The organism is Bacillus sp. RIT 809 (genome assembly GCF_016892495.1).
Taxonomy (GTDB): domain Bacteria; phylum Bacillota; class Bacilli; order Bacillales; family Bacillaceae_G; genus Bacillus_A; species Bacillus_A cereus_U.
In genome coordinates this window covers 1-57,671 of the sequence record NZ_JAFEMR010000007.1, presented here as the reverse complement: position 1 = coordinate 57,671, position 57,671 = coordinate 1, and the positions used below count along the sequence as shown (strand labels likewise).

Genomic DNA, 57,671 nt, shown 5'->3' with positions numbered 1-57,671 from the left:
ACACGTGGGAAAGTATAACGGAAAGATATTATATAAGTGAATCTGCAGTAGAACTTTTGAAAAAACACTTTCCTACTGCGGTGAGAAAGGCGGAAAGGCAGCTTAGGTATTTGGCTGAGATGGAGAAGGTGCAGGAAGAGGGAAAGGTAACGTAACGTAAATGTATTAAGGTAGCTAAGGCTAGTCCTTGTTATGAGGAGAATTTATTAGTGAGCAATGTAAAAACTCCTATTCCATTTATAGATATAGGAGTTTTTTAGTATTTACTTTTTAAGTGAGTTGATCATTCTTTATATTCTCGAATAAACTCACTGACATTATCTGAAAGAAGAAAATGTAAAGACGCCGTGATAGTAGATATATCCCAGTCCCACCAAGAAATTTGTTGAAGTTCTTCAATCACTTCTGGTGAAAAACGATACCGAACCAACTTTGCTGGATTACCTGCTACTATTCCATACGGCGGGATATCTCGTGTTACAACGCTTCTTGCGCCAATAACAGCTCCGTTTCCGACTTTGACTCCAGACATAATCATAGCGCCACTGCCTATCCAAACGTCATGACCAATGATTACATCTCCCTTAGTTTTCGGATGACCGCTAAACCCCGCACCCTCGGGAACTATCACATTAAATGGATAGGTACTAATCCAATCTGTTCTGTGTTCGCCACCTAAAAAGACTGTTACATGGTCGGCTATGGAACAGAACTTACCTAATTTAAGCGAAGCTCCTTCCCCCCCAAGTACGAACATTAAGGTCACCATATGACCAATCTCCTATTTCATAAGAAGCAAGCTGTGGATTTTGATTTAAGAACAACCCCTACACCTCCCAAATAGATATAGCATCTTATGTATATGGGAGGTGTAGGGGAGGAAAGTAGTGAATGGTAAAATTAAATCTATAAAATGATAGCTTGTTTCTGTAAATCACACAAACATATTAGTATCCCTGCTTCTTCGCAGTCCGCTCAATCACGTCCTGCAGCTCATCCGACTTCAAAAACTCAAATAGTAGAAAGTTTTAGTACCCATATACTTTTAGTGACCACCAAATAGACACGGAAATGTGACCAAAATAAAAGAGCGCTTGTGAATAGCGCTCAGTAAAAAATAGTTATATGGAAGCATTTATTTAATATTAGAACCAAGAATTTTAGTACTGGATGTTCACGCTTGTGAACACATAATTGATATTTTAAACACTTTAGTAGTCACTGTTTATAAAAGAGTTCTATTCAATCCCGCTCGGATCATACCCAAACTGTTGCTTCTTCTCAATCCGCTCAATCACGTCTTGCAATTCATCCGGCTTCAAAAACTCAATTGGAGAGAACCCTTTCTCAAACGTAAGAGTATCTGCTTCGATCATTAGTACGTATCTGTCATTTATCTTAGCGATATGAATCAGATCTCCGAAATCAGCAAGCAACGCCTTCACAGAGATATGATCTGCTTTTAGCTTTAATTCTACTTCAGGGGCGTGCTCGACGATTTGAGCAGTAGCTTCCATTACTTCTTCTGTTGAAAACTGTTCCATAATTTCACGTTTTGGACTGGCAGCCCAAACTTCCATTGCTTGGTCGAATTGTTCACGTTCTTCAGTACCTTCTTCAAATACATCTTCAATTTGATCGTATACCATGTCCATTACTTGTGTTTTCATAATTTCAGGCATAGAGCGCTCGTACTCGACGAATTTTAAGAAGTCCTCAAAGTAGCGGGCGTGTGATGCTTGGTGTATTTTTAGTTCGCCAGGCTCCACCATACCTTCTTCAGGCATGTATGGGTATTGGATAGATTTCATATTCTTTGTTGTGATGGCCATTTCAACGTTACGAATAAGCGTTGATTCATCAGAAATGGAAGCAACCTTTGGTTCGAAGTCACATTTCATTACGAATACGAATGGATCATCAAAGTATTTGCGTAGTTTTGCTTGAGCGATTAAAAATACACCACCACGTACAGCGCTTGTGTCAAGGTATGTATAAACGAGAGGTTCGCTCATATCTTTGAAGTTTTCTTTTGTTTCTGCAAAACGAATACGATTAAATAAGTTGTAATGAGGGTTTGAATCGAGTTCGTGCCCTTCTTCTACAATAAAGCGACCAATCTTTGTTGGGGCTTGTTCTGTTTTTGCGTGACGTTCTACTTTTCGCTTTGAAATTTTTAATAATTCACCATTCAAAAATTCTTTTAAAGAGCTATCTTCATACTCTTCAGCGTCTAATGTTTGAAAATGTTTATAGCGTTTATCAACTGCTTCACCTTTTCCTTCAACTTGTACTACATAAAAGGAAAGAAAATTTATTTCAAAATCCATATTTATCACCTTGTTTCATTTCATTAACTCTTATCAGTATAGAGATGGAAAAAACTTTCGTCAATTTATATAAGGAAGGGGGAGTCCCTTCCTTATATATTTGTTATTTTCGAAATTAAAATCCGTCTTCTAATGCTGAAAATGGAATGTTTAGTCTATTTTCTACTGTACGTAAACGCTGATTTAAGCGGTTTAGTCTACGAGTATGACGCTCAACTGTGTTTTCTAGTTGACGTACTCTTTGCTCAAGCTCATTTACTCGTCGTTCTAGTTGACGGTTTCCGGTGCCAGGAAAAGAGATTGGAAGTTGAAATTGTCTATTTGGATCATATGGATTAACTTGCTCTGCTTGATCTATATATTGTTGGTATTGTGCTTGTAAATCATACTGAGGTTGGTAACCATATTGGTTATATGGATCATAAGGATTGTAGGGATACATAAAAACTCCTCCATTTCTTAAAGGTGGGTTGAATTCATCATAATGTATGTGCGAAAGCGGAGTAGTGGCACGGCAAATACCTATATACGCTGAAGTGAATGATTGTTTTTACCTATAAAAGCTCGGTTTAAGTTGTTTAATAATGATCACATATGAGAAAGTGGTATTACGGTTTTTGAAGTATGTAGGTGACTAGAGAGGTGAAATGAAAGGGTTTTACATTTGTATTTCATCTGTTGAATGGTATATACTGGATAGAGATAGGTTACATAAAAGTTACAATCTTATCAAACTCAAAAATTTATATAAATATGTATAGACATTTACAAAAGAAAAGAGTAATTTAAATAGAGTAAAAAATAACTTGTAACATTTTCTAAATATATTGTAAAATGATTGTAACAAAACATACATAAAAATGAAATAATACATAAGAAATAATGTTGGGGAAAAGGAGAGAGTATATTGTTCCGAAAAATAAAGGGTATATTAGTAGGGGTGCTATGTGTAGCTGTAGTAAGTGGTTGTGGAACAAAAGTAAGTGATGTGGCATTAGTAAGTGATTTTGGTGGGAACGTTGTAGAGGCCAAGGCTGATGTACAGGATTCAATTAGCCTAGTGGATGGGCGTACTGGTACTGAAGTGAAGAAAATAGACTTATCGAGCTTAGGTTATTTTGAAGATGAGGCGAAATTCAAAAAATCGGTAACGAAGGTTGCTGGTGAAGTTGGGAAAAGCGTTGACAAAAAGATGGTCCCTTCACGTATAGCGCCTGATGGATCATGGCAAGAAGGAAAGCCTTCTTATGAATTAATGGAAAAAGAATTAGTAGACAAATTATTAAATGTAGGTATGTGGGATTCTTCATATCAGTTACCTATCGTTGAGAAAAAGCCTACCGCAACATTAAGTGATGCGCAAGGAAGTGGCACGGTAATTGGTAGATATGAAACGAATTTAGGTGGCTCAGCAGGTGGCCGTATTGAGAATATTCGTTTGTCAGCAGCGAGCATAAATGGAGTTGTATTAGCAAAAGGAGACGGTTTCTCTTTTAATGCATTAATCGGTGATACAACGCCAGATAAAGGATATCAATTAGGTAAAGAAATTGTAGATGGTAAATTAGTAGATGGTTATGGTGGTGGCGTTTGTCAAACATCATCAACTCTATACAATGCAGCAGATCAAGCTGGTTTAAAAATGGTAGAGAGAACTACACATTCTAAGACAGTAGGTTATGTCCCGCAGGGAAGAGATGCTACAATTGCGTATCCATATTTAGACTTAGTATTTGAAAATACGAATGATGCTCCTGTTAAGCTTTATATGGGTATTCAGGGCGGAAAGTTAGTTGCTGAAGTACATAAGATGAAATAAATATATAGTTAAAGGGTAATAAAGTAAAAGGTTTATATAATAGAAGCCATCTCTTCTGAATTTCAGAGGAGATGGCTTTTTGTCATTAATGGTCTATGGAAAACTATTAATTCTGATTTTTCTTATTTACATAGTATGTTTTTGGTTGTATCCTTCATAGTAACGGCTATGTTAATTTGTTTTGAAATAAAGGACTAGGAGAGGAAGTTATTCATGGTACAAATTCATCCGAAAACACGTATTGGTCATGTTGCATTTAAAGTAAAAGATTTAGAGAGTCAAATTGCTTTTTATGAGAATGTAGTAGGGCTAGAAGTAATTAAGCAAGAGGGGAATAAAGCATATTTAGCAGGAAAAGGTGGTGAGAATACGCTACTTGTACTTGAGAAGTTAGAAGATGCAGCGCTTCAAGAACCACGTACGACGGGTATATATCATGTAGCCTTTTTAGTTCCGACTCGTGAGGCTTTTGCTTCGGCACTATTTGGGGTGATTCGTAATAAGAACGTAATTGATAGTCCAGCTGAACAAGAAGGACGTTATACATATTCAAATGAAATTTTACCAATTTCAAGGTTTAATAGTGCAAGTGATCATACGTATAGTGAAGCGTTTTATTTACAAGATTTAGAGGGGAACGGTATTGAGATTTATGCGGACCGTCCTCGAGATCAGTGGGGAGAAGGGCCAGGAGGAAGTACGCCACTTGATTTAAAAGAACTAGCAACGCTCGTTGATTATGAGTTTGATGGTTTACCTGCTGACACTGTGGTTGGACACGTACATTTACGAATAGCTGATGTCGAGAAGTCACATGAGTTTTATGTAGATACAGTAGGTTTTGAAGTACAACAGCGTGAAGATGATTGCTTATTCATTTCGGCAGGAGGGTATCATCACCATATCGGTGCAAATACGTGGAACGGGGTAAATAACCCGCATCCACCAGCACATGCAACGGGACTAAAAGTATATACGATTGTACTCCCTCATAAAGAAGCTTTAAATGAAGTAAAAGAAAGATTAATAGAAAAACAACATGAAATAAATGAAACTACAAATGGATTTACGGTAGTAGATCCGAGTGGTATTACAGTGCAGTTTGAAATAGAAGTAGTATAAAGTGAAACTTTAATCAGTGGGGGTTTTGTTCATCCCCCACTGATTATTAGCCTTCACCAATCGGGCGTTTATGGGCAGTATAACTCCCACCTAACTTCTTTGTTCCAGCCGAATTTTGAGGTGGGAGTTATACTGCCCGGCGAATAGCGGGATAAAACAAGCCAGAAAGTGTGTAATCACTTTCTGGCTTGTTTTTGATCATTTAGAGCTCAATCCAATACCTTCTCACAACATTACCATCTTCTTCAGTGAAATCTTCATCACGGAGACCGCCGTTATGTAAAATCGTTTTCTCTGAAGCTGTATTCACTTCATCGCAAACGACAAGTGCTTTCGTAATGCTTAATTGCTTCGTTTTTTCTAATGACAACTCGAGTAGCTTCGTAGCATATCCTTTTCTTCTTTCAGAAGGGCGAATGCCATAACCGATATGGCCGCCAGCATTAAATAAATGCTCCGTCAAACTATGACGAATATTAACTGCTCCCAAAATTTTATTTTCATTTGTAACGAGCCAATAAGTAGAATCTGGTACCCAAGTTTTAGGTATATTTATTCCGTTATGTGCCTCGTGTAATTCTTGAATCATTGCCGTGAAATTAGAAGGATCTTTTGAGATAACCCACGGAATCATCGTTTCACCGCTATTTTTCCATTCGTTATAAAAATCTAAGTATTCTTCTTGTAAATCGGTAGTAGGTGTAATTAAAGATACATTCATCGTTTGTAGGCTCCCTTTGTTTATATTTTATTTCAACAAAATTTCAGTATAAAAAGAAAGTGATTTATAAATTTCTCAACCCCATTTCATATGCCATATTCAACTGAAAATAAGTTACACGTTAAAGTTTAAAGATTTTCGTATGAAAAGTAGGTGATTTTATTTATGTTAATATTTAAAATATTAACATAAATCTATAGGGATATTAAATGTATTTTAATGAAATGCTTTTATTTTGATGGATAGATGCATGTGATAATTTTTGTTTTATCTCTCTATGATGAAAGGAAATAAATTAGTAGGTAGTTACTATACGCATCCAGGGAAGTATTATTTACATGTATATCAGTACGGCGGGGGAACAGGGAATTATACGGTAGAAGTGAAATAGTAAAAGGGTCGCCGTGAATGGCGACCTTTTTTTATTATGCGTTATACCCAAATAATTTCAGATCTTCTTCTGAGTCTGAAATTATTTTCTCGAATCGTAATCCTACTTTTTCTAAAAGCTTTCCTGAAACAGTGTTATCTATAGAAGTAATTGCTACAATTCGTTTCATTCCTAGTTTTTGTACACCGTATTCCATTACCGCAGCAGCTGATTCATAGCCATATCCTTTTGAACGGAATTTTTCTAAAAAGGCGAAGCCGATATCAACGTCTTCTAATGAATCTCTTTTAATAAGACCACACATACCAAGTGGAGTGAGATCTTCTTTTCGTTCCACTAAGTAAAGACCAAAGCCCGTTTTATTATACATATCAACGGGTCCATTTAAGATGTAATTTTTTGCATCTTCTAAGTTTTTAACCCCTTTATCACCGATAAACTGAATCCATGCAGGATCGTTTACTAATTCGAGAATAAATGGAGTGTCCTTTATATCAAACCAGCGAAGAGTGAGTCGTTCAGTTTCAAGAACTATCAATCTATTGCACCCCCTTTAAAAGTTATAACAATTAGTATGGATTGTGCAAAATAAAAGTGCAAGTTATTTTTATTGAGAGTTACTTGTTCACATAAAGTTCGATTGTTTTGCATAGAAGGATATTTTATAATTAGGATTAACTGGAAAGAGTGAGATGCATATACAATGACTCCTAGGAAACTAGGAGTTTTTACTATATAACTATCATTATTACTAAATATGACACACTACACATTCTACTTAAGGAGGTACATAATGAAAAAATTATATAACGCATCGTTTACTTATTTAATTATTGGTTTACTATCAGGAATATTCGCTAGGGAGTACGGGAAATTTAAAGGGATAATAGGATCTACACTATTAAATCTTTTGCATACGCATACGTTAGTACTTGGCTTTTTCTTCTTTTTAATTGCTTTAGGATTAGCGAAAGTATTCGCTTTTCATGAAGTGAAAGGATTTAATAATTGGTTTATTGTACATAATATCGCATTAACTTTAATGTTAGGTTCGTTGGCAGCGAGAGGACTTCTTCAACTAAATGGAGCGGACTTTAAAGGGTTAACTTATATTGTAGGGTTCTCTCATTCTATGATGGCATTTACTTTAGTTTGGTTTATGATTTTGTTGAAGAAATCGTCTAAAATGTAGTTTTATAAAAAAGAACTTGTAGGGAATACTGCAAGTTCTTTTTTATATATAAAAGTACATGAATCTTACTATTCTGATTATTTTGTATAAAAATGGTATAATTAATGCGGCGTAAATAATATAAAAGGAGAGTACGTAATGGAAATAACAATTGAACGTTTAGTAAATGAATTAAAGGATGTACTTCCTGAAGATCAAGTAGTGGTTAATAAGACAGTAAGAGAGTTACATAGTAAAGATGAATCTTACCATACTAGTAGTTTGCCGGATGTAGTTGTGTATCCAAAAACGGCTGAAGAAGTTAGCGAGATTATGAAAGTAGCGAGTCTGCATGGAAAGGCTGTCGTTCCATTTGGAGTAGGCTCCAGTTTAGAGGGCCATATAATTCCGTATGAAAAGGGGATTACGGTTGATTTTTCATTAATGAACAAAATACTTGAAATAAGAGAGAAAGATTTTCTTGTGAAAGTACAACCAGGAGTGACTCGTTCTCAGCTCAATAAAGAATTGAAAAAGTATGGTCTATTTTTTAGTGTAGATCCAGGCGCAGATGCAACGTTAGGAGGCATGGCTGCTACAAACGCGAGCGGAACGACAGCGGTTAAGTATGGCGTAATGCGTGATCAAGTTCGTGATTTAGAAGTGGTACTCGCTGATGGACAAGTGATACATACTGGCAATTTAGCGGCGAAGTCATCATCAGGTTATCATTTAAATGGTATTTTCGTAGGATCAGAAGGTACGCTTGGATGCTTTACAGAGCTAACATTAAAAGTATACGGCATACCAGAACATGTTATGGCTGCGAGAGCATCGTTTCCAACTATAAATGATGCAGTAGAAGCTGTTATTAACATACTGCAAGCTGGTATTCCAATTGCGAGAATAGAGCTCGTTGATGAACTATCTATGAAACAAGTAAATCATTATAATGAAACAAATTACAGAGAAGAACCAACACTGTTTTTAGAGTTTCACGGAAATGAAGCAGGGCTAACGCAAGATATCGAGTTTACGAAGGAAATTGTTTTTGATCATAAATGTAAAGAAGTCGCTTTTGAAACTGAAACTGCGGCAAGAAATAAATTATGGGATGCAAGACATAATTTAGCATATTCTTACGTTCATAGTTACCCTGGCAAAAAGCTAATGAGTACAGATGTATGTGTGCCAATTTCAGAATTAGCTGGTGCAATACAGCATGCGAAAGAGACATTAGATAAAGTTGGTCTTGTTGGTGGTATTCTTGGCCATGTAGGAGACGGGAATTTCCATGTGCTCTTAATGATTGATCCAAACGATAAAGATGAAGTAAAAAAAGGGGACGAAATAAACGAAAGTATCGTATTGTATGCTCTTAAGCGTGGCGGAACGTGTACAGGAGAGCATGGCGTTGGAATAGGGAAGCAGAAGTATCAAGAAGAAGAACATGGGGCTGCGCTTTTAGTAATGGAAAAAATAAAGAAAGCTCTTGATCCGCAAAATATTTTAAATCCGAATAAAATTTTTAAGTTAAAAGATAAGGAATGATGAAGTTTGGAGAAACGAATTATACATTTTGAAGGATTGGTCGTCTTATTAGCCACGATTTATATATATGCATTATGTGGATTTAGCTGGTTATTATTTATCGTATTACTTTTTGCACCTGATTTAGCAATGGTGGCGTACGCTATTAACAAACGTGTCGGTGCACAAATTTATAATCTATTTCACACATATATCATATCAATATTACTTGTTTTAATAGGGGTCTATTTAAAGATGGATACGATTTTAATGGTTGGTTTAATATGGACAGCACATATTGGGATGGATCGAATGCTTGGGTATGGATTGAAGTATGAGACTGATTTTAAGGATACTCATATTCAGAGGTTATAAAAGTGATTTGAGAAGGATGGGTCAATTGAAACAATTTATTACTGTTGAGAAATATAATACACAATGGGAAAGTGAATTTTGTAAATTACAGACGTTGATTAATAACGTAATGGGAGAACTTATTTTTTCTATAGAGCATGTTGGGAGTACATCTGTTAAAGGTCTTGCTTCTAAACCGATATTAGATGTCGATGTTGTAATAGAAGATTATGATGTTTTTCCTAAAGTAATAAAGAGATTTGAAAAGATAGGATATTTTCATCAGGAAGAGTGGAGTTCTAAAGGGAGAGAGGCTTTTGGAAGAAAGGATCAATATGTTCCGAGGGATGGGAAGAATTCAATTTGGATGGAACATCATTTATATGTATGTGATAAGAATAGTGACGAGTTAAAAAGACATGTGGCGTTTCGTGATTATCTTCGTGGAAATCCAAACGTTGTTATTGAATATGGGAAGTTAAAGAAAGAGTTAGCAGAAACGGTGGAAAATCGCTCAAGTTATAGCTTAGGTAAAACGGAATTCATTGAAGCTGTATTGGAAAAATCTAGGAAGGATAGTTGAATAAGGGAGTTTGTATCAATAAGAAAATAGACTAAGGTGGCAGAAATCATATAATGCCACCTATTATTTTTGAAGAAGAGGTTTTACTATATGAACTGACCTTATAAAACAATTACAATCTGTCCCTGCCAAATAATAAATCTCGTAAATATAATGGGAAATAAGAAGAAAAGAAAAGAGGGAGCTTATGTACATACCAAAACATTTCACTATACAAGATGAAGAGAAGAAGTACGAAATTATTGAACAAAATAGCTTTGCAACTTTATTTTCTCAACATAACGGAGCACCGTACGCAACACATTTGCCTTTATTGTTAAATAAGGCAACACTTACTTTATACGGGCATTTTGCACGTCCAAATGACCAATGGAAAGATAGTGGGAATCAACAAGTGTTAGCTGTTTTTCAAGGGCCACATAGTTACATCTCTCCGTCATGGTATGAAACAAATAAAGCAGTACCAACATGGAACTATGTTGCGGTGCATGTATATGGAGAGTTAGAAATTGTTGAAGATGAACAGGAATTAATAGATTCACTTCAAGATTTAGTACATAAATATGAAAATCCAAAAAGCACCTACTCACTGAATGATGTAGATCCGAATTATATGGAAGGATTAAGTAGGGGAATAGTTGGGTTTAAAATAAAGATAAATAAAATAGAAGGAAAAGCGAAGTTAAGTCAAAATCATTCTGTGGAGAGACGAGAATTAGTTATAGAAGAACTTGAGAAAGTTGGTAGTGAAGGGAGCAGGGGGATTGCAGGGTTGATGAAGAAGGGTGTTTAAAGTAATGGTGGAGTGTGAATACACATTTATAAAGTGTTAATATATTGTATTTATAGATTTTTATAGTGATTTAGACGCTGTATTTATGGGGGGGCAATTTTCTTTAGTGTTTTAAAAAATTTACAGCATGTGATTAATTTAATGGATTTAATGTTAAATAAATGTTGAGAAATATTAATGAGATATTTATATCTTAATATCTATTTGTTATTATTTATGTGAGAATATTCAAAAAAGGGGGATCTTATGAACATTCCAGTGAAGGGAAGCGAACAGGTTACAAAGCAACTTAATGAATGGTATCAAGCAATGTTACAACAACAATTGTCAAAAGTAACTAATTTAAAACAAGAAATTGATAAAAATATTGATGTTTTGAAACAAGAATCAAATAAAATGTTGCAAGAACAAAATTTATTATATTATTTCTTACTAGATTTTCGTTATAAAACGCTTGTTGATAGATTTAGTATCACAAAGAGAAGCTTTGACGAAATAGATTCTTTTAAAATTCCGACGGATGGTTTCTTATCTTATTATTACCATTTTTGTAAAGCGGTATATGCTACTATACTTAAAGATTATAAAGAAGCGAAAAAATATTATGAAAAAGCAGAGTTTTTTTTGAAAGACGTTCCAGAAGAAATTGAACAAGCTGAATTTCAATCTAAGTTAGCCTTATTCTATCATAATAATAATGAACCACTTTTAGCTGTTCACTATGCAACTATTTCAAAAGATATCTTCTCTAAACACCAAGGTTATGAAAGTAATACTGCTTCTTGCGAAAATACTATTGGAATGAGTTGTGTATCTCTAAAACAGTTTGAACAGGCCGAGGAACATTTAAATTCTGCATTAAATTTATTACAAAAAAATAATGAAGAAAGATTAATTTCATTCGTGCGGCACAACTTAGGGTGGCTATATGCAAATCAAAACCTTTCTGAATTAGCTATCCGTCACTTATCAGAAGTAACAGAGAAAATACCTAATCATTTCAAAGCTGTTTTTTTACAAGCTAGGGAATATTCTAAGTTAGGTGAAACAAATATATCTTCTATCCTTATTGAAAAAGGATTGGAACTTTGTTTAGAAGTAGAGAATGAAGAATATACACATCATTTCAATATTTTAAAAGCATTAAATAATAATGTGACTATCGAGGAATTAAAAAGGATAATTGTTACAGGGATTTCTTATTTCAAAGAAGAGAATCTTTCTTATTATGTAGAAGAATATGCTGAGGTGATGGCAGCTAGGTTATATGAGATGTGTGATTATAAAACGTCTAGTGAATATTTTTGTTTAAGTCTTGAAGCAAGAAAAACAAATTTAGCTAAAGGGGCGTTAAAATAATGAAGAAACTGAGTTTAATGATAATGAGTTTAGCTGTTACAGGTATTACAGTTTTTACGATAAATACTACTCCAAAGATTCAACAAACAGCAACCGCAAATACTGTCGTCAATAAGTTACAATCGACTCACGGAGAAGGGTGGTCTCCAACGAGACCTGAGTTAGTATACTTAGAGGGAAGACAACTCTAAAGTATTATTTTAAGAGTGCTAGCTTTAGCTGATATTATTTACTGGCTTGTAAACATTAAAGGTTTACAAGCCAGTTTTTTGTTGTTAGAGCTACCTTCACATTATGTTGAAAGTAATCCGTCATAATTTTAAACTATTGTAATGAATTTTAATAAAAGATTGTTGAGGAATATAGTGAAGATATTGGAACATACAAATTCTCATTAGTTATATTAAAATGTATTCATTCTCTTCTCCTTTATTTTTTATCAACATTTGTACAATAGCTGGATTTTTATATTCGAGAATAGTTGTTCCTTATCGATGTACCTGGATATAATAAGAAAAAATGAAGATTGAATAGAAGAATTTTAATAGAACAGTTACCAAGTTAACGCATTAGGAAAGAAATAGGTAGGAAGTAAGGAGCTCTCCTTTGTTCGTGACAGCTTGTTTGGTGTATGTATCTTTTTCGCATGGGAGGAAATTGATAGAGGTGATAATATACAACTATAATCACATAGAATATGCTAACGATATGTAATACATAAAAGAAACGCAAACTAGAGTATTAAATTACGTTTTTTTTCACAAGATGGAGAAAAAAGTAGAAAAGGTGTTTTTATACGAAAACACCTTTTCTACTTATAATGTTCCTTTATGGAAAATAACGAATCATGTACTTGAATTTAGTGGGAATTACACTAATAAATAATACAATTAGGAGCAGAAAAACAGTCTTAGTTGCTCTAAATCACGTCCCACAAAAAGTACGATAAGGACGATTCGACGGCGCTGGAGGCGTGCAGTAATCCGCTTGTTCTTGAGAATATTCATAAGGATTTGCTAAAGCTTGAAGAAGGTTCTCCATTACGCTATAGTCTCCATTTTTAACAGCTGCTTCAAGTGCTTCTTCTACTCTGTGGTTTCGAGGGATGATTACTGGGTTGTTATTTTTCATTAATTTGTATGCATCATCTTTTGATTCTTTTTGTCTTTCTAACCGAGATTGCCATAGCTCGTACCATTCTTTAAATTCGGGACTTTCAAATAAAGGTGCATTTTCTAATGTAGTGTCAGTTAATGCACGGAATGTATTTGTATAATCTGCTTTATATTTTTCCATTGCTTTTAAAAGTTTCTCAATAAGTGATTGATCTTGCTCTTCATTGCTAAATAGTCCTAATTTCTTCTTCATTCCGAGGAACCAATTGTTTTCGTACTGCACACTGAACTTTGAAATTTCATCTTGTGCAATCTTTAGCGCTTCTTCTTCATCTTCGTGTAGAATCGGCATTAAAGATTCAGCTAATCGTGCAAGGTCCCATGCAGCCATATACGGCTGATTTCCATATGCGTAGCGACCTTTTACATCAATAGAGCTAAATACTGTTCCTTGGTCATAACTATCCATAAAGGCACAAGGACCGTAATCAATCGTTTCACCGCTAATCGTTATATTGTCAGTGTTCATTACGCCGTGAATGAAGCCGACGAGTTGCCATTTGGCGATGAGGCTTGCTTGTCTCTTAATAACTTCTTGTAGTAATGAAACGTATGGATTTTCAGTAGATTCAATTTCTGGATAATGTCTTTTTATCGTATAGTCAGCTAACGCTTTGAGATCCTCGATTGAGCCGCGAGCTGCCGCGTATTGGAATGTTCCAACACGTATATGACTACTGGCAATCCTTGTTAAAATAGCTCCAGGTAGCTTTGTTTCGCGATAGATTGGTTCGCCAGTTGAGACTACTGCTAAACTGCGAGTAGTTGGAATATCAAGTGCGTACATTGCTTCGCTAATAATATACTCGCGTAGCATAGGACCGAGTGCAGCACGACCATCACCGCGGCGTGAATATGGAGTAGGGCCAGAACCTTTCAATTGAATATCAAAGCGTTCGCCTGAAGGAGTAATTTGTTCTCCAATCAAAAGGGCACGACCATCTCCTAACATGTTGAAATGACCAAATTGGTGTCCAGCATATGCCTGAGCTAGTGGATGAGCTCCTTGTGGAATAGTATTACCAGCTAAAATGGCAATTTCAGCGTCCTTTTTTAGTTCCTCAGGATTAAAGCCAAGAGATATTGCTAAAGAATTATTTAGTTTAATTAACTCCGGTGAGCGTACAGGAGTTGGGGGGATTTCGGTGAAAAATGATTTGGGCAGGTCAGTATAACTACTCTCTAAATTCCAAGCAGTTTCGTTTTTATTAGTCATCGTATAGCCTCCTTTTTGTGTGTTTTTGAAATTTGAATTGTAATTGGTTTTTAATTATTTTCTTGTACTTATATGTATTCTGTGTGAGGTTAATTAAAAATATTATACGTTTATTGTAAATGATCCCCTTGAAATCTATTGTAAGGACTTCATTACATTGTGTCCATTTAACTGTCATAAAAACAAAAAGAGCCTTCGTTATATAACGAAGGCTCTTTTTGTTTTTTTTCCTTTTATTCATACACAGTCCTCATAGTTGTAGATGTATAAAAGGAAAAAAGTAATTTGGGGCGTAATCTATCTATATGATAATTCAAAATGAAATATAAGTCTATATTTTTGTTGATTTTTTGATTATATTTTGATTATATTTATGTCACTGAGCTCAGAAGAATATATGTGGAGGGAAAATGTATGAAATCGAAACATGTACCAGTTTTAATTGTTGGAGGGGGATTATCAGGATTATCGTCTGCATTATTTCTTGCAAAACATAACATTGATTATGTGCTTATAGAAAGGCATCCGTCTACTGCGATTCATCCGAAAGCAGGTGGAATCACATTTCGCACAATGGAATTATTTCGAGAATTAGGCCTAGAAAAAGGAATTAGATTAGTTGGTAAAGCATTAGAGAATTGTCACGGGAGAATTGCGGTTCAAACGATAGCAGAGGTAAAGAATGAAGAGTTGGAACAAATAAGGGCGACTCAGTATGAAAATAACGAAAAGTTAGTTCGTAAAGTGGAAGAGATTAGCCCATCCAAACAAACTGCTTGTTATCAAATTACTTTAGAAGAGATGATGTTACAAGAAGCGAAAGCATTAGGCGGAGAACTATCTTTTTATCATGAATTGGTTTCTTATGAGCAAAATGAGCACGGAGTAATAGCAACTATTCGAGATCGAAAAACAGAAAAAGAGAGTGTCATATATTGTGATTATGTAATCGCAGCAGATGGAGCGAAAAGTAAAATACGGGAACAGCTAGGTATTCTAACCGAGGGCCGTGGTACAATCGGTGGTTATTATATGAACATATATTTTGAAGCGGATTTGAGTGGATTTATTAAAGGAGACGCATTCGGTTTTACTATGATAGTACATCCAGAAGTAATTGGTGCGCTTATTCCAGTCGATAACGAAAGTAAATGGATTTATCATGTAGCTTATAATCCAGTAAAAGGGGAGCGACCAGAGGATTTCTCTATAGAACGCTGTAAACAAATTATTCAAACTGCAATTGGAAGTACGGATATTAAGCCAGAAATATTAAGTATTTTGCCGTGGGAAGCGAGTGAAAGTACAGCGGTGAAATTTCAGGAAAATCGCATCTTTTTAGTTGGTGACTCAGCACATATTATGCCGCCAACAGGAGGATTCGGTTCAAATACAGGGATACAAGATACACATAATTTAGCTTGGAAATTAGCGGCTGTTATAAAAGGGAAAGCAAATCCCAAATTGTTAGAAACGTATCATGACGAGAGATATCCTGTTGCAAAATTAACGACGGACCATGCGAGTAGTATATTATTTCGTGCAGCGAATAGAGAGGAAGGTAATTTGAGTAATATGGATAGTTTAGCTGTCACTGCTGGTTATCAGTATTGCTCAGAAGCAATTATAGACGAATGTAACACTCCGCATAGAATGGATATAGTTGATTTGAACGGACGCCCGGGAACGCGTGCGCCACATTTTTTTGGAACTTATGAAGGAAAAGAAGTTTCTATACTTGATCTATTTGGTAGCAACTTTGTATTACTTACTGAGGCAGGGCATAGTGCTTGGACTGAAGCTGCAAATGTTGTTTCATCCCGATTAGGCGTAAAGATAAAAGTGTATCAGGTGGGTTTAACTGGTGATTTCATCGATCAAAGTAATAATTTTAGGAATTTATATGGGATAGAAAATGGAGGAGCGGTAGTAATAAGGCCAGATGGATTTATAGGGTGGCGTACGGAAAACGAGGCCTTAAAGCCGAACGTATTACTTGAAGACGTAATGAAGCATTTATTGTGTAATTAAATAAGAAGCACCGCTTGTATTTCAGCGGTGAGTTTATGTGAAAGTAAACGAATATTAAAAATGTAAATCTTTTATGAAGAAAATCTAAAGAAATGTCGTGGGAGTGACATTTCTTTTTTATATGTTGTATAATTAAGTTATAAATGAGATTCGTTTTCATTAACGTTCATTTCCTCTTTTGAAGTTACCTGTAATTTTAGCCATAATAAGTTGTTTTTCTTTTTCATTATTTGCCCGAGTTATTTTGTTTAAAAACTTTTCAACGTCATTTCCTTTTAAAATCATAATCTGTTTTCCGCAATATTCAATTGTAACTATGTTATTTTTTGTTACCCGATAATGAAACATCATATCGTCTAAACGATTGCGTTTATCGGTCTTTTTCAAATTAACACCTCCATTCTGGCTAATGTGTAACGAATGTTACATAAGAAATTGAAATTCAAGTTGGATGCATCCGATTGTAAGGTGGAAATTTTACAAAAAAGAAATACAATAGAGAGTAGTCAAAATTTGAGTGTGAGAAAAAGGAATCTAGTGTAATATGATGAATGATAGATAGATTATAAAATGTTTGAAAATTAAAAGATATAGAATAGAATGGAAAAGTATAAAGTGAGATTAGATAAAAGAGGGTTCCTATATGTTTAAGAAATGGTTAATTGTTTTTTTTATTTTTGCTATTTTTTGTGGGAGTGTCGCTGCACTAATATATGCAAATAAAGATAAGAAATATAATTTGAGGGCATTTTCAGATTCTAAGAATAAGGTTGAAAATGATAAACCGAAAGTTGATGTAAATCAACAAAAACGTTATGAGGTTGCAGCAGCGAAACTAGATCAGTATTTAAAAGATAAAGGGTTTAACGGAACGGTTCTCGTGGCGGATAAAGATAATGTGGTTTTACGAAAAGGATACGGGTATGCGAATGTAAAAGATAAAATTTTAACAACGCCAAGAACAAAATATCGCATCGGTTCCATAACAAAAACAGTAGTTGCAATATCTATATTACAGCTAAAAGAAAAAGGAAAATTAAGTATAGAAGATAATGTAAATAAATATATTCCGTCGTTTCCGGCAGATAAAAATATTACGTTAAGAAATTTGTTAACACATACTTCCGGATTGCCAGAGCAGGGACAAGGTAGAGTTGATGCGGCATCACGTTTAAAGTTAGTAACATGGATTGGATCTCAAAAGCTTGAATTTCCTGCAGGAACGGGATGGAGATATACAGATTATAATTATATGGTGCTTGCATATATTGTAGAAAAGATAACAAATGAACCACTTGCTGACTATGTGAAAGAAAACATTTTTACTCCTGTTGGAATGCATGAATCTGGGATGGGTGCCACTTTCCCAGGAGATATGTTTTTAGCAGAAGGATATACGAAAAAAGATAATGAGTTAATAGCTACGCCTCGTTTAAGAATGAGTTGGCTATATGGTTGTGGTGAAATGTATACAACTGTTGAAGATATGAAAAGGTTAGATGAGGCAATTATGGATGGTAAATTGCTTTCTAAACAAAGTTTATCAGATATGTTTACTGTATCGCCCGCTAGAAAGTATGGATTTAGTTTCTACATTAATGCAGATTATAATTATAATCATGGAGTATTAGCTGGATGGAACACATTTAATAATTTTAATGGAGATAAACGAATTTTTGTAATTCTTTTCTCTAACGTACAAAATGGAATGAACGATACATTTAATCAAGAGTTTAGAAAGATGGCGAAAGATTTAATAGAAGGAAAATAATTATTTAAAAATCGGTATTGATATGAAATTATCAATACCGATTTTTTTATTTAGTAATGTTTTATTTAGTGAACAAGCAGGTATGAGAGGGGATTAATATTAGAATAAATTTATGAAGGAAGTTAAATGATATTAATGTTAAATATAGGGAATGCGTTTTGTGAATGTCATCTATTTGTATTGAACTTATGTGATTATCATGCGGAAGAATAATTGGTAATTTTTACATTGATGAAAAAGCTTGAGCTTCACACTATGTTAAGCCTTACATTATTGTAGACATGAACAGGAGGTTGCAAAATGAAAAAAGTAGTAAAGTTTTGTTTAATAGCTACATTATCTACAACGATTATTAGTGGATGTTCTTTTGAAGGGAATAATGAAAATGTCAAAGGGAAAGAGGATAAAAAAGTAGAGGTACAGAAAAACGCTGGAAAATATACGATGCCGGATGAAAAAGATAAACATGAAGGTACATGGCTACAATGGCCTCATGAATACACATATGGTCAAGAGTATAAACAAGAAGTCGAACCTATTTGGATTAAGATGGCAAGTGCTTTAACTGAGGGTGAAAAAGTCCACATTGTTGCATATGATGAGGAGGAGAAAGAGCGAATCAATAAGCTTTTAATAGATAAAGGGCTGAATATGGATAAAGTTGATTTCTTTATCGCTCCTACTGATGATGTGTGGGCAAGAGATAGTGGACCGATTTTTGTTTATGACAATAATAAAAAGTTAAAAATATTAGATCCAGCATTTAATGGTTGGGGGAAGAAAACTCCTTATAAAAATGATGCCCGTGTACGTGAGAATGTTAGTAAACAATTAGGGATTGAAAGAATTGATTGGGGGAAATTCGTCCTTGAAGGTGGCGCAATTGAATTAGACAGCAATGGGACTGCTTTATTAACTCGAAGTGCAGTAACGAATAAAAATAGAAATCCTGATTTATCAGAAAAGGAAATTGAAAAATATATAAGTGACCTTGGGGTGACAAACTTTATTTGGTTAGATGGAGTGCCTAATTTAGATATTACGGATTTTCATATTGATGGATTTGCTAAATTCCATGATAAATCTACCATTGTAACGATGAAAGAAGACGACTTGACGGAATGGGGTTTGTCAAACAAAGATATGGATACATTGCTAGATGCAAAAAATGCTTCAGGACAGAAGTATAAGTATGAATACTTACCGCTTAGTAAAGAAAAGGTTACTTTAGAAAATGGGAAAACTCTCGACTATAAGGGATCATATATCAATTACTATATTGGGAATAAAGTGGTATTAGTGCCTAATTATAATGACCCAAATGACAAAATCGCAAACGATACGATTCAGAAGTTATACCCGGATCGTAAAGTAGTCGGCATTGATGTGAGAGAGCTTTATAAAAATGGCGGAATGATACATTGTGTTACACAGCAACAACCGATTCAATTGAAGTAATCGATTATAGTTTCGCTATGTTGCTTTACAGACAAAATAGGTGAAATACTATCTTTACTTATTTTGTCTTGTTTTAACATCTGTAATAAGAAATAAATGTATAATTTTAATGTAATGATAATCAAATATAATTATATTGTCATGATTGTTTTATATGGAAAAGGAGAAAAATATTTGTGTTGAAGAATTTTAAAATAGTATTTTCGTTTTTCCCTATCGTTCTACAGTGCATTATAAATGTAGCTTTGATCTGTTTGGGAATTGTTTTAAGTGTGTTTCTTATGAAAGAAGTCATTCAATTTATACAAGAACTGAAATTGAGTGGTGAGGAATCTAGTTATCATTTAATTGATAGCATTGTCGTGTTCTTTTTATATTTTGAATTCATCGTAATGATTATAAAGTATTTTCAAATGAACTTTCATTTTCCATTACGTTATTTTATATATATAGGTATTACGGCTATTGTTCGTCTAATTATTATAGACCATGATAGTCCAATGGATTCATTGTTATATGCTTGCGCGATTCTTGTATTAATTAGTGCTTTATTTATTGCAAATTCTAAAATAATGCGTCGTGATTTAGAAGAGTGAACATTAGTTGTTTAAATCAAAAAAAGATGTTTTATCTTTTGGTAAAAAAGGAGTAAAGATATTGAAAGAAATAATTTTAACCAGTTTCCTAATAATAGGGTTTATGATTCTACTATTTAATTGTATACTTTCGTAATTTTAAAGGATAAAAAGTTAAAAAGGGAAGAGGCTTTTGTAAATATGGTACATTACAATAATCAAAATAGTTTACATCAAATATTTACATTAAAGGGGACAGTTATAAGAGATATTTTCCCGCAAATTTTATTATATATATGCGTTTCAACGATAGTAACTGTGATTAATTATTATTATGTAGAAATAAAAATTAATCAAACTCCTTGGGTAATTGTTGGAGGGGCTTTAGGTCTACTGTTAGTTTTTCGTACTAACACTGCGTATGATAGATATTGGGAAGGTAGAAAGTTATTTGGCACGATTGGTGCTTGTACTAGAAATTTAGCAGTTAGTTTTTTATGTTATTGGGAGTCCGAAGGGAAAAAGAAGGATCAGGAAAAACTAAAATTTTTACATCTATTAATTGCTTTTCCAAAGATAGCGAAAGGACATTTGAGAGACGAAAAAGATTTATCCGAAATAAAAGCATTGTTTGATATTTGTTCTGAGAAGGAAAAAGAAATGTTGACTGAGTCTATTCATTTACCGATTAGTATAGTTTTTATGTTAAAAACTATACTATCAAAAGGTTTGAAAACGGGTCAAATTCATCCAAATGCAATAATTAATATGGAAGCTGATTTGAATACTCTGCTTACGGCTGTGGGTGGATGTGATCGTATCAAAACAACGCCTATTCCTTTTGCATATTTTGCTCATATTAAAATTTTACTGCTCATATTTTGCGGGACTTTATCGATTGGTCTTGTTGATAGTCTTGGATGGTTTACAGTACTTGCAACTACGTTTATAAGTTTTGCATTTATAGGGATTGAAGCAATAGGGGTTGAAATTGAGGATCCATTTGGTCAGGATCCAAACGATCTTCCGCTTGAAGCAATTTGTATAGGGGTAGAAACGCATTTAGTGAATTTATATAATCAAAACGCTCTATCAGAAGTAATGGATTTGAATCTTGATAAAAAAATCATCTAATCCTTCATTGTGTACGACGATTAAAATTTAAAAATCTTGTCAAGAGTCAGTTTACGGCTTAACGACGGCTTTATATTTTTTATATAAATATATAATATTTCTCCGTGCTATAATCCATTCATGAAATGTGCACGTTTCAAAAATTGTAATGAAAAGAGAAATGAATTGGGGAATAGTTGGCGTATTGAAAACAGTTATTCAATCATTATTAAAAAGCGAGGTAAATAATATGGAACAAAAACATAATGGAATTATTTTTACTGCAATACCAGACGAATCGAATGAATATTATCGACCATTTTATGAAGACATTATTTATTTTAATGAATACTTAAATGAAAATAAAGCATTTACCGATCAACTTATATCTTTATCTGTTGAAGAGCAAGATTTTCATACAAACTTTTTTGAGTATGATGATATTTGGTTAAGAGATGTTGCACCAGTTGTAACGAATCATCTTGTTAAATTTAAATATCATCCAAATTATTTACCAGAGGATCAAGGGCGATATTTAGACCAACAATTTAATAAATGGTTGAAGAAAAATGACTTTGAATATGTGAAATCACCATTAATATTGGATGGTGGTAACCTTATTTGGAATAAAAAAGATACCGTTATTTTAACAGAACGTATATTTGATGATAATGATGATTGGACGGAAGAGGAAATTATTGAGCAGTTAGAGTGGGATTTAGATGTGAGCCGGGTTATTATTATTCCTGCTGAAGAAGGGGATGTACTCGCACACGCAGACGGAATGGTTAAATTTATTGATGAACATACAATGTTTATTAGCGATTTTTTAGGAGATCGTGAATTTAGATATAATGTTCAAGAGATTATTAAAGAACAAATGCCAGAAGCTGAATTTATAGTTGTTCCTTCGTCATATACAGAGAAGGGTCAATATGATCAAGAAATAGCATCGGCAAAAGGATTATATATAAATATGTTAGAAACATGTGACGCCCTTTATGTTCCTAAGTTTGGATTAGCTAAAGATGGGGAAGTTTTACGATATATTCAACAGCATACGGAGAAACAAGTTATTCAAATTCATGTAGGAGAAATATCGACAATGGGAGGCGCAATGAATTGTTTAACGTGGTATTGTCCGAGTCATTTGTTGCCTTCGAAAATGAAAAGATTGAGCAATCAGAATGAAGGTTCTTCAATTAGAAAACTTTTTGATTGGTTTTAATAAATAAGCTTATAAGAAAATGTATTCAAGGGGTATTTATATGTATACAATTACTGAATTTTCGCGAATTTGTAAAATGAGTACACGGATGCTAAGGCATTATGACAAAGAGGAGATATTAAAACCAGCATATGTGAACCCGGTAAATGGATATAGATATTATGAGCAAGGACAGCTAGAAATAGCATTGAAAATTAAAAAGCTGAGGGAGTACAAGTTTCCTTTACCGAAAATTAAAGTAATTCTCCAGTCAGCAGATCAAAATTCATTTATTAAACATATGCAAGCGCAAATTATAGAGTTATCTCATGAGGTGAAACAAAATTTACAGGTTATTTCTGAAATGAATGAAATGGTAAGTATGAATAATGGTTTAAATATTGCTCGTCATAGAAGTTACGATATATTAATTGGAATGAGAAATGAAATAACGGTAATTGCTCAAAGATTACAAATAGATATAGATGATATGGATGATTATTTTTATGACTTATATGAAAAAGTACAAAAAAATAGTTTTCAAATAGCCGGTTCTCCATCCGTAGTTTTTTATGATAAAGAGTATATTCCAAATCGCAGTGATATTGAATTAAGAATTCCGGTTATGTATGAGGACAATAAAGGCGTATTACAAGAGTGCGAAATAAAAAAGCTAAATCAGCATCAACTCGTTACTACTATGCATTATGGCAGCTATGACTATATAGGCTATGCTTATATGGCATTAGAAGAGTGGGTGGAAAGCAATGGCTATATAATAGATAGTCACCCATATGAAGTCTATATAAAGGGACCTGAATGTGATTGTTTAGTAGAGGAGTATGTTACACAAATTTGTTTTTTAGTTACGAAAATAGAATGAGAATAAGGATTGACATTAACATTATGTCAATCCTTATTCTATATATGTAAGCAATTTATCATAATAAAAAGGGGAAAGAATATGAAAAGAAAAATTTTACTTATTTGCCTAATTCTTAGTATGGTATGGATCTCAGCGTGTACTCCTGAAGTAGGAGAAGGTGAGAATGGTAGCTCTGTTCTACCTAATCAGTTGCCGAAGAATGTAGTATTTAAAAATGGTACAATCTATACTTCAAATGGAAAGCAAGACATCGTAGAGGCTGTAGCCGTTAAAGAAGGGAAAATTACATTTGTTGGTTCAAACAAGGATGTAGAGGGATTTATAAATGAAGATACGAAAGTGGTGGATTTACAAGGGCGTTTTATCCTCCCTGGTTTTGTGGACAATCATAATCATATATTTGAAGCGAAATCACCAGCAGCAGGGAATTGTAGTGTCTCACCAGATGCTTCGCTGCAAGAACAACGCTCGTATTTAAAAGCGTGTAAAAAAGATGTAAAGACAGGGGAATGGATAAGCGGAACTGGATTTAGTTTAGAAGAGCTGTTAAAAGATATGGACGAAAAATCAGAACAACAAACTCCATTACAAGTTCTAAATGAGTTATTTCCTAATAATCCAGTATTAATTATGGAAAGAACCTCTCATTCTGTATGGGTTAACTCGAAAGCATTGGAGCTTTCTGGGATAAATAAAGATACGAAAGATCCGCAAGGCGGAAGAATCATTCGAAATCCAGAGACAGGAGAACCGTTTGGTATTCTTTATGATACAGCTGGAGATATCGTGATGGAAAAAGCATGGAATTCCCAGCCGAACCTCTTTGAAAAAAACTATGAAGGTTTGTTGGACGGATTAGGTGAGGTTGCGAAAAATGGTATTACTACAGTCGGTGATGGACGTCTCTATTGGAAGCGAGGCTGGTTAGATGTTTGGAATAAAGTTTATGATGAAAAAAAGCTAACGTCACGAGTAGTACTTCGTCCATGGGTATATCCGAATTTAAATGAAGCAGAACAAATGGAGTATTTCAAAAAAATTAAACGTGATGATTTGTCATCCCGAATGCTTATAAATCAAGTGAAAATGTATAGTGATGGAATTAGTATTAATAGTACAGCTAAAATATTAGAAAAATATAAGTTTGAGTGGTTTAAAGGAACTCCATATGGTTTGAACTATATTCCAGAAGAAAAAATGAAATGGTGGTTAACTGAACTGAATAAAATTGGTTACGGTGCACTCATTCACACGATTGGAGACGGCGGGGTAAGAGAAAGTTTAAATGCAATTGAAGCTGCGAAAAAAGAAGGGGCAAACCAGCCGTATACGCTCACGCACGTGGAAATGGTAGAAGATAGTGATATAAATCGTTTTGCTAAATTAGGTATTAGCGCTGATTTTCAAGTAGGTCATGATTTTGCGGAAGATCCAAAACAAAGCTGGGCAAGTACGTATTTTTCAGATCAACAGATGAAGCGAATTATGCCGTTAGGACGAATTTGGAAAACAGGAGCAAATGTATCACTTAGTAGTGATTGGGATGTAAATGAACTGAATCCACTTGTTACGATTTCGAATGCATTAAGCATTGATGAAAAGGGTTTGTCTGATGTATACGCAGCTATTGATGCTTATACAATTAAGCCAGCCAAAGCATTAGGTCTTGATAACATTACTGGCTCGATTGAAGTAGGGAAATCAGCCGATATGGTATTACTAAATGAAGATATTACTAAAATGAGTGCCGATAAGATTCCGAATGCGAAAGTTTTAGTGACGGTTTTACAAGGAGAAATAGTGTATCACAAGGAGAAATAAAGAATCGCTTTATAAAATTGCTACAAGTAAATGAATATATTCCTGTTGACCTTAACGCGATGTCAAAGTTTAGACTGAACTTACATTCGAAGAAAGGGTGAACATGTATGAGAAATATGGAAAATAGTTTGTTTTATATGCCTGCAGAATGGGAAAAACATGAGGGGACATGGCTTCAATGGCCTCATGACAGAACCCATAGAGGTGAAGGTTACAGAGCTAAGTTAGATGATATTTGGGTAACGATGGCAAAGGAGCTTCATTATGGAGAAAATGTGCATATTGTTGTATACGATGAAGAAGAAAAAGCACATGTCCAATCGAAGTTAATTGAAGCGAAAGTGAATATGGTTAAAATTGATTTCTTAATTCAAGAAACTGATGATATTTGGATCAGAGATAATGGGCCTATTTTTGTGAAAAATAAGGAAGGGGATTTTTCATTAACACATTGGATTTTCAATGGTTGGGGGAATAAATACCCGCATGAAAAAGACGCTGTTATTCCAGAGAAAATAAGTGAAATGTATAGCATTCCAAAGGTTGAATCAAGTGTCTGTCTAGAAGGTGGAGGAATAGAGATAAACGGAAATGGAACCTTAATGGCGGCAAAAACTTCTATTATAAATGAAAATCGAAATCCCACACTAAGTCAGGAAGAGATTGAAATGGAGTTAACGAAGTATTTGGGAGTAACGAATTTCATATGGATAACTGGTATTCGCGGTGAGGATAATTATGATGAAGATACGGATTACCATATTGATGGGGCAGCGCGTTTTGTAAATGAAAATACGATTCTTTATGAATATGATCCTTTTGGGGAAGGAGAGTCGTACCTTTTGGAGGCGCACGAAAAGCATTATCAAGAATTGCGACAAGCGAGAAATATAGATGGAAATCCATTTCAACTCATTCCAGTACCGGTAACAAGACAAGTGGTGAAAGAAGCAGAATGTAAGGGCTCATATTTGAATTTTTATATTGGAAATGAAGTCGTATTGGTACCTATATATGGTGATGAACATGACAAGTTAGGACTTCAAATCATTGAAGGACAGTTTCCAGGAAGAAGGATTGTTGGGATTCATGTAAATGAATTGTATGCGTATGGTGGCATGATTCACTGTGTGACGCAGCAGCATTTAGAATAAAGTGATTCAAATGAAAAAAGCATGCAGAGCATATACTCTGCATGCTTTTTTCTTATAATGTTGAAAACTCTTCAACAAGTTGAGCAAAACGATTCAACGCACTTTCAATAGGTGCTGGTGTAGTTAAATCAACGCCAGCTTTTTTCAGTAGGTTTAATGGATAGTCAGAACTTCCACCTTTAAGGAATTCAATATAATTTTTCTGGGCATTTGGGTCGCCGCTTAATAATTTATCGGCGATTTGGATTGCAGAGGCGAAGCCCGTTGCGTATTTGTAAACGTAAAATGGACGGTAGAAATGAGGGATTCTAGACCAGCCATATTTTACTTCTTCGTCAAATACGATGGAGTCTCCATTATATTCTCTAAATAACTTTTCATAAATTTCACTAAAGACTTGGGCATTTAATGGTTTACCTTGCTCAGCCATTGAATGTGTGATTTTTTCAAACTCAGCGAACATGATTTGTGTAAAGAAGGTACCTTTAAAGCTATCGATAAAGTAGTTAATTAAATGATTACGTACGTTCGTTTCTTTCGCTTCTTTTAATAAATAGTGAATTAATAATACTTCATTTACTGTAGAAGCGACTTCTGCGACAAAAATGGAATAATGTGCAGAAATTCTTGGCTGGTATCCGTGTGAGTAATGCGTATGCATTCCGTGACCACATTCATGAGTAAGGGTGAAAAGGCTATTTAAATCATCGTGATGATTTAAAAGAATGAAAGGATGAACACCGTATACACCAAAATTATAAGCGCCAGAACGTTTTCCTGGTGTTTCTCTCACGTCTATATATCGTTTATCTTTAAAGCTTTTTAATGTTTCGATATATTCTTCACCTAAAGGAGCTAGTGACGCGATCATTATATCAAACGCTTCGTCGTATGGAATGTCTTGTTTTACACCTTTTACTAAATCAACACTCAAGTCGTATTGTCTTAGTTCATCTACATTTAATTTTTCTTTTCTAAGTTCATTATACGTATGTAATGATTGAATGTTTTTTTTCGTCGTATCGATTAAATTTTCATATACTTCTTTCGGAACCATGTCGCCAAATAATGATTTTTCTAAAGCTGATGGATATTTTCGTAGCTTTGAAACAGTAACATTATTTTTAATAGCTGCGGACAAAGTAGAAGCGATAGAGTTTTTTAACTGAACATATGGCTTGTAATAAGCTTTATAAGCTTCTTTACGTTTCTCACGATTCTCATCTTCTATTAACTTTGAATACATTCCACGTGTTAAGTTTACTTTTTCTCCATCACCAGTAGTCACTTCACCAAAAATTATATCTGCATTATTTAACATGCCAAATGTATGCTGCGGGGAGGAGAGTGCTTCACCCATTTGTGATAAAATCTCTTCTTGGTCTTTATTCAAAACGTGTTTTTTATAACGGTATAGCTCAAATAAGTCTTCTTTATAATAGTGTAAGCCTTCTGTTTCTTCTATGTAAGAATGTAATGTGTTTTCATCTACACTAAGCAAGAATGGGGAAAAGAAAGATTTAGCCGCACTTACTTTCACGTGTAATTGTGATACTTTATCGACAAGGGATTGAGCGTCAGTATCGCGTGTATCAAGATCAGATTGTAGTCTTGCATAAGCGAACATTAAAGATATTATGCTAGATATTTCTTCACTCTTTGTTAAATAAGCTAATAAACTATTGCCATCGTGAATATTTCCGTTAAACTTGTGTAGTTCATTCGTTAATACTTCAATTTTATGAAAGTCGCTTTCCCAATCTTCAATTGTATGGTAAATGTCCGTTAAATTCCATTTTTCTTTATCAGCTACTTGTAGTCGATCTTTAAGTTCTGTCATAATCATTTCCTTTCTAAATATGTAGTTATGTTCCTATATAACTATGAAATACAACAAATTGCAAAAAATCCCTGCTGGAAAATAAAAAGCCTTGCCGGAAATGGCGAGGCTTTAAAAGTTTAATGTAATGCCAAACGTTGAATGTAAAAGATTTTTATATTGCTCTTCTGTAACTGTTTCTTTCGTTTTTTTACCGTTTTTCGCTATTGTAAGGCTATCTTTCGTTAAAGAGGCATGCCCATTTTCAGTCAGTTTTACAATAAGAGGTACTTTATTAAAAGGGGAACCCTCATGTTCAACGATAATTTTTTGTGCTGCATTTGCTTTTTCCACATTTACTTCTTCCAAGTGAAATGCATAACCTACTGTCCAATCATTAGTAGAAGATTGATCTAGAAACTCATTATTTTTACGCATTTCTAAAATATAATTGCCTTTTTCAGTCGTTTCTTTGCGAATACGATAATCTCCTGTTACGGAGTGAACGACTTCACCTGAGAAAGGGACAGGTGCAAGAGGTAAGTATGATCCGAATCCAACTTCAATTAAGTAAAGTTCATTATGATATTTTAAAACTGTTGCGATATGTCCAGAATCCACAGCCCATATAGAGTTTGCATTGTTATAAACTGTTCCTGAAACGAGATGAACATCGAATTTAGAGTCTTTAAGGAAGTAATACATAGTCGGATTGAGTTCATAACAAAGGCCGCCACGGTTGTTTAATAAAATTTTCTGCTCAAGATTTTCTTTTGATATTTCTGTAAAGTTGTTTTCGAGAATATTTAAGTTTTCAAAAGGGACAGATTGTGACATTGCATACATAATACTAGGTAAACCTTCAAATGAAACAGTTTCTTTTTCTTCTATATTTAATCGTGCGAAAAATTGTCTTTGAAAGTCTGTCATTGAAATCCCTCCGTTATGCTTTTATAGGTAAATTGTAAACAAAATTGAGTAAGATGTGAATTTCAAACTATGTTGAGATACTTGTGGAATATGTGAAGTTACATGAAAAATAATGTGAGAGATTAAAAGATTACTACTTTACTAACCGTAGAACGAATATTATAATAATTTTAATAAATTATGCAAACGTTTTCTTGAAGGGGATGGTGTAAATATGTTGAAAAGGATTATGGTAGTCTGTTTATTGTTTATTTTACTTTTTCCTAATATATATGAGGGGAATAAGGCGGAAGCAGCAACGATAAACAATGGAACATTAATGCAGTATTTTGAGTGGTACGCTCCGAATGATGGGAATCATTGGAATCGTTTGCGTTCTGATGCTGAAAATTTAGCTCATAAAGGAATTACATCTGTATGGATACCACCTGCATATAAAGGGACTTCACAAAATGATGTAGGATATGGAGCGTATGATTTATATGATTTGGGGGAATTCAATCAAAAAGGAACGGTGCGGACGAAATATGGGACAAAAGCACAGTTGAAATCTGCAATTGAAGCTTTACATAAGCAAAGCATAGATGTGTATGGTGATGTAGTTATGAACCATAAAGGTGGGGCTGATTATACTGAAACCGTAACAGCTGTAGAGGTAGACCGAAACAATCGAAATATTGAAGTGTCAGGTGATTATGAAATTAATGCATGGACGGGGTTTAACTTTCCAGGACGCGGAGATTCTTATTCTAATTTCAAATGGAAATGGTATCATTTTGACGGAACGGATTGGGATGAAGGAAGGAAATTAAATCGAATTTATAAATTTAGGGGTATAGGTAAAGCGTGGGACTGGGAAGTGTCTAGCGAGAATGGGAATTATGATTATTTGATGTATGCAGATCTTGATTTTGATCATCCTGATGTTGTGAAGGAGATGAAAAATTGGGGAACGTGGTATGCGAATGAATTAAATTTAGATGGCTTTCGTTTAGATGCTGTTAAACATATTGATCATGAATATTTACGCGATTGGGTAAATCATGTCAGACAGCAAACAGAGAAAGAAATGTTTACAGTAGCTGAATATTGGCAAAATGATATTAAGGCCTTAAATAATTATTTGGCGAAAGTCAATTATAATCAATCTGTGTTCGATGCACCGCTTCATTATAATTTTCATTATGCTTCAACAGGAAATGGGAATTATGATATGAGAACTATTTTAAATGGAACAGTAATGAAAAATCACCCTGCACTCGCAGTTACTCTCGTTGAGAATCATGATTCACAGCCTGGGCAGTCATTGGAGTCTGTAGTAAGTCCGTGGTTTAAACCGTTGGCATATGCATTTATTTTAACACGTGCAGAGGGCTATCCTTCAGTTTTTTATGGTGATTACTATGGGACAAGCGGAAAGAGTAGTTATGAAATTCCAGCGTTAAAAGATAAAATTGATCCGATTTTGACGGCACGAAAAAACTTTGCATATGGTACGCAGCGTGATTATTTAGACCATCCAGATGTGATTGGCTGGACAAGAGAAGGTGATGGTGTACATGCTAATTCTGGTTTAGCGACATTACTCTCAGACGGACCAGGAGGATCAAAGTGGATGGATGTTGGAAAGAATAACGCTGGGGAAGTATGGTACGATATTACGGGTAATCAAACAAATACTGTAACAATTAATAAAGATGGATGGGGGCAGTTCCATGTAAATGGAGGCTCTGTTTCAATATATATTCAGCAGTAAATTTATGATGAAAAAGAAGGGGCAGACTGAAATATAAGTTTTCCTCTTCTTTTTTACATTCTGCATAGTTATTAAAGTATGACACCTTTACTTCTTGTAAAACATATAGTATGATGATTTCAATAAATTAGATTTCAATGACTAAAATATAAATTAATGAGAGGTGCTTTTTGTGAGTGCGGTAGGTACTAAATAGGAAAAATTTAATGAAATAAATCGGATAAGACCAGGGGATTTTTATGTACATCATACCCCTAATTTTGTCATGGATTTATTTCGAAACCTATGAAGATACCTACAATACTTTATAAAGCTTGTAATAATAGGGATTGCCATATACTTTTTAGATGGCTTATTTCCTTATACGTTATTACACTTGCCTTGTAAATGTAAAAGCTGCGGTATCCCCGCAGCTTTTTTGTATATATTTTTAATGTATAAAAATGGTAATTAAATAATATAGAATTCATTGGAATCTAATGAGTAGGTATCTTCATTGATGATAGAAATCAATCATAGTGAGGAGAAACAAAATGAATACGATGACTTTTGAAAAGTTACAATATAACGAATTAATGGAAATAGTGAAATCTTATTGTGTAAGTGGTTTAGGTAAGGAATTATTAAATAAATTAGAGCCGAGTACGAGTATAAAAGTAGTGAGAAATCGCTTAAATGAAACGACAGAAGCACGAGCTATAGTAGATGCAGAAGGGCATGTGCCTTTTTTCGGAATATCCAATATCGCTAGTACAATTCAAAAATTAGAAAAAGGGATGATTTTAGATCCAGCAGAGTTAGTGAGCGTTTCAGACTTTTTACGTGGGTGTCGAAAGATTAAAAAGTTTATGCTAGATAAAGAATTTTTTGCGCCAGTATTAGCTTCTTATGCAAATTCAATGACTGAATTTAAAAGTATTGAAGAGGAAATTAACTTTTCAATTAAAGGAAATAGCATTGATGCAGCGGCTAGTAAAGAGTTAAAACGAATTCGAAATAACATTGATTCTGTAGATGGAAAAATAAAAGAACGTTTAACGAAGTTTTTAAATAGTAGTGCAAATAAGAAGTATATTCAGGAATTCTTTATTAGTAAAAAGGATGATCGCTATACGATTCCAATCAAATCTACCTATAAAAATCAAGTTGCAGGAAGTATTGTTGAAGCATCTGCAAAAGGTTCTACTGTATTTATAGAACCACATACGGTTACAAAATTAAATGCGGAACTAGCAAGTTGGAAAGCAGAAGAAGCGATGGAAGAGTATCAAATTTTAGCGACTTTATCAGGAATGATATTAGAAAATATTTATCATATAAAAATTAATATGGAACTGATTAGTCAATATGACATGGTATTTGCGAAAGCGAAGTTTAGTAAAAGTATCGATGGAATAGAACCGAAGTTAAACGATCATGGTCACATTCATTTAGTGAATTGTAAGCATCCGCTTTTAACAGGGCAAGTTGTACCGTTAAATTTTGAAATCGGTCAAGAGTACCGTAGTTTAATTATTACAGGACCGAATGCGGGCGGGAAAACGATTGTGTTAAAAACAATTGGACTTTTAACATTAGCGACAATGTCTGGCTTGCACATTGCTGGAGATAAAGAAACAGAAATTGCTATTTTCGAAAATGTGTTTGTAGATATAGGTGATAATCAAAGTATTGAAAATGCACTAAGTACATTTTCATCTCATATGAAAAATCTGTCTGAAATTATGAGGATGTCAAATAATAATACGTTACTACTATTTGACGAAATAGGAAGCGGCACAGAACCAAATGAAGGTGCGGCGCTTGCGATATCTATTTTAGAAGAATTTTATCTAACGGGATGTATTACAATTGCGAGTACGCATTACGGAGAAATTAAACGATTTTCAGAAATGCATGGTGATTTTATGAACGCAGCAATGCAATTTAATAGTGAGACATTGGAGCCTCTTTATAAATTAGTGATCGGTAAATCTGGTGAAAGTAATGCACTTTGGATTGCAAATAAAATGAATGTAAAAGAACATGTACTGCAAAGAGCGAAAGAGTATATGGGAAATAAAGAATACGCTATAGAAAAAGTGAATGAAAGCAAAATTAGAAAACCGAAATTCGTGCAAGAAAAAAGAGAAAATCACTATGAATATAAGATTGGCGACCGTGTGAAATTATTAGATCATAACGATTTCGGAATCGTATATAAGGAAAAAGATAATTTCTATAATGTCGTTGTATATTATAACGGTGAATTCACTGAAGTGAATGTAAAACGTATTACTTTAGACGTGGCAGCAAAGGAATTATATCCAGATGGATACGATTTAAATACGTTATTTGTCGATTATAAAGAAAGAAAAATGCAACACGATATTGAGCGCGGATCGAAAAAAGCGCTTCGTAAAATTGAAAAAGAAATTAGAAAGAATAGAGGGTAATATAAAGTGATAAAGATTAGACAAGAACAACAAAATGATTATAGTAAGACTGAAGAAGTTGTAAAAGAAGCGTTTTTAAATGAAGAATTTAGTGATAAAAAAGAACATGAACTTGTAAAACGTATTAGAGAATGTGACGCATTTGTTCCAGCGTTATCAATCGTTGCGGTAGATGAGGAAATAGTCGGGCACATTATGTTATCCAAAATTACAATAGAACAAGGCGGGACTACTGTAGATTCATTAGCACTGGCACCAGTATCAGTTGCTCCAGGCCATCAGAAAAAAGGAATTGGTGGCAAACTTATCGTAGCGGCGCTAGAAAAAGCGAAAGAACTTGGATATGGATCAGTTGTAGTATTAGGGCATCCAGAGTACTATCCGAAATTTGGTTTTAAGAAAGCAAGTGATTGGAATATAAAAGCACCATTTGAAGTGCCAGATGAAGTGTTTATGGTGATGGAACTTAGAGAGAATGCTCTTCAAGGTGTTGAAGGGGTTGTTCAGTATTCGAGTGCTTTTTCTGAATAAAAGTACCGATTAAGAAATGTAATCATAAAAAATGCTATCTTTTTGTAGGGATGTACAGAAAGATAGCGTTTTTTAGTAAGCAGATCTACTTACGTATATTTTGCGCGATGGATAATTGAGATGATAAGATTGATATAGAAATGTAAAGGGAGAGAATATGATGAAGACGCGAGAAACAGATAGTAATGGGAAATTAGTTACGTTATATGTTACAAGACACGGTAAAACAATATTAAATGCGAATCATCGCGTGCAAGGTTGGGCGGATTCTCCGTTAGTAGAAAAAGGTGTTGAAGTTGCCGCGAATCTAGGAATGGGATTAAAAGATACTCATTTTACTAGTGTATATAGTAGTGATAGCGGTCGAGCGATTGAAACTGCTAATTTAGTATTAAAATATAATGAGCAATCAAAGTTAAAACTTGAGACAAGAAAAGATTTACGTGAATTGAACTTTGGCACTTTTGAAGGCGAAAAAGTTGAAATTATGTGGGATGCTATCGGAAAAGCTGCAGGTGTTACATCACCAGACGAACTCATGAAGTATTCTATTGAAGAAGTTATTAATCTGATTAGAGCAGCAGACCCTACAAAACAGGCAGAAGATTGGGCAGTATTTTCTACTCGTATAAAAAAAGAAATTAATAGGATTAGTGAAGAAGCTGCTGAAAATGGTGGAGGCAACGTTTTAGTTGTAGCTCATGGACTTCTGATTACTGCATTAATAGAAATGCTGGATCGTAGTAAAACAAAACTTGGAGTGGAAAATGCAAGTGTAACGAAAGTTTTATATGAAGATGGGAAGTATACAGTCGAATCGGTTGGGGATATGAGTTATGTTGAAAAAGGAAAAGAAAGTGTGGAAATATAATAATATCTCAAATAGAAATAAGAACAGGAAGCTAGCAAAATCTAGCTTCCTGTTTTAGTTAGATGAATCATGGGATTAATAAAATCTTCCCAGTACTTTTTCGGCTCTCTAATAATTCATGTGCAAGAGCACCATCTTGTAAAGAGAATGTAGTAGGATTCGCGATGTTTAATTTTCCATTCGCAATCCATTCGAATAGTTGAGAGGAACGCTCTTTTCGCTCTTCGTAAGATATAAGTACATTCCAAAGGTCTCCGCCAGTTAAAGTTTTCGAAGTATCCATAAGCATACGTGGATCAACTGGCGCAGGATTACCACCGGCCATTCCGTAAAATACGACAGTACCACCAATTTTAGTCGCTTTAAAGCTTTCTTCTAATGTAGAACCTACTGATTCATACACAACATTTACGCCAGCGTCATTAGTTATTTCAAGTACATTCGTATGCCATGCTTCGGTATATAAAAATACGTGATCGGCACCGGCTAACGCTGCTATCTGTGCTTTTTCTTTTGATGACGTAAGACCGATTACTGTTCCGCCCTGTAGTTTAATCATTTGGATGAGAAGCTGACCAACACCACCAGCTGCGGCATGTACTAAAGCTATATCACCTTGTTTTATTTGATAGCTATCTTTCGTTAAATAATGTGCTGTTAATCCTTGTAATAAGATAGAAGCGGCTGTTTCAAAAGAAATAGAATCTGGAAGTGGAATTGCTTTTTCAGATGGAACGGCAACCAATTCCGCATTTGCAAATGGAACGTCAGCAAATGCAATGCGATCTCCAGGATTGATAGTAGTAACGTCAGCTCCTACTTCTTCAACGATACCAGCCCCTTCATAACCTAATATATAAGGCGGATTACCAGCGAGATGATAATCGCCGCGGCGTCTATAAATATCAGCGAAATTTAAACCAATTGCTTGCATGCGAACAAGAATTTCATTTGGATTTATGATTGGATCAGCTATTTCTTTATATTGTAGTACATCAGCGTCTCCGAATGTTTCGAAATAAAGTGCTTTCATATGGAATACCTCCATTTATATTGTTTGTAGATGTTCTTTATCATACAATACAAATATCAATAGAAAAAGAAGATTATTTCGATGAAATCAATCGGAAATACCGATTGGAAAGAGGGATGATAAATGGAGATAAAACAATTAATTACATTTAAAGTAGCGGCGGAAAGCTTGAATTTTACACAAACTGCGAAGAAATTAAACTTTGCACAATCGAGCGTGACAGCGCAAATTAAAACGTTAGAGTCTGAGCTTGGTACGCCGTTATTTGAGAGATTGGGAAAACGCCTTTTCTTAACTGAAGCAGGAAGAAAGTTTCAACTATATGCCGATAAGATGATTGCGCTCAGTAACGAAGCGAAAATGGCTGTGAAAGATGATGAGGAAATAGCAGGTACGTTAATAATTGGTGCGCAAGAAAGTCAATGTACATATAGGCTCCCTTCCATATTAAAGATGTTTAAAGCACAATTCCCCAAAATAAAGCTTATATTTAAACCAGCGCATTCCAATAAAGATGCGAAAGCGCAATTGATGGAGGGGAAAGTAGACCTTGTATTTATTTTAGACGAATGTAAAACAGAAGATGTTTTACATGTGGAGCCACTTATGAAAGAAGAATTAAAAGTAGTAGCTGCTCCTACGCATCATTTACTTCAACAAACTTCCATTTCTATAAAAGATTTAGAGAAGGAAACACTTTTACTAACAGAACTCGGTTGCTCGTATCGGACTTTATTTGAAGAGTTATTTCGTACGGAAGATGTATACCCAGCAAATAAGATTGAATTTGTTAGTGTCGAGGCAATTAAACAATGCGTTATTGCAGATTTAGGTATAGCAGTTTTGCCAGCAATAGTAGTAGAAAAAGATATACGAGAGGGGACGATAAAGGAATTAGTCTTAAAGAATACAATCACTCCGATCTATACGCAAATTGCTTGGCATAAAGATAAATGGATGACAGCGCCGTTACAGCAATTCATTGAGGTAACGAGGGAGTCTTTTACAAAGAAGTAAATGGAGAAATATTTGTTTTATACGAAAGAAGAATAGCACTTTTGTATTGAGAAAACCGATACTTGGATGAAACAAGTATCGGTTCTTTATAGCATATTTTTATAATCACTTTTAAGTATTGCCATAATAATTTCATCCGAGTACGTATCGTTATAAAATAAGGATTGACGTAAGGTTCCTTCTTTTACAAACCCAACCTTTTCATAAGCTCTAATTCCGCGTAAATTATGGCTAAATACTTCTAACTGTAAACGATTTAATGATAGTTGTTCAAAAACAAATCTTAAAACAATTTTAATAGCTTCAGTTCCATAGCCTTGTCCTGTTAATGCTATGGAAAGCATTGATATTCTGAATCCTGCTCTTTTGTTCTCCTCATCAATATCTAAAACCGACAACTCTCCAATCATTTCGTCAGTGCTTTGTAAACAAATAGCGAAATCATAGCGACTTGAATCATTATTTATATGGTCTATATGTGTCTTAATTTGCTCCAATGAAAAAGTGGGCTTAGTTCCAGTCATATAACGTATCTCTGTATCCATCGTACTTTCTAATATAATGGATGCATCTAGTTCGCAAAGAGGCCTTAAATAAATTCTTTCACTCTCTAATCTCATTATAAATTTCTCCTTAAGGTTGGTGATAGAGTATATAAATATTTTTGATCTATATTGAAGAAGAGTTTTATTTTTTGTATTGTTTGAAAAGTATGTTTCTTACTTTGATATTACATGAATTTTATAATGGCATGGTATACCTAAAACAAATAATAAAAGTTTTATACACAACAAAATACATCATCAAACTTTTTGCTAATATCATTATTATTGTTTTTCATTCCGCTTTTAAATGAACATGAATTTTTATAGATATTTTTAGTGGGAAATAAGCATGTACCACTAATTTGCACCGTAGTTAAACAAGAATTAAATAACGTTATTGTCACTTTACAAGAGCATGTTTTGATTGTTTATCCCGTATTAACGGATAGTGAGACTCCAACTTCGAACTTTGACCGAAGCAAAGTAGGTAGGAGTCGGCCTATCCAGAAAAGCCTGATAGAGTAGGGAGGTTCCTTTAATGTTTTGGAATAATTTAGCATAAGTGATTTTCATATCTCTAAATTTATGCTCTAATTAAAATAAAGGAGGCAAGTAAATGGGGAATGAGATTAAACGATATGTAATACGCACTTTTATATTTACATGGATACTATGGGGGCTATTAATTAGCCTAATAAAATTAAACATTACGACATTTGGTACACCGTTAGCGATGATATTATTTGTTTTCGGAGGATCATGCCATCAATCATTGCAATTAGTTTAAAGAAAAAATATGGATCAAAAGAAGAGTTCAGAGTGTTTATTAAAAATATTGTTAATCCTAGGCATCACTTTGTATGGTATGTTCTAATTGTTGTTCTAGCTTTTATTAGCTGTTATCTTCCAACGATATTTGGTGGAGCAACGATGCAAAAACCATTATACGTGGCATTACTTAGCTTTCCAATAATGATTATTGGTGGCGGTCTTGAAGAAATCGGATGGAGAGGGTTCTTACAACCTGCCCTTCAGAAAAGGTTTTCGGCATTTTTTAGTACGGTTATTGTGAGCGTTATATGGGCTATTTGGCACTGGCCGTTATGGTTTATTCCAGGTACGAGTCAAACTCAAAGGGATTTTATAGCCTTTATAATTACGACAATTGCCGTATCTTTCTTATTAACTACAATTATTAACGCAACTAAAAGTATTTTTATGTGTCTAATTTTTCATGCGCTTCTTAATTCTTTTTGGAGTGTGTACGTGCCAAATGATAAAGTGTTACCAGCATTTTTAACTTTTATTTTCGGAATTTTCGTATTTATCGTGTGTAAAGTCATAATAAAAAGAAAGAACCTCTTATTGATTAGGTAACTGAAATAATAAAAGGAAACATATTAATATATTTTTTATGGATATGAAACTAATTAATAAGAACACGACACAAACATAATTAAAATATAATACAAGTTTGTGCCGCAAAAAAATTTGCAAAACTATAAACAACATCAAAAAGAATGAAGAGCCTTTCCGTATACATAAACAATGCTAACGACAGTTATAGTAATTCATTTGTTAGAACAATTGAATCAACTAAGGTCTGTATCAGGAGGAGTATATCCAAGGTGGCGAGCCATAGATACGATTTGTCCTTTATGATGAAATTCATGTGTTTCCGTATGAGTTAAAAGCCATAGTGGAGTTGTGCTCCAAGGCTCTTTTTGCCATTTCACTTCATTTGCTATATTTTCGAGCCAGCGGTTATTGTATTCATCTAAAAAGCGTTGTACAGTCTCATCTACTAACTTAAACCTAGCACGGACTTTTTTGACATCTGCATGTTCAATTTCATAATCGCTAGCAAATGAAAAATCTGCTCGTTTTTGGTTAAATGCGAATATTCCAAGCCAGTATCGATAGCAATCGGCTACATGAATATGGGTTTTTATAATGCTGCCACTTCCGAAGTTAGGAACCGTACTGTGCAATTTTTCTTGTGGAATTTCTTCCAAAAATGTAAATAGATTTTCCCTTGTAGAACTAATAAGATTATATTGTTGTTTTAAAACATCTAACATGTGGGTACACTCCTCTTTTGTTTACTGAAATATTTGTGCAGTAAGTAATTCTATATTTATGAGGAGTGGACCTTTTTTATAGTTTTCAGTAAGCATATTAGGTGTATTTCTTAATGGTTTCTGATAGATTAAACAAAGTGAAACTTTAATAAGTGGAACATTTTTAGTTCATAATAAACTGTACATAAAAAAGGGGACGATAAAATGAATAGAATAGTTGGTTTGAAACAATTTGAAATAACGCGTGGGGCATTACTTAAATTTATGGAAACTTTAGATGACAAAACTGCGGATAAGCAGCCGGATGGCTTTAATAACACAATCCGCTGGCATATCGGTCACGTGTTATCTGCAGCAGAGACTTTCATGTTTGGAAGAGAATTTAAACATTTACCAAGTGAATATCCAGGTATGTTTGGATATGGATCAAGACCATCTAAATGGGAAACAGAAGGGCCATCATTAGAAGTGTTAAAGTCTCAGTTACAAGAGCAAGCGAAGCGCATTAATGAAATTCCAGCAGAAGCATTTGAAAATAAACTTCCAGAGCCATTCTTAGGATTGGAAACAGTAGGGGAGCTTTACGGTATGATGCTTTATCATGAAGCGGATCATATTGGTCAAATGAAGGCGATGGAACGTCTTGTGAAATCTCTATAGTTTTGAATTTAATTGCTTAAAAAAACGAAATCCCAGATGGATTTCGTTTTTTTATTGAGCAAGTAGAGAAAATTAATTAATTCTAATATTTCTAACGTAATCAGCATTATCCTTTCGACTGCTTCAAATGTTTGAGCTGTGTAACAATCATAATGCTAATGACAACGAGTAAAAACCATGAGCTAATTTTGCTTAAGTGAACGAGGTTCCATGTTTCCTGTTGATTTGGATATTGCCATGCTCCGAAGAAGGTAGCGATGTTTTCTGCAATCCAAATAAAGAATCCGATAAGGAAAAAGGAAAGTACGAGCGGCATTTTATATGTAACGCCTTGTAATGAAAATTCCACAAATGTGCGAAAGAAAACAATGAATAATAGTAAAGTTAATACCCATCTAAAGTCATATAGAAAATGATGTGTGAAAAAATTGAAGTAAATCATAGCTCCTAACGGCACGGCAAAAATAGCCTTTGGCCAATAATACATTTGCAAATGCAATCTTCTCCACGCCTGGCATATGTAACTTGCGACACTCGCATACATAAAACCACTGTATAGCGGAACACCGAAAATTTTTGAATACGCCTCCTCAGGATAACTCCATGATCCAAAATGCACTTTATATATTTCTAGTAGAAGTCCGATAAGGTGAAAAACAGTAATTACTTTTAATTCGTCTTTCGTTTCAAGTCCCGTTTTATACATTATATATTGCATAAGAAGACATACGATGAGTATGAAATCATAGCGATATAACCCTGAAATAGAAATGATTTTTGAAAGGGCTAGTGTTAAAAAAATTACGACTGGAAACAAACAGGATAATGCTTGTTCGTAAGTGAAATAGAGTAGTTGTTTTATATAAAACATCGTTTCACCTTCTGCGAGTTCTTATTTTAATTGAATAATCTGAAGAATAATTAAGTATACTATAGTTCTAAATAATAGAAAACTAGAATTGATTTGTTTAAAAAAACAAAAAAATGTAAAATGAAGTTAATTTAATGCAAGGGAGATGTGCCAATGTCAGCGCTTATTGTAAGTATCCCGTTTATACAACAGTTTATGGAACAAGGGGATAAAGTGAAACTTTAATCAGTGGGGGTTTTGTTCATCCCCCACTGATTATCAGCCCTCACCAATCGGGCGTTTACGGGCAGTTGATCTCCCACCTAACATCTTTGCTCCAGCTGAATTTTGAGGTGGGAGTCTTACTGCCCGTTAATGCGGGATAAATAGGCTAGAATAATTGTCCCCGCTATTTAAATAAAGGGGGAGTTTGAAATGACGATGAATCTTTTTCAAAATAAAACTATTAAATTATCAGCTATTAGAGAAGCAGATGCTGAAGTAATGGCTATGTGGCAAGAGGATAGTGAATATTTAAGAAATGTAGATACAGATTTGGCATTCCCGCAATCATTACATGAAATAGCGAGTGATGGGCTATTAAAGGGACGGAGATCCAATAGTGTTTCTTTCATGTTAAGAACAGTTCAAGATGATCGCTTAATTGGTTTTGTTGCAATTCACGGCATAGAGTGGAATAACAGAACAGGTTTATTAGCAATTGGTATAGGCGATGCAAATGATAGAGGAAAAGGATATGGGAGAGAAGCGTTGCATCTTATTTTAAAGTATGCGTTCTATGAAATGAATTTACACCGCGTTGGCCTCGATGTTATTTCTTATAATAAAGCTGCCATTGCGTTGTATAAAAAGATGGGTTTTCAGATGGAAGGGTGTATGAGAGAAGTAGTTCAGCGAGATGGAAAGTGTTTTGATCGAATGATTATGGGGATATTGCGGGATGAATGGATAGAGCTGCAAGATTAAAAGTACATTCCATATTATATATGTAGTATGCAGGAGATATAATGATAATTGGCGAAAATTTACAGTGTACTGATTGAAAAATAAGGGGTTATGTGAGATGAATTTGGAGAAAACAAAACCAGTAAACGAAGAGGGCGCTGAATTAAAAGAACTAATTAAAGAACTACACGGAAGTGTACATCAACTTCAAAGTGAAGTGCAGCAACTAAGGCACGAAAGACCAGTTGTTGAAGTGAGAAAAGGTGTTCAATTATCACCAACAATCATCGGACAAATTGGTGGTATGATTTTAGGTGGATTAGCAATTATAGGTATATTTTGGTGATGAAAAAAGGTATGCGGCGTAGTGCTGCATACCTTTTTTACTGTCGTTATTTGTCGGTAAGTCGATATTCGTTATCGAATCGCCGATATATTTAGAAAATCGCTGATATATTCGGAGAAACGATTGATATATTTTAAAAATCGCCGATATAATTTCATGCACTACAATTTTTACATTAAGTAACGTAAATATATATAAGCGTGTGATAATAATAATGCGATAATCGTTAATGGGAAACCGATTTTTAAGAAGTCCATATAAGAGAATCCATGTCCTTCACGTTTTGCAATACCAGCAACGACTACGTTTGCTGATGCTCCAATTAATGTTCCGTTTCCTCCTAAGCAAGCTCCAAGAGATAACGCCCACCATAGTACTTCGATTTGCGGGGAATCGACAGATAGTCCGAGTCCTGTAGCTAAATCTTGAATAAGCGGGATCATCGTTGCGACAAATGGGATATTGTCAATTGTCGCAGATGCGATGCCAGATACCCATAAGATAAGTATGGCAGCGAAACCGATATCGCCATTTGTTACGTCGAGTACTTCTTTTGCGAGTGAAGAAATAAGTCCGATATCAATTAACCCGCCAACGAGAACGAATAGTCCGGCGAAGAAGAAAATAGTTACCCATTCAACGTGGGCAAATACATCTTCAATATCGTGTTCTTTCACACCGATTAACATAAGAAGTGTAGCACCCGTCATCGCAATAACGGCAGCGTCTACATGAATAATAGAATGAAGTATAAAGCCTAAAATAGTTAGTCCTAAAATTGTAATGGATTTTAAAAGGAGGCTTTGATCTTTAATATAATCTTTTTCGTTTAATGCCATTAGTATTTTAATTTGCTCAGTTGTTGTTTTTAGTTTGTTACGATACATGAAGTAAATAATGCCAAGTGTAACGATAGAAATAATGATTACGATTGGAGCTAAGTTTAATAAGAAGGCATTAAAGTCTAAATGCTTATTAGCTGATCCAATCATAATGTTCGGTGGATCACCGATTAATGTTGCTGTTCCGCCTATATTTGAAAATAGTACTTCTGAAATTAAATAAGGAACAGGGTTTACTTTTAAAATACGTGTAATGGATAGTGTAACAGGAACGATTAATAATACGGTTGTTACGTTGTCCAAAAATGCAGAACCGACAGCGGTTAATAGGGATAGTAATAATAAAATGCGGATTGGTTTTCCGCCAGCTGCTTTTGCTGCTTTAATAGCTACAAATTCAAATACGCCCGATTGACTCGTAATATGTACGAGAATCATCATCCCAATTAAAAGGGTGATCGTTTCCCATTGAATATGTGATGTGAAAGCAGTATGTAAATCTACAATTCCAAAAATAATCATAATAGCAGCACCGAATAATGCGATTACAGCACGATTCAATTTCTCAGAAATAATAAAACCGTACGTGACTAAAAATACGGCAATTGCAAAATAATATTGCCAATTTGCTACTTCATGTGCTGAATGTTCCAAGCATGTCACCTTCTTTAAAGTATGTATTCAATTGTCGAAATGTATCTCGCTACATTAACACGGGATAAAATATATTGTAGCAAATTCAAAAAAGAAAGAAAACTATTTAACAAAGTGAAGGAAAAAATGTGATTTTTACATATCATATAAAAAATATAAAAAACACAGTGCAAATTATTAGGAAAAGTGAGCGTTGTCCTCTAATATAGAGATAGCAATTTACATTATTTTTGCGTAAAATGGTTTAAAGAGGTGAATTCCGATGGAAATAGTAAAAGATAGTTCTCTTATTCAAAATGAAATTGAACGTTTTGTAAATAAAGATGTATATATTCATTTAGAAACAACAAACGGAGCGTATGCGTCACACTTTAATGAAAAGTTGATGACAGTTGGAGCATTCATTCGAAATGCAATTATCCGTTTTGAACGCGGGAAAATAACTGGAACCAACCCATACCGAGTTGGTTTGAAAATGGATCATGGCTGGGTATATGCAGAAGGCATTACGCACTGGGAAGTAGACGATAAAGAGCGTTTATTACTAGCAGGGCATGATAATCAAGGCCGCTTAGCGGTAGCGCTTGAGTTAAGCTTAACGCCATTTAAGTAAGAAGGAGGGAAACTTATGGAGAGACATGTACTTGTTGTATTTCCGCATCCAGATGATGAAGCATTTGCTGCGGGAGGAACAATTCGCTTATTAACAGATCAAGGAGTACCTGTAACATATGCATGCGGTACTCTTGGACAAATGGGACGTAACATGGGGAAAAATGTATTCGCTAACCGTGAAACGATTCCAAATATCCGTGAAAAAGAATTAAAAGATGCATGTGAAGCGATGGGGATTCAAGATTTAAGAATGCTTGGTTTCCATGATAAAACGTTAGAATTTGAAGATGTTGATTTTGTTGCAGATAAAATTGAAGCGATTATTCAAGAAGTAAATCCATCTCGAATTATTACATTTTATCCAGAACACGGCGTACATCCAGATCATGATGCATTTGGCCGTGCTGTAGTTCGCGCTGTATCACGTATGCCAAAAGAAGAGCGTCCAGTCATTCATGCAGTTGCGATTACGAGAAATCGCGAAGCAGTACTCGGTGAGCCGGATGTTGTAAATAATATTAGTGAAGTATTTGAACATAAATTAGCTGCACTAGGCGCGCATCGTTCACAAACAGAAGCAATGCTTGAAGAAACACATGCAAAAATAAAAAACAAAGATGCAGCAACATTAAAATGGCTGCAACTTGAACAATTTTGGACTTATAAATGGGAGTAGGCTAGAAGGATATCTTCTAGTATCTCTTACATATAAAAAGCGCCATCACTTGTGATGGCGCTTTTTTGTGCTATTGTTTCGTACTAGCCAAATACATGAGCATGTGGAATTTTTCGTCTCTTACATGATAATCGAAATAAGGTCCTGGATCTGTACAGTAACCGATATTTTCACTTTGCGTGATTTGAAATTCGTGGCCTGATAAATTTTCTTCTAAGTATTTTGGATGTAAAATATGTTCGTGAGAATTTGGATATAAGGCTGAAATGTTTTTCAAGGATTTGGCCGAACTATCATAATATGAGTATCCGCCGACAATTGTTGAACTGTTATGTAAATAGTTTTTTAGAACGTGAATTGGGAACTGCGGATTGAGCAGTGAAAAATCAGTTACTGAAAAACTATCCACAAAAACATCGATGCTAAGCGGTTTTAATGGCAGATTTAAATCGGAATTCAAAATATAAAGGACGCGTGGCTTCGGATTCATACGCTCAATTCTGTTTCTAACCTTCTTGAGCATCGCAAGCGAATAGCCACTGAATACATAGGACGCGCTTGTTTCAAGAACATCGATATATTTGGGTAGTGATACAAAAGCGTCAACGTTTGTTTCCACAATTAATTTGTTTTTCAAATCTATATTTTGTAAAACTTTTTGAAACTGAAAATTAATTTTTTCAAATAAGTTAATCATTTTGGGATTGATCTCTTTAATCGTTTCTTTATCGTAAAAATAAGATGGATAAGGAGACGTCTCGTACAAATTCGCGGTAATGATAATACCCTCTTCGATAGCTGCCTCGTATCCACAGGTACAAGTTAAACGCCCCGTGTGAATGTAAACTTTTTTAATCGTTACATCTTCCATTTCAAGTGGAATGCGGCACTTCGGACAATAGAGAAAATTTACAAAGTCAAGCGGGATTCCTGTAATATTCTCTTCTTTGGATGAAGGTGAGCTAGTTTGAGCTGCTTTTTCAATCAATTGGATAGCTTTTGATATGTCTTCTTTTTTCTTGGTTAGCTCGTCCTTTTTATCAATGAGCAAGTTGTTGTAGTAGTCGATATCCTCATGATCTGAGAAGTTTGTGACACGCCGATATGATAAAATTCGTTGGATTTCTATCAATGAAAAATGAAATTTTTTCAGCTCAGTAATAAAAGCCATGTCGTCGAAACACAATTGGTTCATTTGATACTGGGTGTTTTTTTTGTCTGGTATTAATAATCCTAGTTCAATGTAGTAACGAACGGTATCAGTCGTAACATGAAAAAGCTTCGCAAATGTACCAATTTTCATAGATGTCCCCCCAATGAAAAAAGTGGAGTTACTCCATTTTTTTCGCAAAATGACTTCAAAAAACTCTCAAATGGCTATTGACTTGGAGGAAACTCCAAGTCATATTATTAATTCAATAAATGTGAATATTTTGAATATTTTTGACTGTATTGTAACATACATGTCACGAAAGGAGAAGGATTAGCTATGGATAAGATGGATCATATGGATACTCTCTCACTATGGACAGCGACTGCAAACAGCTATGACAAAGGAAAACCTCTTGAAGGAAATGAAGAGGCGGATGTTGTCATTATTGGCGCAGGTTTCACAGGTCTTTCTTCTGCATATCATTTGCAAAAGTTAGGGAAGAGTGTCATTGTCCTTGAGCAGGAAACAATCGGATATGGCGCAAGCGGTCGCAACGGCGGGATGGTATTGCCGGGATATAAGTCAACGATGCAGGAGCTTGCCAAGAAGTATGGTGCCGAAGAGGCGAGACAGCTTAACGATCTTTCGCTGCTTAGTGTTGAATTAGTTAAAAACATTATCGACGAGCATCAAATCAACTGTAACTTTAGAAAGACAGGTCATATTGTGGCGGCTTACAAAGCCAAGCATTTTGAAGGGTTGAAACATGAAAGTGAATACTTAAACAAAAATTTCGGATACGAATCAAGCGTGCTTAATCGAAGTCAGTTGCATCAAGAGATCGATTCTCCGCATTATCATGGCTGCTTAGTCGACAACTCGAGTTACTCGTTCCAACCACTGAACTATGCAATTGGTTTGGGAGAAGCAGCTAAATCGATCGGTGCAAAAATCTTTGAACATTCGAAAGCACTATCTATTGAGTACGGCCGAAATAGTGTGAAAGTTGTAACAGAAAAAGGTGCTGTTACTGCGAAAGACATTATTGTGGCTACAGATGGTTACTCTGGAAAAATCATGACTGAACTGAATAAAGGCGTACTGCCAATTTCGGCACGTATTATTGCTACTGAACAGCTTCCAGAATCAGTGGTGAATGCCGTCATTCCTAAAGATCGCATGGTTTTTGATACAAGCAGTTTCCTTTACTATTTCAGGCGCACACCAGATAATCGGATCATATTTGGCGGTGGCGATATTCGTCCAAACTTAGGTGATGCTGTTTATCAAAATGTTTACGATGCTATGGTTAAAATGATGCCAAAACTAGAAGGAAGCAAGATTGATTACAGGTGGGGTGGATTTATCGGGGTTACAATTGATACGTTCCCGGTTATCGGTAGATCCAAAGAAGGCGCATATTTCGCAACGGGTTATACGGGCCACGGCGCGTCTCTCTCGACATTGTTTGGTAAGTTATTGGCACAATGGATTGTTACGGGGAGTGCAGGTGGATACCGATTTGAAAAGGAACGCCTCAAATCATTCCCATTCTATAATCAGAAAGCGATGTTGGTCAATATAGCACATATTGGTTTCAAACTGGTAGATATTATCGCGTAAAGGAGAGGTCTTTATGGAAATTAACATGTTCATTGACGGGAAATGGGTAGAAGCATTATCGGGTGCTAGACGAAACATTATCAATCCTGCAACGGGAGAGGTTATCGCAACGTCTGCTCATGGATCAGCAGATGATGCGAAGATAGCAATTAAGGCGGCTCGTAACGCGTTTGACAGCGGAATCTGGTCGGATTTATCGGCTGATGAAAGAGCTGACTATCTATATAAGATTGCAGACCGTCTTGAAGAGAAGACAGCTGAAATTGCCCGTTTGGAAACTGCAAATAACGGTAAGGTTATCCGTGCAACAACCCATGTAGATATTCCGGTATCGATTCAATGTTTCCGCTATTATGCTGACTTGATCAGGGGTATGAAAGAGGAATCCTACACTCGTGCTGATTCTTCGGAAACAATTATTATTCATGAACCGATTGGTGTTTGTGGACTTATTGTACCTTGGAACTTTCCGCTTATGTTAGCTGTTTGGCAAATTGCTCCTGCACTTGCCGCAGGGAATACAATTGTAATTAAGCCTGCTGACGTCACTCCTGTAAGCGTATTCAAATTATTTGAAATTATCGAAGAGGTTGGACTTCCGGACGGAGTGGCAAACTTGGTATTGGGACCTGGCTCAAAGGTTGGGAATGAGCTTGCAGAGAGCCATGATGTTGACAAAGTTGCCTTTACCGGTGGAACAAAAACAGGTCAAAGTATTATGCGCGCAGCTGCGGGCAATATGAAAAAAATCACACTTGAACTAGGTGGTAAATCTCCACTTATTGTGTTCGACGATGTGGATTTTGAAACCGCAGTCGATAATGCGATGTTTGGTATTTTCCACAATGCTGGGCAAGTTTGTTCAGCTGCATCCCGTTTGCTTGTACAAGAGACCATTTACGATAAGTTTGTTGAAAGATTGGCCGAGCGTGCGAATAAAATTGTAGTTGGAAACGGAGAAAGCGAGAATATCGAAATGGGAGCTCTCACAACCGAGTCTCATATGAATGACGTTTTACATTATATAAAGAGCGGAATTGAAGAAGGTGCAAAATTAGTTTGTGGTGGTAAACGTTTAACAGAAAATGGGCTTGATCGAGGGTTTTTCATCGCACCAACAATCTTTGCTAATGTAAATGCAGATATGCGTATTGTTAAGGAAGAGATTTTTGGACCAGTCCTTGTTGTACAGAAATTTAAAGATGAGGAAGATGCGATCCAAAAAGCGAATGATTCCATTTATGGATTAGCCGGTGCTGTATTTACTGAAGATATGGACCGAGCAAAACGTGTTATTAGTAAATTGCGTGCGGGAATTACTTGGATTAATAGTTATCATCTTGCTTATGTTGAAGGTCCTTGGGGCGGATATAAGCAAAGTGGAATCGGTAGAGCGTTAGGTACTGTTGGGCTAGAGCATTTTATGGAAACGAAGCAAATCAATATCCACCAGCATGCCAATCCTGTAGGTTGGTATGCGAATTAATTGAGCAAAACGTGCTATATAAATTATTTATAAGGGGATATGCTCATGAAAATAGTGGACAACGGTCCGTCATCAAAAATAGAGCAACCAGAAGTAATGAATAAGCCGGTGGATGATTCAGTGCTAGGAACCAAAAGTATTCCGTTACTATATTTACGGTTTGCTTTGGCGGGAATTATGGCTAACGTAATTCTAGGAGTTGTATCGGTTGTTGATGGCTATTTCGTCAGTGGCTTTCAGGAGCTGGAAGTCGAAGGGATCGGAATTGGATTTACGGTCATGGTTATTACCCGTATGATTGGTGTTCTTTTAGGTGTGGGAGCCGGAGCGGTCATTTCACTTCGGCTTGGAAAAGGCAAGATAGAGGAAGCTAGAAGTATTATGGGACAAACTTTATGGTTTACGCTGTTCCTTTCCACTTTGTTAGCTATACTTGGATTGCTCTTTGAAAATGATATTATGATTTTATTTGGAGCAAGTGATGAAGCGCTTCCATATGCGGTGCAATATAGCCGACTGCTATGGATTTCGTTGCCATTAACGATATTGGCCGTTGTATTAAGTATTTTAGCTAATATCGATGAAAAACCTATATTATCAATGAACAGTTGGTTAGTCGCAGCGGTGGTTGCTGGGATTATGGAATGGATTATGGTAGTGAAGTATGACATGGGGATGATGGGTTCTTCATGGGCTAATACGATTTCGCAATCGATTCCTGCTCTCCTAATCTTTTATTTCTGGTTTGGTAAAACAAAACTTAAGCCGAAAATGAAAGATATGATGATTAATCTCAAGAAGATTGGTGAAGTGGTTTGGACGGGCTTTGCATCTTTCTCGAGTCAGTTCATGATGTTTATTGCAATTATTTTCACCAACAACTTACTGCAAAGCTACGGTGGTGGTTTGCACGTTGCAGCTTTCACAATTCAAAACGGTTACATTACAAATCTCCTCGCCTTAGCAGCGCTCGGTGGGATGACAGGACTTCAACCGATTATTAGTTATAATTACGGTGCGGGCAACCTTGATCGTGTGAAACAAGCAATTAAGATGGGACTCATTTTTACGGTTTCCTTCTTTGTGATCGTGACAGCCATACTAATTATTTTTGCAGATCCAATTGTGTCATTTTTTTCTGGTGGTAATCCTGAATTGCAGAAACTGGGCATTTGGACGACAGTTATATTCAATTGTTTGTTTACGCTTAGTGCAGTTAGTTTGCTTATCTCTGGTTATTTCGAATCACAAGAGAGAAACTGGTCCGCAACGTTTATTAGTGTAAGCAAAATATTGTTGTTCATGTTACCGTTTCTATTTATTTTCCCGAAATTCTGGGGTGTAGAAGGTGTATGGTACGCTGCTCCTGCTGCAGAAATTCCAGGTGTTCTCATTGCCATATACTTTATGAGAAAAGAGTTCAAACGTTTAAAAGCTACCAATGTTAATACAGCTCCCAATGTTAAAACAGTAGATTTATAGGAACGTATTCCGTCAAAATTACCAATAAGAAAGAGGGATATCATCATGTTTTTTGCGAAAAAACTTACAGTAGAAGAAGCAGAGCAACTAGGTGCCAACGCATGGGAACCATGGGTAGGCGAACCGAATAAAGGAACGTGGCATGTAGAAGAACAGGAAGTTTTCTATGTGACAGACGGTGAAGTGTTTATTACTGTTGATGGAAAAAAGTATCATATTACAAAGGACTGGGTCGTTTCCTTAGCTAAGGATCTTGTTTGTGAATGGGATTGCCCAGTATTTCTGAAAAAGAATTATAAGATGAACCATGAGATTAATCTAAAATAATGTGAACTGGGGAGTGGACAAATGCTAAGCAGATGACTGCTCCTATGTATTCAATGGATAAGATTAAGATTAGTAATGTTGAAGAAATGTATGCAAATAAGTTTACATACCGTCAAATGAATGCGCTTTCTTTTATGAGTGTAATAAATACATAGGACGGTTATTTTAAAATAGGAGGCTTCACCATGGTAGTAATGAAAAATGTACAAACGTTGAAAAATTATATTGGCGGACAATGGATAGAATCTACAAGTAAACATGTTGAAGATGTACCAAATCCAGCAACAGGAGAGATTATTGCTCGTGTGCCTCTTTCGACTAAAGAAGATGTAGATAGAGCTGTAGCAACTGCTAAAGAAGCATTCAAAACATGGAGAAAGATCGCTGTTCCTCGGCGTGCTCGGATTCTATTTCGCTATCAACAGCTATTGATTGAAAACTGGGAAGAGTTAGCTAAACTCGTAACCTTGGAAAACGGAAAAAGTTATAAAGAAGCATACGGTGAAGTACAGCGGGGGATTGAATGTGTCGAATTTGCCGCAGGCGCACCCACTTTAATGATGGGAGAACAACTTCCCGATATTGCTACCGGTGTTGAATCAGGGATGTATCGTTACCCGATCGGAGTAATCGCAGGAATAACGCCATTTAACTTTCCGATGATGGTGCCATGCTGGATGTTTCCACTCGCGATTGCATGCGGAAATACGTTTGTATTAAAACCATCTGAAAGAACACCGCTATTGGCTAATCGCATAGCTGAACTGTTTAAAGAAGCAGGTCTTCCAGATGGAGTACTAAATATTGTGCATGGTGCACATGACGTCGTTAACGGCATTCTTGACAATGAGGATGTGAAGGCTGTATCTTTCGTTGGTTCCCAACCTGTGGCTGAGTATATATATAAAACAGCAGCAGCTAACGGCAAACGTGTACAAGCTCTTGCAGGGGCAAAAAATCATTCGATCGTATTAAAAGATGCGGACCTTAGTTCTACAGTGAAAGAAATTACAAATGCTGCTTTCGGTTCAGCTGGTGAACGATGCATGGCGGCGGCTGTTGTTGTCGTGGAAGAAGACGTTGCAGATGAGCTCGTTAATAGACTGCTTCAAGAGGCTAATGCAATTACGATTGGTAATGGCCTGGAAGAAGGTGTTTTCCTTGGTCCTGTTATTCGTGAAGGACATAAAGAGCGGACACTCGGATACATTCAATCCGGTGTAGAGCAGGGAGCGACACTTATTCGTGACGGACGTGAAGACGATGCAGCAAACAGCCAAGGTTATTTTGTTGGCCCAACGATTTTTGACAATGTGACACAGGAAATGAAAATTTGGCAAGATGAAATCTTCGCACCGGTTCTTTCTATTGTACGCGTAAAAGACTTAATGGAAGCGATTCGTGTTGCTAATGCATCACCATTCGCAAATGGTGCATGCCTGTACACCGATAGTGCGAAAGCTATTCGTGAATTCCGTGAAGAAATTGATGCAGGTATGCTTGGGGTTAATCTTGGAGTTCCCGCTCCAATGGCATTCTTCCCATTCTCAGGTTATAAGAAATCCTTCTATGGTGATCTTCATGCAAATGGAAAAGATGGCGTAGAATTCTATACTCGCAAGAAAATGCTTACGGCTCGTTATTGAAAGAATGATATGAAATCATAAAAAGATAGAATGGAGTTGGTGATTGTGCAAGCGACAGAACAAACACAAAGTTTGAAACAAGCAGATGAAAAGTACCTTTGGCATGCAATGAAAGGAGCATCCCCTAATCCAACGAATTTAATTATCACAAAAGCAGAAGGGGCATGGGTGACGGATATTGATGGAAACCGTTATTTAGACGGTATGTCCGGTCTTTGGTGCGTGAATGTTGGGTATGGCCGAAAAGAGCTTGCAAGAGCGGCTTTTGAACAGCTTGAAGAAATGCCGTATTTCCCTCTGACACAAAGTCATGTTCCTGCTATTAAATTAGCAGAAAAATTGAATGAATGGCTTGGTGACGAATACGTCATTTTCTTTTCTAACAGTGGATCGGAAGCAAATGAAACAGCGTTTAAAATTGCTCGTCAATATCATCAACAAAAAGGTGATCATGGACGCTATAAGTTTATTTCACGCTATCGTGCTTACCACGGTAACACAATGGGGGCTCTTGCGGCAACAGGTCAAGCACAGCGAAAGTATAAATATGAACCACTCGGACAAGGGTTCTTGCATGTAGCACCGCCGGATACGTATCGAAATCCAGATGATGTTCATACACTGGCAAGTGCTGATGAAATCGATCGTGTCATGACATGGGAGTTAAGCCAAACAGTAGCCGGCGTGATTATGGAGCCAATTATTACCGGGGGCGGAATTTTAATGCCTCCTGATGGATATATGGAAAAAGTAAAAGAAATTTGCGAGAAGCACGGTGCGTTGCTCATTTGTGATGAAGTTATATGTGGATTTGGCCGGACGGGGAAGCCGTTTGGATTTATGAACTATGGCGTTAAACCAGATATCATTACAATGGCAAAAGGTATTACAAGTGCGTATCTTCCTTTGTCAGCAACAGCAGTTAGACGAGAGGTTTATGAGGCATTCGTAGGTAGTGATGATTATGATCGCTTCCGCCATGTGAATACGTTCGGAGGAAATCCTGCTGCTTGTGCTTTAGCTTTGAAGAATTTAGAAATTATGGAGAATGAGAAACTCATTGAACGTTCCAAAGAATTGGGTGAACGACTGTTGTATGAACTTGAGGATGTAAAAGAACATCCAAATGTAGGAGATGTTCGCGGAAAAGGCCTTCTTTTAGGCATTGAACTAGTGGAAGATAAGCAAACAAAAGAACCAGCTTCTATTGAAAAGATGAACAAAGTCATCAATGCTTGTAAAGAAAAAGGTCTAATTATTGGTAAAAATGGTGACACGGTTGCAGGTTACAATAATATTTTGCAGCTTGCGCCTCCATTAAGCATCACAGAGGAAGACTTTACTTTTATCGTTAAAACAATGAAAGAATGTTTAACTCAACTTTAATTAATTATTGATAAATCTTGTTAAAAAGCGGAAGAGCTTATTGAAAGATATAACTTTAAATACTGAATGAATTACTCGAAAAGAGTAATTCCGAAAGGGTTGAGTTTATGAAAGCTGATGTTGTATTGATAAATGGAGAAGTTATTACAGTAGACAAAAAGAATACAGTAGTCGAAGCTGTAGCAATAAAAGATAATCGCATCGTAGTTGTTGGCTCAAATCAGGAGGTTAAGAGTTTTATAGGAGAAAAAACGGATGTAATTGACCTGCAAGGAAAAACGCTTCTTCCTGGATTCATTGATTCCCATCTTCACATCATTTCTCATGGACTAAATCAGTTGGCTGTCAGTTGTAAAGCTGAACATATTGATTCTATCGAGGCTTTGTTAGATGATCTGAAAAAGAAGGCATTAGAAACGCCAAAAGGTGAATGGATACGTGCTTGGGGCTTTAATGAAACCGCTGTGAAGGAAAAGCGTTATCCAACAATTACTGAGCTGGATGAAATTTCAGTTGAACACCCTATTATTGTAACCCGTACTTGCCACCACATAAGTGTGGTGAACAGCAAAGCATTAGAAATTGCGCAAATTAACGAGAACACACCGAACACGAGTGGGGGGGTTATTGAAAAGAATCAGGCAGGTAGGCTTACAGGAAAGTTAATTGAAGCAGCAAATATGAGGATGAGCGAGGTTGCAAGTTATACAGAAAGTGAAATGATGAAGGCTGTGAAAATTGCATCAGATCATTTCGTTGCAGCGGGCATAACAAGTATACATGACGCAGGTGGAGATGGAGCTGAGAGTTATCGTTTACTACAACAAGCTGTGAAGAGTAGGGATATTCGTGTCCGAATATATGCAATGATATGTCAAATAAATAACTCCCATGAATTTGTTAATAAAATGGTCGAAGCTGGTGTGGTAACTGGTACCGGAGATGAGAGATTCAAAGTTGGACCAGCTAAATTGTTTACAGATGGAAGTAGCACTGGGCCTACAATTGCAACCCGTAAGTCGTACTCGAGTGACCCTACCAATTATGGCATTCTTTATTATAGTGAGGAAGAAATTTACCGAGTTTTAGGTGAAGCGCATAAAAAAGGTTATCAAATCACTGTACATGCACAAGGCGATAAAGCTATTGAAATGTATTTAAATTGTGTAGAAAGGGCGCTAGAGGAATCACCAAGAAAAAATCACCGTCATCGAATCGAGCACGCGGGAATTTCTTCACCAGATTTACAAGAGAGAATGAAAAAACTCGAGATGATTCCTATTCCAAATCCTCCATTTCCATATGAATTCGGAGAGATATATGTAGAGCACTATGGTGATCGTGTGAATCACATGTACGCTGCTCGTGATTTTATTGATCGTGGCATCATTGCAGCAGGTGGTTCGGATGCACCAGTTACTGACTATAATCCTTTATTAGGAATTCATGTTGCTGTAAATAGAAAAACCAAGTCTGGAATAGAGGTTGGTGCTAATCAATCTATAAGCGTAATGGAAGCTATTAAACTATACACATGGAATGGTGCTTATGCGAGTTTTGAAGAAGAGATAAAAGGAAGCATAGAGGCCGGAAAGTTGGCGGATTTAGTTATATTAAATGACAGCATTTTAAGTGTCGATCCAAACCAAATTAAAGATTTAAAAGTAGAAACAACTATTATTGATGGTGAAATTATCTATCAAGAAGAACAATCAGTGAAAATTTAGCAATAAAAAAAACGCCCCTTCAATTGTGAGACTGATTTTAACAATTGAAGGGGCGTTTCAGTTGTTTAGTTGCGCTTTTTAAATCGTATTAATTTTCCGAGAGAATTGAAAGGACATTCGTGTACTAACAAATATTCAGATCATGAACACTAGAAAACAAATACAACCTATCATATAATTGAAAGACTATATTGTAAAATCAATGTTAATATTACCCTCCTATAAGTATTAACATGCGTAATTGAGGTGTTTTCTTTGTTGTTTTATGATCGAATTTCTATAATGGCCCCTCCTGTTCCGTAGCTAAGGAAAGTCTATTCATTTCTGAGATTTTCAAAGTTATAGGAGGGTATGAAAAATGAAAAAAGTCTCAGTACCATCACTGTGGTTAATGATTATTCTTGTGGCATTTCCGCAAATTAGTGAAACAATTTACACACCGTCTTTACCAGACATTTCAAAGGCGTTGCACGTAAGTAATAATGAGGTGCAGTTAACGCTTAGTGTTTATTTTGCTGGATTTGCTTTAGGTGTATTTTTTATTGGATGGTTATCAGATATAATTGGTCGTCGCCGGGCGATGCTACTTGGAATTGTAGTATATGGCGCTGGAAGTTTCTTATGCTATATTGCAAGTTCCATTGAATTTTTATTGTTAAGTCGTTTTATTCAAGCGTTTGGAGCAAGTGCAGGATCAGTTGTGACACAAACGATTCTTCGTGAAAGTGTAGATGGGCATAAACGCCATGTTATGTTCGCTCAAATTTCGGCAGTCATTGCTTTTACACCAGCGATAGGTCCGCTAATTGGGGGCTTTCTGGATCAAATGTTTGGATTTAAAATAGTATTTTTAAGTTTAGTTGTTATGAGTGTTGGGATCTTTCTGTATACATTTGTTTCTCTTCCAGAAACAAAAACGGACACAGTAACGGATAAAATAAATGTTTTCTTAGTAGCGAAAAGATTAATTACAAATCCGAAAGTAGTAACATATGGGTTATTAATTGGGGGAGCAAATGGTGTTTTATTTAGCTATTATGCAGAAGCGCCGTTTATCTTTATTGAATACTTTCAGTTATCACCTAGTATGTACGGATTTCTAGGAATTGTAGTTGCGTCTGCTTCTATTATTGGAGCGAAAGTTTCAAAACGGTTACTGCCTATGTATAAACCGGAGAAAATCATATATATAGGTTGTATTGTAATGACGGGGGGAGCTATCGTGTTATCTGTTATTACGTCCATCCGATCAAATCCGAATATACTATATATGATTGGATTTTTAGTAGCGATGTTTATATTGCTATTAGGAATTGGGATAGCGTTACCTAACTGTCTCAGTCTAGCATTAGTAGATTTTCAAAATGTCATTGGTACAGCAGGCGCATTATTTAGCTTAGGGTACTATATAATAGTCACGCTGACAATTTGGGGAATGAGCCAGCTGCATACAGGTTCCTTAGTAGTCATGCCCCTATATTTTTTAGTTATTGTAGTAATTATGGTGGTTTTCACTCGAGTATTTATTTTGAATGATAGAGCTGAAAATTCTGTTTAAATATATAAAAAAGAGAGTCTCATTGAAAAATGAGACTCTCTTTTTTATAAAAATTATCATTCGTGCTGATAATTTT

Annotated in this window: 51 protein-coding genes and 2 pseudogenes (1 of these 53 running past the window's edge); 38 read left to right on the top strand and 15 right to left on the bottom strand. The window is 35.4% G+C overall.

Going from position 1 to position 57,671, the window contains the following annotated elements; genetic code table 11:
• Window positions 1–155, top strand: partial view of an exonuclease gene (locus JTF23_RS09810; protein WP_204208643.1) — the end only. Its footprint begins 700 nt before the window's first position; 155 of the gene's 855 nt are visible here — the last part of the coding sequence; the start codon falls outside the window, past its left edge; the stop codon is at window positions 153–155.
• Window positions 156–283: 128 nt separating this feature from the next.
• Here the strand turns inward: JTF23_RS09810 and JTF23_RS09805 are convergent.
• The 3 genes and pseudogenes from JTF23_RS09805 to JTF23_RS09795 all read right to left on the bottom strand — a co-directional run bounded on the left by JTF23_RS09805 (window position 284) and on the right by JTF23_RS09795 (window position 2,772).
• A pseudogene (locus tag JTF23_RS09805) lies at window positions 284–824 on the bottom strand (CatB-related O-acetyltransferase).
• Between the two features lie 414 nt (window positions 825–1,238).
• On the bottom strand, window positions 1,239–2,330 hold the full coding sequence (locus tag JTF23_RS09800; protein WP_204208642.1) for a DUF3900 domain-containing protein: 1,092 nt from the start codon (window positions 2,328–2,330) through the stop codon (window positions 1,239–1,241).
• Between the two features lie 115 nt (window positions 2,331–2,445).
• Entirely contained in the window at window positions 2,446–2,772 is a 327-nt protein-coding gene (locus JTF23_RS09795; RefSeq protein WP_002111071.1) for a hypothetical protein, read from the bottom strand.
• A gap of 465 nt (window positions 2,773–3,237) precedes the next feature.
• Here JTF23_RS09795 and JTF23_RS09790 point away from each other — a divergent pair, with 465 nt between their 5' ends.
• Window positions 3,238–4,149: a VanW family protein gene (locus tag JTF23_RS09790; RefSeq protein WP_204208641.1), complete on the top strand. Its 912-nt coding sequence runs from the start codon at window positions 3,238–3,240 to the stop codon at window positions 4,147–4,149.
• A 213-nt stretch (window positions 4,150–4,362) separates the two neighbouring features.
• Window positions 4,363–5,271 (top strand): VOC family protein, encoded by a 909-nt coding sequence (locus JTF23_RS09785; protein WP_002199734.1) that lies wholly within the window; start codon window positions 4,363–4,365, stop codon window positions 5,269–5,271.
• A 202-nt stretch (window positions 5,272–5,473) separates the two neighbouring features.
• Here the strand turns inward: JTF23_RS09785 and JTF23_RS09780 are convergent, their stop codons facing one another.
• Both JTF23_RS09780 and JTF23_RS09775 read right to left on the bottom strand, forming a co-directional pair.
• Entirely contained in the window at window positions 5,474–5,992 is a 519-nt protein-coding gene (locus JTF23_RS09780; protein ID WP_002199735.1) for a GNAT family N-acetyltransferase, read from the bottom strand.
• A 425-nt stretch (window positions 5,993–6,417) separates the two neighbouring features.
• On the bottom strand, window positions 6,418–6,921 hold the full coding sequence (locus tag JTF23_RS09775; RefSeq protein WP_204208640.1) for a GNAT family N-acetyltransferase: 504 nt from the start codon (window positions 6,919–6,921) through the stop codon (window positions 6,418–6,420).
• 255 nt (window positions 6,922–7,176) lie between these two features.
• Here JTF23_RS09775 and JTF23_RS09770 point away from each other — a divergent pair, with 255 nt between their 5' ends.
• The 7 genes from JTF23_RS09770 (at window position 7,177) to JTF23_RS09740 (ending at window position 12,364) form a co-directional block, all read left to right on the top strand.
• The gene (locus JTF23_RS09770) at window positions 7,177–7,575 is read left to right on the top strand and encodes a DUF2871 family protein (RefSeq protein WP_204208639.1); all 399 of its coding nucleotides are present in this window, start codon (window positions 7,177–7,179) and stop codon (window positions 7,573–7,575) included.
• A 138-nt stretch (window positions 7,576–7,713) separates the two neighbouring features.
• Complete coding sequence (locus JTF23_RS09765; protein ID WP_204208638.1) at window positions 7,714–9,105, top strand: FAD-binding oxidoreductase; 1,392 nt, start codon at window positions 7,714–7,716, stop codon at window positions 9,103–9,105.
• Between the two features lie 6 nt (window positions 9,106–9,111).
• Window positions 9,112–9,459, top strand: a complete 348-nt coding sequence (locus JTF23_RS09760) for a DUF4260 domain-containing protein (RefSeq protein ID WP_204208637.1) — start codon at window positions 9,112–9,114, stop codon at window positions 9,457–9,459.
• Between the two features lie 25 nt (window positions 9,460–9,484).
• Window positions 9,485–10,021 carry a GrpB family protein gene (locus tag JTF23_RS09755; RefSeq protein ID WP_204208636.1) on the top strand — a complete coding sequence of 179 codons (537 nt, stop codon included), beginning with the start codon at window positions 9,485–9,487 and terminating at the stop codon, window positions 10,019–10,021.
• A gap of 187 nt (window positions 10,022–10,208) precedes the next feature.
• A complete protein-coding gene (locus JTF23_RS09750) occupies window positions 10,209–10,814 on the top strand; it encodes an FMN-binding negative transcriptional regulator (protein ID WP_204208635.1) in 606 nt (201 codons plus the stop codon).
• Between the two features lie 246 nt (window positions 10,815–11,060).
• Window positions 11,061–12,173, top strand: a complete 1,113-nt coding sequence (locus tag JTF23_RS09745) for a response regulator aspartate phosphatase (RefSeq protein ID WP_204208634.1) — start codon at window positions 11,061–11,063, stop codon at window positions 12,171–12,173.
• Window positions 12,173–12,364 (top strand): Phr family secreted Rap phosphatase inhibitor, encoded by a 192-nt coding sequence (locus JTF23_RS09740; RefSeq protein WP_078174141.1) that lies wholly within the window; start codon window positions 12,173–12,175, stop codon window positions 12,362–12,364. The genes JTF23_RS09745 and JTF23_RS09740 overlap by 1 nt, the downstream gene beginning before the upstream one ends.
• 733 nt (window positions 12,365–13,097) lie before the next feature.
• Here the strand turns inward: JTF23_RS09740 and JTF23_RS09735 are convergent.
• The gene (locus JTF23_RS09735; protein WP_204208633.1) at window positions 13,098–14,564 is read right to left on the bottom strand and encodes a protein adenylyltransferase SelO; all 1,467 of its coding nucleotides are present in this window, start codon (window positions 14,562–14,564) and stop codon (window positions 13,098–13,100) included.
• A 414-nt stretch (window positions 14,565–14,978) separates the two neighbouring features.
• Here JTF23_RS09735 and JTF23_RS09730 point away from each other — a divergent pair, with 414 nt between their 5' ends.
• Window positions 14,979–16,595, top strand: a complete 1,617-nt coding sequence (locus tag JTF23_RS09730) for an FAD-dependent oxidoreductase (protein ID WP_204208632.1) — start codon at window positions 14,979–14,981, stop codon at window positions 16,593–16,595.
• A gap of 159 nt (window positions 16,596–16,754) precedes the next feature.
• On the opposite strand, the gene JTF23_RS09725 is transcribed toward JTF23_RS09730, so the two are convergent.
• Window positions 16,755–16,982, bottom strand: a complete 228-nt coding sequence (locus JTF23_RS09725; RefSeq protein ID WP_199709597.1) for a hypothetical protein — start codon at window positions 16,980–16,982, stop codon at window positions 16,755–16,757.
• Window positions 16,983–17,238: 256 nt separating this feature from the next.
• Here JTF23_RS09725 and JTF23_RS09720 point away from each other — a divergent pair, with 256 nt between their 5' ends.
• The 8 genes from JTF23_RS09720 to JTF23_RS09685 all read left to right on the top strand — a co-directional run bounded on the left by JTF23_RS09720 (window position 17,239) and on the right by JTF23_RS09685 (window position 26,580).
• A complete protein-coding gene (locus JTF23_RS09720; protein ID WP_204208631.1) occupies window positions 17,239–18,366 on the top strand; it encodes a serine hydrolase domain-containing protein in 1,128 nt (375 codons plus the stop codon).
• Between the two features lie 300 nt (window positions 18,367–18,666).
• Window positions 18,667–19,824 (top strand): agmatine deiminase family protein, encoded by a 1,158-nt coding sequence (locus tag JTF23_RS09715; protein ID WP_204208630.1) that lies wholly within the window; start codon window positions 18,667–18,669, stop codon window positions 19,822–19,824.
• Window positions 19,825–20,000: 176 nt separating this feature from the next.
• A complete protein-coding gene (gene psiE, locus JTF23_RS09710; RefSeq protein ID WP_002111042.1) occupies window positions 20,001–20,420 on the top strand; it encodes a phosphate-starvation-inducible protein PsiE in 420 nt (139 codons plus the stop codon).
• Window positions 20,421–20,600: 180 nt separating this feature from the next.
• Window positions 20,601–21,533, top strand: coding sequence for a bestrophin family protein (locus tag JTF23_RS09705; protein WP_002160989.1), 933 nt, complete (start codon window positions 20,601–20,603; stop codon window positions 21,531–21,533).
• Between the two features lie 229 nt (window positions 21,534–21,762).
• Window positions 21,763–22,740, top strand: coding sequence for an agmatine deiminase family protein (locus JTF23_RS09700; RefSeq protein WP_204208703.1), 978 nt, complete (start codon window positions 21,763–21,765; stop codon window positions 22,738–22,740).
• A 40-nt stretch (window positions 22,741–22,780) separates the two neighbouring features.
• Window positions 22,781–23,602 (top strand): MerR family transcriptional regulator, encoded by an 822-nt coding sequence (locus JTF23_RS09695; protein WP_078181270.1) that lies wholly within the window; start codon window positions 22,781–22,783, stop codon window positions 23,600–23,602.
• A gap of 81 nt (window positions 23,603–23,683) precedes the next feature.
• The gene (locus JTF23_RS09690; protein ID WP_204208629.1) at window positions 23,684–25,426 is read left to right on the top strand and encodes an amidohydrolase; all 1,743 of its coding nucleotides are present in this window, start codon (window positions 23,684–23,686) and stop codon (window positions 25,424–25,426) included.
• Between the two features lie 107 nt (window positions 25,427–25,533).
• Window positions 25,534–26,580, top strand: coding sequence for an agmatine deiminase family protein (locus tag JTF23_RS09685; RefSeq protein WP_204208628.1), 1,047 nt, complete (start codon window positions 25,534–25,536; stop codon window positions 26,578–26,580).
• A gap of 52 nt (window positions 26,581–26,632) precedes the next feature.
• Here JTF23_RS09685 and pepF read toward each other — a convergent pair whose 3' ends face one another.
• Both pepF and JTF23_RS09675 read right to left on the bottom strand, forming a co-directional pair.
• A complete protein-coding gene (gene pepF / locus JTF23_RS09680) occupies window positions 26,633–28,420 on the bottom strand; it encodes an oligoendopeptidase F (protein ID WP_204208627.1) in 1,788 nt (595 codons plus the stop codon).
• A gap of 111 nt (window positions 28,421–28,531) precedes the next feature.
• The gene (locus JTF23_RS09675) at window positions 28,532–29,329 is read right to left on the bottom strand and encodes an arylamine N-acetyltransferase family protein (RefSeq protein WP_204208626.1); all 798 of its coding nucleotides are present in this window, start codon (window positions 29,327–29,329) and stop codon (window positions 28,532–28,534) included.
• Between the two features lie 214 nt (window positions 29,330–29,543).
• On the opposite strand from JTF23_RS09675, the gene amyS reads away from it, so the two are divergent.
• The 4 genes from amyS to JTF23_RS09655 all read left to right on the top strand — a co-directional run bounded on the left by amyS (window position 29,544) and on the right by JTF23_RS09655 (window position 34,922).
• On the top strand, window positions 29,544–31,085 hold the full coding sequence (gene amyS / locus JTF23_RS09670; protein ID WP_204208625.1) for an alpha-amylase: 1,542 nt from the start codon (window positions 29,544–29,546) through the stop codon (window positions 31,083–31,085).
• Window positions 31,086–31,618: 533 nt separating this feature from the next.
• Window positions 31,619–33,520, top strand: coding sequence for an endonuclease MutS2 (locus JTF23_RS09665; protein ID WP_204208624.1), 1,902 nt, complete (start codon window positions 31,619–31,621; stop codon window positions 33,518–33,520).
• A 6-nt stretch (window positions 33,521–33,526) separates the two neighbouring features.
• Entirely contained in the window at window positions 33,527–34,051 is a 525-nt protein-coding gene (locus tag JTF23_RS09660; protein ID WP_204208623.1) for a GNAT family N-acetyltransferase, read from the top strand.
• A 160-nt stretch (window positions 34,052–34,211) separates the two neighbouring features.
• The gene (locus JTF23_RS09655; RefSeq protein ID WP_033714743.1) at window positions 34,212–34,922 is read left to right on the top strand and encodes a histidine phosphatase family protein; all 711 of its coding nucleotides are present in this window, start codon (window positions 34,212–34,214) and stop codon (window positions 34,920–34,922) included.
• Window positions 34,923–34,989: 67 nt separating this feature from the next.
• Here the strand turns inward: JTF23_RS09655 and JTF23_RS09650 are convergent, their stop codons facing one another.
• A complete protein-coding gene (locus JTF23_RS09650; protein ID WP_204208622.1) occupies window positions 34,990–35,955 on the bottom strand; it encodes a quinone oxidoreductase family protein in 966 nt (321 codons plus the stop codon).
• 123 nt (window positions 35,956–36,078) lie between these two features.
• Between JTF23_RS09650 and JTF23_RS09645 the strand changes: the two genes are divergently transcribed.
• Window positions 36,079–36,972 carry a LysR family transcriptional regulator gene (locus JTF23_RS09645; protein WP_204208621.1) on the top strand — a complete coding sequence of 298 codons (894 nt, stop codon included), beginning with the start codon at window positions 36,079–36,081 and terminating at the stop codon, window positions 36,970–36,972.
• Between the two features lie 86 nt (window positions 36,973–37,058).
• On the opposite strand, the gene JTF23_RS09640 is transcribed toward JTF23_RS09645, so the two are convergent.
• On the bottom strand, window positions 37,059–37,592 hold the full coding sequence (locus JTF23_RS09640; RefSeq protein WP_204208620.1) for a GNAT family N-acetyltransferase: 534 nt from the start codon (window positions 37,590–37,592) through the stop codon (window positions 37,059–37,061).
• A 541-nt stretch (window positions 37,593–38,133) separates the two neighbouring features.
• On the opposite strand from JTF23_RS09640, the pseudogene JTF23_RS09635 reads away from it, so the two are divergent.
• Window positions 38,134–38,894: pseudogene (locus tag JTF23_RS09635) on the top strand (CPBP family intramembrane glutamic endopeptidase).
• A 215-nt stretch (window positions 38,895–39,109) separates the two neighbouring features.
• Here the strand turns inward: JTF23_RS09635 and JTF23_RS09630 are convergent.
• Window positions 39,110–39,598: a DinB family protein gene (locus JTF23_RS09630; RefSeq protein WP_204208619.1), complete on the bottom strand. Its 489-nt coding sequence runs from the start codon at window positions 39,596–39,598 to the stop codon at window positions 39,110–39,112.
• 204 nt (window positions 39,599–39,802) lie between these two features.
• Between JTF23_RS09630 and JTF23_RS09625 the strand changes: the two genes are divergently transcribed.
• On the top strand, window positions 39,803–40,258 hold the full coding sequence (locus JTF23_RS09625; protein ID WP_002161005.1) for a DinB family protein: 456 nt from the start codon (window positions 39,803–39,805) through the stop codon (window positions 40,256–40,258).
• A gap of 106 nt (window positions 40,259–40,364) precedes the next feature.
• Here JTF23_RS09625 and JTF23_RS09620 read toward each other — a convergent pair whose 3' ends face one another.
• Window positions 40,365–41,129: a DUF817 domain-containing protein gene (locus JTF23_RS09620; protein WP_204208618.1), complete on the bottom strand. Its 765-nt coding sequence runs from the start codon at window positions 41,127–41,129 to the stop codon at window positions 40,365–40,367.
• Between the two features lie 414 nt (window positions 41,130–41,543).
• Between JTF23_RS09620 and JTF23_RS09615 the strand changes: the two genes are divergently transcribed.
• Entirely contained in the window at window positions 41,544–42,095 is a 552-nt protein-coding gene (locus JTF23_RS09615; protein ID WP_204208617.1) for a GNAT family N-acetyltransferase, read from the top strand.
• A 97-nt stretch (window positions 42,096–42,192) separates the two neighbouring features.
• Entirely contained in the window at window positions 42,193–42,420 is a 228-nt protein-coding gene (locus JTF23_RS09610) for a hypothetical protein (RefSeq protein WP_204208616.1), read from the top strand.
• A gap of 170 nt (window positions 42,421–42,590) precedes the next feature.
• Here JTF23_RS09610 and JTF23_RS09605 read toward each other — a convergent pair whose 3' ends face one another.
• Window positions 42,591–43,916, bottom strand: coding sequence for an ArsB/NhaD family transporter (locus JTF23_RS09605; RefSeq protein ID WP_204208615.1), 1,326 nt, complete (start codon window positions 43,914–43,916; stop codon window positions 42,591–42,593).
• A 262-nt stretch (window positions 43,917–44,178) separates the two neighbouring features.
• Between JTF23_RS09605 and JTF23_RS09600 the strand changes: the two genes are divergently transcribed.
• Together JTF23_RS09600 and bshB2 are read left to right on the top strand one after the other, a co-directional pair.
• Window positions 44,179–44,529: a YojF family protein gene (locus JTF23_RS09600; protein WP_000407037.1), complete on the top strand. Its 351-nt coding sequence runs from the start codon at window positions 44,179–44,181 to the stop codon at window positions 44,527–44,529.
• A gap of 15 nt (window positions 44,530–44,544) precedes the next feature.
• Entirely contained in the window at window positions 44,545–45,207 is a 663-nt protein-coding gene (bshB2, locus tag JTF23_RS09595; protein WP_000439466.1) for a bacillithiol biosynthesis deacetylase BshB2, read from the top strand.
• Window positions 45,208–45,277: 70 nt separating this feature from the next.
• Here bshB2 and JTF23_RS09590 read toward each other — a convergent pair whose 3' ends face one another.
• Window positions 45,278–46,510, bottom strand: coding sequence for a MerR family transcriptional regulator (locus tag JTF23_RS09590; protein WP_204208614.1), 1,233 nt, complete (start codon window positions 46,508–46,510; stop codon window positions 45,278–45,280).
• Between the two features lie 186 nt (window positions 46,511–46,696).
• Between JTF23_RS09590 and JTF23_RS09585 the strand changes: the two genes are divergently transcribed.
• The 8 genes from JTF23_RS09585 to JTF23_RS09550 all read left to right on the top strand — a co-directional run bounded on the left by JTF23_RS09585 (window position 46,697) and on the right by JTF23_RS09550 (window position 57,595).
• Complete coding sequence (locus JTF23_RS09585; protein WP_204208613.1) at window positions 46,697–47,983, top strand: NAD(P)/FAD-dependent oxidoreductase; 1,287 nt, start codon at window positions 46,697–46,699, stop codon at window positions 47,981–47,983.
• Between the two features lie 13 nt (window positions 47,984–47,996).
• Window positions 47,997–49,469: an aldehyde dehydrogenase family protein gene (locus JTF23_RS09580; RefSeq protein ID WP_204208612.1), complete on the top strand. Its 1,473-nt coding sequence runs from the start codon at window positions 47,997–47,999 to the stop codon at window positions 49,467–49,469.
• A 45-nt stretch (window positions 49,470–49,514) separates the two neighbouring features.
• Window positions 49,515–50,951, top strand: coding sequence for an MATE family efflux transporter (locus tag JTF23_RS09575; protein ID WP_204208611.1), 1,437 nt, complete (start codon window positions 49,515–49,517; stop codon window positions 50,949–50,951).
• A 45-nt stretch (window positions 50,952–50,996) separates the two neighbouring features.
• Window positions 50,997–51,278: a cupin domain-containing protein gene (locus JTF23_RS09570; RefSeq protein WP_078181248.1), complete on the top strand. Its 282-nt coding sequence runs from the start codon at window positions 50,997–50,999 to the stop codon at window positions 51,276–51,278.
• Window positions 51,279–51,463: 185 nt separating this feature from the next.
• Window positions 51,464–52,924 carry a CoA-acylating methylmalonate-semialdehyde dehydrogenase gene (locus JTF23_RS09565; RefSeq protein ID WP_204208610.1) on the top strand — a complete coding sequence of 487 codons (1,461 nt, stop codon included), beginning with the start codon at window positions 51,464–51,466 and terminating at the stop codon, window positions 52,922–52,924.
• Window positions 52,925–52,954: 30 nt separating this feature from the next.
• Complete coding sequence (locus tag JTF23_RS09560) at window positions 52,955–54,310, top strand: aspartate aminotransferase family protein (protein ID WP_204208609.1); 1,356 nt, start codon at window positions 52,955–52,957, stop codon at window positions 54,308–54,310.
• A 107-nt stretch (window positions 54,311–54,417) separates the two neighbouring features.
• Complete coding sequence (locus JTF23_RS09555; protein ID WP_204208608.1) at window positions 54,418–56,037, top strand: amidohydrolase; 1,620 nt, start codon at window positions 54,418–54,420, stop codon at window positions 56,035–56,037.
• A 358-nt stretch (window positions 56,038–56,395) separates the two neighbouring features.
• A complete protein-coding gene (locus tag JTF23_RS09550; RefSeq protein ID WP_204208607.1) occupies window positions 56,396–57,595 on the top strand; it encodes a multidrug effflux MFS transporter in 1,200 nt (399 codons plus the stop codon).
• Window positions 57,596–57,671 lie beyond the last annotated feature (76 nt).

Coding starts and splice junctions, on each gene's coding strand:
- JTF23_RS09750 (WP_204208635.1), top strand. CDS start 10,209: ATGTACATACCAAAACATTTCACTATACAAGATGAAGAGAAGAAGTAC.
- JTF23_RS09565 (WP_204208610.1), top strand. CDS start 51,464: ATGGTAGTAATGAAAAATGTACAAACGTTGAAAAATTATATTGGCGGA.
- JTF23_RS09665 (WP_204208624.1), top strand. CDS start 31,619: ATGAATACGATGACTTTTGAAAAGTTACAATATAACGAATTAATGGAA.
- JTF23_RS09570 (WP_078181248.1), top strand. CDS start 50,997: ATGTTTTTTGCGAAAAAACTTACAGTAGAAGAAGCAGAGCAACTAGGT.
- JTF23_RS09735 (WP_204208633.1), bottom strand. CDS start 14,564: ATGACTAATAAAAACGAAACTGCTTGGAATTTAGAGAGTAGTTATACT.
- JTF23_RS09650 (WP_204208622.1), bottom strand. CDS start 35,955: ATGAAAGCACTTTATTTCGAAACATTCGGAGACGCTGATGTACTACAA.
- JTF23_RS09780 (WP_002199735.1), bottom strand. CDS start 5,992: ATGAATGTATCTTTAATTACACCTACTACCGATTTACAAGAAGAATAC.
- JTF23_RS09600 (WP_000407037.1), top strand. CDS start 44,179: ATGGAAATAGTAAAAGATAGTTCTCTTATTCAAAATGAAATTGAACGT.
- JTF23_RS09585 (WP_204208613.1), top strand. CDS start 46,697: ATGGATAAGATGGATCATATGGATACTCTCTCACTATGGACAGCGACT.
- bshB2 (WP_000439466.1), top strand. CDS start 44,545: ATGGAGAGACATGTACTTGTTGTATTTCCGCATCCAGATGATGAAGCA.
- JTF23_RS09705 (WP_002160989.1), top strand. CDS start 20,601: ATGGTACATTACAATAATCAAAATAGTTTACATCAAATATTTACATTA.
- JTF23_RS09675 (WP_204208626.1), bottom strand. CDS start 29,329: ATGACAGACTTTCAAAGACAATTTTTCGCACGATTAAATATAGAAGAA.
- JTF23_RS09685 (WP_204208628.1), top strand. CDS start 25,534: ATGAGAAATATGGAAAATAGTTTGTTTTATATGCCTGCAGAATGGGAA.
- JTF23_RS09620 (WP_204208618.1), bottom strand. CDS start 41,129: ATGTTTTATATAAAACAACTACTCTATTTCACTTACGAACAAGCATTA.
- JTF23_RS09555 (WP_204208608.1), top strand. CDS start 54,418: ATGAAAGCTGATGTTGTATTGATAAATGGAGAAGTTATTACAGTAGAC.
- JTF23_RS09655 (WP_033714743.1), top strand. CDS start 34,212: ATGAAGACGCGAGAAACAGATAGTAATGGGAAATTAGTTACGTTATAT.
- JTF23_RS09695 (WP_078181270.1), top strand. CDS start 22,781: ATGTATACAATTACTGAATTTTCGCGAATTTGTAAAATGAGTACACGG.
- JTF23_RS09645 (WP_204208621.1), top strand. CDS start 36,079: ATGGAGATAAAACAATTAATTACATTTAAAGTAGCGGCGGAAAGCTTG.
- JTF23_RS09690 (WP_204208629.1), top strand. CDS start 23,684: ATGAAAAGAAAAATTTTACTTATTTGCCTAATTCTTAGTATGGTATGG.
- JTF23_RS09720 (WP_204208631.1), top strand. CDS start 17,239: ATGTTTAAGAAATGGTTAATTGTTTTTTTTATTTTTGCTATTTTTTGT.
- JTF23_RS09590 (WP_204208614.1), bottom strand. CDS start 46,510: ATGAAAATTGGTACATTTGCGAAGCTTTTTCATGTTACGACTGATACC.
- JTF23_RS09765 (WP_204208638.1), top strand. CDS start 7,714: ATGGAAATAACAATTGAACGTTTAGTAAATGAATTAAAGGATGTACTT.
- JTF23_RS09640 (WP_204208620.1), bottom strand. CDS start 37,592: ATGAGATTAGAGAGTGAAAGAATTTATTTAAGGCCTCTTTGCGAACTA.
- JTF23_RS09785 (WP_002199734.1), top strand. CDS start 4,363: ATGGTACAAATTCATCCGAAAACACGTATTGGTCATGTTGCATTTAAA.
- pepF (WP_204208627.1), bottom strand. CDS start 28,420: ATGACAGAACTTAAAGATCGACTACAAGTAGCTGATAAAGAAAAATGG.
- JTF23_RS09800 (WP_204208642.1), bottom strand. CDS start 2,330: ATGGATTTTGAAATAAATTTTCTTTCCTTTTATGTAGTACAAGTTGAA.
- JTF23_RS09715 (WP_204208630.1), top strand. CDS start 18,667: ATGAAAAAAGTAGTAAAGTTTTGTTTAATAGCTACATTATCTACAACG.
- JTF23_RS09795 (WP_002111071.1), bottom strand. CDS start 2,772: ATGTATCCCTACAATCCTTATGATCCATATAACCAATATGGTTACCAA.
- JTF23_RS09550 (WP_204208607.1), top strand. CDS start 56,396: ATGAAAAAAGTCTCAGTACCATCACTGTGGTTAATGATTATTCTTGTG.
- JTF23_RS09575 (WP_204208611.1), top strand. CDS start 49,515: ATGAAAATAGTGGACAACGGTCCGTCATCAAAAATAGAGCAACCAGAA.
- JTF23_RS09610 (WP_204208616.1), top strand. CDS start 42,193: ATGAATTTGGAGAAAACAAAACCAGTAAACGAAGAGGGCGCTGAATTA.
- JTF23_RS09700 (WP_204208703.1), top strand. CDS start 21,763: ATGGAACAAAAACATAATGGAATTATTTTTACTGCAATACCAGACGAA.
- JTF23_RS09625 (WP_002161005.1), top strand. CDS start 39,803: ATGAATAGAATAGTTGGTTTGAAACAATTTGAAATAACGCGTGGGGCA.
- JTF23_RS09560 (WP_204208609.1), top strand. CDS start 52,955: ATGGAGTTGGTGATTGTGCAAGCGACAGAACAAACACAAAGTTTGAAA.
- JTF23_RS09730 (WP_204208632.1), top strand. CDS start 14,979: ATGAAATCGAAACATGTACCAGTTTTAATTGTTGGAGGGGGATTATCA.
- JTF23_RS09770 (WP_204208639.1), top strand. CDS start 7,177: ATGAAAAAATTATATAACGCATCGTTTACTTATTTAATTATTGGTTTA.
- JTF23_RS09745 (WP_204208634.1), top strand. CDS start 11,061: ATGAACATTCCAGTGAAGGGAAGCGAACAGGTTACAAAGCAACTTAAT.
- JTF23_RS09630 (WP_204208619.1), bottom strand. CDS start 39,598: ATGTTAGATGTTTTAAAACAACAATATAATCTTATTAGTTCTACAAGG.
- JTF23_RS09740 (WP_078174141.1), top strand. CDS start 12,173: ATGAAGAAACTGAGTTTAATGATAATGAGTTTAGCTGTTACAGGTATT.
- amyS (WP_204208625.1), top strand. CDS start 29,544: ATGTTGAAAAGGATTATGGTAGTCTGTTTATTGTTTATTTTACTTTTT.
- JTF23_RS09580 (WP_204208612.1), top strand. CDS start 47,997: ATGGAAATTAACATGTTCATTGACGGGAAATGGGTAGAAGCATTATCG.
- JTF23_RS09615 (WP_204208617.1), top strand. CDS start 41,544: ATGACGATGAATCTTTTTCAAAATAAAACTATTAAATTATCAGCTATT.